Consider the following 57,671-nt stretch of genomic DNA (forward strand, 5'->3'; position numbering starts at 1 on the left):
CGATACATCTCCTCGTACTCGCTCAGCATTCCACCACGTTGACCGCCACGACGTTCACCGCCAGGCCGCCTTGCGAGGTTTCCTTGTACTTGTCACGCATGTCTGCGCCGGTTTGGCGCATGGTTTCGATCACCTTGTCAAGACTCACCATGTGCTGGCCATCGCCCAGCATGGCGAGGCGCGAGGCGTCGATCGCCTTGACCGCGCCCATGGCGTTGCGCTCGATACACGGGATCTGCACCAGGCCGCCCACCGGATCGCAGGTCAGGCCCAGATTGTGCTCCATGCCGATTTCGGCGGCGTTTTCGATCTGGGCATTGTTGCCACCCAGCGCCGCCGTGAGGCCCGCCGCCGCCATCGAACAGGCCACGCCCACTTCGCCCTGGCAGCCAACTTCGGCGCCGGAAATGGAAGCGTTGCGCTTGTAGAGCGCACCGATCGCCGCCGCCGTCAGCAGGAACGTGCGCCGCCCGGCACGATCGCCGCGATAGCAGCGCTCGTAATAGCGCAGCACCGCCGGAATGATCCCGGCCGCGCCATTGGTGGGTGCCGTCACCACGCGGCCACCAGCGGCGTTTTCCTCGTTCACCGCCATCGCCCACAGGTTGATCCAGTCGAGCACGGCGAGCGGCTCTGACAGCGACATCTGCTGGCGGTGCTGCAATTCCTGCGCCAGCGCCGCGGCGCGGCGGCGCACTTTCAGGCCGCCGGGCAGGATTCCGCCCTGCGCGCAGCCGCGATCGATGCAGGCGGCCATGGTATCGGCCAGCAGATCGAGCCCCGCATCCACTTCCGAAGGGCTGCGCCACGCCAGTTCGTTGGCCAGCATGATCTGGGCAAAGCTCAAGCCCGTTGCCTCGCCAATCTCGATCAGTTGCCCGGCCGAGGCAAAAGGATAGGGCAATTCCGGCACATCGAGCGCCGGCGCATTGCGGATCACCTCGTCCTCGTCCAGCACGAAGCCGCCGCCCACCGAATAGAACAGCCGCCGGGTCAGCATCTCGCCCGCTTCGTCCCACGCCGCCAGCGCCATGGCATTGCTGTGATAGGGCTGCCGCTCGCGCTGGAGAAAGCGCATGTCCTGCGCCGGGGCAAACGCAACCTCGTGCTGCCCAAGCAGCGCGACGCGGCCCGATTGCTCCACCGTGGCAACGATGCCCGCCACCGCATCGGGATCGACCGTGGCAGGCACTTGCCCCGCCAAGCCCAGGATAATCGCCACGTCGGTGGCGTGGCCCTTGCCGGTCAATGCCAATGACCCATAGAGATCGACCGATACCCGCGCCGTGCGCGCCAGCAGGCCCGCAGCCTCCAGCGCCTCGGTAAAGCGGCGGGCCGCCACCATCGGCCCCACGGTGTGCGAACTCGACGGTCCGATGCCGATCTTGAACAGGTCAAACGTGCTGACGGTCATGGCCGCTCCGGAATGCCAGACACGATCGCGGAGTGATTCCACCCTTCCAGGGCGCGCAACAAATCGCCACCGGAAAGACCGATCGTTGCTGTGTTGCGCAAGGGATGAACGTGAACCCGTTCTGCGTCAACCAGATCCGCGTCGATCACCACGTGAACCGCGCCATCGGCATCATTGATCACCGCGAGCGGTGTCACCGCGCCGGGCGTCACGCCCAACAGACGCTCCATGTCTTCCGACTTGCCAAAGCTGAACTTCTTGGCGCCGACCGCGCCAGCCAGCCCCTTGAGGTCCACCCGCTTGGCATGGTCGACTGTTACCAGCCAGAAACTGCCATCGGCGTTCTTGAGGAACAGGTTTTTGGTGTGCGCCCCGGGCAGCGCGGCGTGGATCGCTTCGCTTTCCTCCACGGTGAACACTGCCTCGTGTTCCAGGCTGGACCACACCACGCCCAGCGCAGCCAGATCGGCGTAGAGCCGGGCCTCGCTCACTTGAACACCACGGTGCGGTGGCCATTGAGCATCACGCGATGCTCGCAATGGGCCTTGACCGCGCGGGTCAGCACACGGCTTTCGGTTTCCTGGCCCTGGGCGATCAGGTCATCGACGGTATCGGCATGGTCCACCATCGAGACATCCTGCGCGATGATCGGCCCTTCATCCAGATCGGGCGTTACGTAGTGGGCGGTGGCGCCCACCATCTTCACGCCGCGCTCGTAGGCACGGTGATAGGGCATCGCGCCCTTGAACGCCGGCAGCGAGGAATGGTGGATGTTGATCACGCGGCCTTCCAGGGCGCGGCAGGTGGTGTCGGACAGCACCTGCATATACCGCGCCAGGATCACCAGATCGACATTCTGCTGCGCGATCATGTCCAGCAGCCTTGCTTCCTGCTCCACCTTGTTTTCCGGCGTGATCGGCAGGTGGTGGAAGGGGATGCCCTCGTGCTCCACCCGGCGCTGCCAGGTGGTGTGGTTCGAGACCACGCTGGTCACTTCCATCGGCAGATACCGCGTGGCGGTGCGATAGAGCAGGTCATTCAGGCAGTGCCCGCCCTTTGACACCATGACCAGCGCACGCACCTTGACCGACAGGTCGAACACCTTCCAATCGATGCCATAGGCACTGCCGACCGAGAGGAACGCGGCGTTGAAGCGGTCCACCGTCATGCCTTCGGGCGCGGTGAAGGCCACGCGCATGAAGAAGCGGCCGGTGACGGCATCATCGAACTGCGCGCTTTCAACGATGTTGCAATCCTGCGCCGAAATCGACGTGGCGATCGCAGCCACCAGGCCCTTGCGATCCACACACGAGACAAGCAGGACGAAATCGGGTTTCAAAAGCGCCACGTCAGCTCCCTTTCGCTGGTTGCCCGCATCTGTAGGACGGCTTGCCCGCAACAGGAACGGGGCAGCGCAGACAATAAGCAGATATAATCTGGTAGTTCAGGCATCATGATGGCACAAGAGTGCAGCACGGGGGCGCGAGAGGGCGCGCACCCAAAGGATCATGCCCATGCGCCTGCCCGCCGAATTCGATCTGCACGGCTTGGAAGTGTTTGTCCTGACGGTGGAACTGGGCGGGATGACCGCCTGCGCCCAACAGTTGCGGATCACCCAGTCGGCGGTGTCGCAAACGATCACCCGGCTGGAACAGGGCATCGGCGCGCCACTGTTCGATCGCTCGCTGCGGCCACTGGGCCTGACGCCATCGGGCCGCGCCCTGCACGAGCGCGCGCGCAAGCTGCTGGCCAGCGCGCGCACGGCCTATGACGAGGTGCGCGAAGGCGCGCAGCAGCCGATCGACCAATTGACCGTGGGCATGAGCGAGAGCCTCGCCAACCTGCTCACCGCGCCGCTGCTGCGCCGGCACGGCATGCGCGTGGGTTCATGGCGGGTGCGATCTGGCATTTCGCTGCGCCAGCAGCAGGAATTCCTCGCGCGGCGCTGCGACATGCTGGTAACCGGCAGCAATACCCTGGAAAAACACCCGGGCATCGAGCATCACGACGTGATCGATGATCCCTTCGTGATGATATTTCCGGCCGACCACAGCGGCAGCATCGATCCGGCCGACGTGGCCGAACGCATGCCGTTCGTGCGCTATTCGCTCGATACCGGCATGGGCCAGCGCATCGAAAGCCAGCTGACCCGCATGAAGCTGCGCCTGCCCAATGTGATCGAGGTGGAGATCATCCACCAGCAATTGACCACGGTGGGCATGGGCATCGGCTGGAGCATAACCTCGCTGCTGTGCCTCGCGGCCCTGCCCCAGCTGATGCCGCAGCTGCGCGTCGAACCCCTGCCGCGCGGCCGCTTTGCCCGCCGCATCCAGGTGGTAGCACGCATGGGCGAGTTGGGCGACCTGCCCGGCCAGACGGCCGCCCTGGCGCGCGAGACCCTGCTGGATCAGGTGCTGCCGCCACTGATGACCAATCTGCCCTGGGCCGGGCCACTGCTGGGGTGATGCCGCCGGCAGCGGAATCGCCGCAAGCCCGAAAAGTGCGCTTTTCCGCCAATTTTTGCTGGAACTTTTACATTAACTAACGATTATGGTGCTGTCGCGAAGGTGCGCGTGGGGCACGCCTGACCGGGTGTTTTGGGGAACTCCGGCAGTAAACATGACTAACAACGAACTTTCACGGCAGGTTGCCGGCATCTCGCAACTCTCGCTGGCAGCTGCGCTCGACCAGAGTGTGGATTGCGTCAAGGTGATCGGGCTGGATGGCACGGTGGCTTACGTCAATCCGAACGGTTTGTGCGCGATGGAGATCGATGCGCCGTCCGACGTGCTGGGCAAGCAATGGGAAACGCTATGGCCCGAAGCGGGCCGGCCACATATCACCAATGGCTTTGCCATGGCGCAGGCCGGCGGCGTTTCGCGGTTTCGCGCCCTGTGCCCCACGGCCAAGGGCAACAGCCGCTGGTGGGACGTGAGTGTTTCGGCGCTGCGCGACGATACCGGCAAGCTGATCAGCTATCTGGCCGTGTCGCGCGACGTGACTGATGCCGAACTCTCCCGCCAGGTGCTGGAAACCGCCACGCGCGAGTTGCACCATCGGCTGCGCAACACCTATACGATGATTTCCAGCCTGATCCGCGGCTTTGCCCGTGGCGACGCGCACAACGATGCCTTTGCCGGGCAGATGGCCGAACGCCTGATTGCGATGGGCCGCGCCCAGGCCCTGTTCACCAGCCTGGAAGTGCCGTGCAGCCTGGTCGAACTGATCGATGCGCTGGTCCTGCCCTTTGGCAGTGCGTTCTGCCCGGTGGCGACCGACAAGGTGCGCGACATGCCGATTGCGCGCGCCCTGGCTGACACGATCGCCCTGGTCGTGGGTGAACTGGCGGTCAATTCCTCGAAGCATGGCGCGATCGCGCATGGCGGCGCTATCACGCTGTCGAGCGAGGATCAGGACGGCGACATCGTGATCACCTGGCACGAGGTTTCGAACCGCCCCGTGCAGGCAACCTCGCGCGATGGCGGCCAGGGGCTGAACCTCATCAACCGCATCGTGCGGCTGCGCGAGGGCGCGATCGACCTGGATTGGCAGCCCGATGGCCTGACCGCGCGCCTGCGCTTCAAGGGCGGTGTGGCGGCCTGAATTTCAGGCCAATTCTGCTTAGCCGCGTTCCGCCGCCTTGAGTGCGTGCCACAACCATGGGGCAAAGCTGCGCCACACGAACACGCGGAACACGGTTGCGCTTTCGCGCCACAGGATCACTTCCACCGTTTCGAAAACGGTGCGGGTGGCGCGGCCCACGGCAAACCGGTCGAGATCGAGCGGACATCCCGATGACAGGACGGTGGCCGCCCCTGCCCCCTCCACCCGGATGACCACGCCGCGCGCGGAAATGTCCACCACGCTCACCGGTTGCCCGGCGCCATCGGGCAGCGCGGTGCCGGCAGGCAGATCGGCCAGCCATTCGTCTGGCCCGAGGCAGGCGATGCCATCCAGCGTCTCGCCAATGCGCGCCGGTACAGCGCGGCCGATCACGCCTGAAAGCGCCTGCGCCGTGCGGGCGCGCAGCGACCAGCGGCTGGCCGGCGCTTCCAGCGTCAGCGCCACGCCCGAGGCGGTAACTGCCTGGGCCTCCAGCGCCAGATCGGTGCCGGCCACGGCCAGGGCGGGGATCGCAAGGACATCAGACATCGAGGCGGCTCCCTTGCGGATCATAGAACACGGTGCTGGCGCTCACCCGCGCGCGGATCGTGCGGCCCGGCATCGGCACATGGATCACCTGGCCATCGCGCGCGCGGCCGTCGGCAATCACCGCCATGGCGATGGAGCGGCCCAGCGTGGCGCTGTGATACGACGAGGTGACGTGGCCGAGCATGGTCATCGGCACCGGCTGATCGGGATCGGCGACGATCTGCGCGCCTTCTTCCAGCACTTCCTGCGGGTCTTCGGTCAGCAGGCCGACCAGTTGCTTGCGCCCCGGCGCGCTCATGTCGGGCCGGGCGAGCGAGCGCTTGCCGACGAAATCGGGCTTCTTGGTGCCCACGGCCCAGGCCATGCCGGCGTCATCCGGGGTTAGCGTGCCGTCGGTATCCTGCCCGACGATGACATAGCCCTTTTCGGCGCGGAGCACGTGCATCGTCTCGGTGCCATAGGGGGTAATGCCGTGGGCCTGCCCAGAGGCGTGGATCGCCTCCCACACCATGCGCCCATGCTCGGCCGGCACGTTGACTTCATAGCCAAGCTCGCCGGTAAAGCTCACGCGGAACAGGCGCGTCGGCACGCCGCAGATCGTGCCCTCGCGAATGGCCATGTGCGGAAAGGCGCCAGGCGCCAGATCGATGCCTTCGACCAGCGGCGCGATCACGGCGCGGGCGAGCGGCCCCTGCACCGCGATCACCGCCCACTGCTCGGTCGTGCTGGTCAGCCAGACGTCGAGATCGCTCCATTCGGTCTGGAGATAGTCTTCCATCATCGCCAACACGCGCGCCGCGCCGCCGGTGGTGGTGGTCAGGTGGAAACGATCGGGTGCCAGGCGCGCCGAAACGCCATCATCGGTGATGAAGCCATCCTCGCGCAGCAGCAGCCCATAGCGGCAGCGGCCGGGTGCCAGTGCCTTCCACGGGTTGGTGTACATGCGGTTGAGGAATTCGGCGGCATCGGGGCCGACCACCTCGATCTTGCCCAAGGTCGATGCATCGAACATGCCCACCTGCTGGCGCACCGCCAGGCACTCGCGCGCGACGGCGGCGTGCATGTCTTCGCCGCCTTGCGGGAAATAGCGGGCACGGCGCCATTGCGCCACGTTCTCGAACACCGCCCCGCGCGCATCGGCCCAGCCATCGATCACCGTCTTGCGGATCGGCTGGAACAGCGCATCCTTGTGATGCCCCATCAGCGCGCCAAAGGTCTGCGGCGTATAGGGCGGGCGGAACGTGGTGAGGCCGATATCGGTCACCGGCTTGGACAGGCTGCCCGAGGCGATCTGCAAGCCATTGAGGTTGCTGGTCTTGCCCTGGTCGGTGGCCATGCCGTTGGTGGTATAGCGCTTGATATGCTCGATCGAGCGCATGCCCTCGCGCACCGCCAGATCGATATCGCGCGCCTTCACGTCGTTCTGGAAATCGACGAAGGCCTTGGTCTGCCAGATCGGCTTGGGGCCAGGCAGCGTGCCCAGCGCCAGGCCCGCGCCCATGTCCCAGGCGCCCGCCCCGGCGCCCACGGCACGGCAGTTTTCCTGCGCCACGTCGGGCAGATAGGCGCCCCAGGTATCGTCCCAGCGCAAGCTGCCCTTGGCGTGGCTCCACAAATGCACCGTCGGCGTCCAGCCACCGGCCATCAGCAGCGCATCGACCGCCAGTTGCTGGCCCTGCCCGGTGCCACCGGGGGCAAAGGTCACGCCGCTCACCCCATGGCGGCCCGCCACCTGCGTGACGGCATGGCCAAGATGCACGGCAATCCCCGCGCCGCGCACGGCAGCAACCAGATCGGCCGCCACTTCGCCCCGCAAGTCGATCACCGCCACCACGTTGACGCCAGCCGCCTTGAGCGCCAGCGCATCGCGCCAGCCGCTGTCGTGCACCGCCATCACGGCCACGGCGCGGCCCACCGCCACGCCATAGCGCACCGCCAGCGCGCGCCCGGCGCTCGACAGCATCACGCCCGGCACGTCGTTACCATCGAACACCAGCGGGCGCTCGATCGCGCCCTGGGCCAGGATGACCTCGCCGGCGCGAATGCGCCACAGCCGTTCGCGCGCACCGCTGGCCTGCGCCGGGGCCAGATGATCGGTCAGCTGCTCCACCGCGCCCACGAAGTTCTGGTGGTAATAGCCGAACGCAGTCGTGCGGGTCAGCACCATCACGTTGCCGAGCCGGCGCAGCGCCATGGTCTTGTCGGCCACTTCGCCCCACAGCGCCTGGTCCGACAGGGCACCGCCGCCCAACTCGTCCTGCTCGTCGATCAGGATTACCCGGCCGCCGTCGGCCGCCGCCGCCAGCGCGGCATCGATCCCGGCCAGGCCGCCGCCGACCACCAGCACCTCGCAATGGGCATAAGTGGCGTCGTAATGATCGGGATCGCGCTCCGTTGGGCTGGCGCCAAGCCCGGCCATGCGCCGGATCGCCGGCTCATAGAGCTTTTCCCAGGCCGAACGCGGCCACATGAATGTCTTGTTGTAGAAACCGGCCGGAAAGAACGCGCCAAGCCGATCGTTGACCGCGCCCAGGTCGAACTTGAGCGAGGGATAGCGGTTCTGGCTTTGCGCGGTAAGGCCCTGATACAGCGGCACGGATGGCGCGCGCAGATTGGGCGTGCGCCGGCCCCACCCCGGCCCGGCCCCACCGCGGTCCACTGTCACCAAGGCATTGGGCTCTTCCGTCCCCATGCCCAGAATGCCGCGCGGGCGGTGATACTTGAACGAGCGGCCGAACAGCATCTGCCCCGATGCCACCAGCGCCGAGGCCAGGCTGTCGCCGGCAAAGCCGCTATGGGCGCGCCCGTCAAAGGTGAAATCCAGCGGCGCGGCGCGGTTGACGCGGCCGCCGGCAGGAAGACGATAGCCGCTCATTTACGCGGTTCCCCGGCCTTGTAGGTCTGTTCGAAACGATCGCTCACGGTATCGCGCACGGCATTGAAGAAACGCCCGCAACCGTGGGTATGCCGCCAGCGTTCGTGATGGCGCCCGCGCGGATTGCGGCGGATGTAGAGATAGTGCTCCCATTCCTCGTCGCTCAGCGTTGCGGGATCGAGCGGGCGCGCGATATGCGCCTCGCCACCATAGACGAATTCCACCTCGGGGCGGTCTTCTTCGCAATAGGGGCAATGAATCAACAGCATGGCTTGCTTCCCTGCGCCTTGCTCAGTGGGCCACGGCGGCTGCGGCCGCCTCGTCGATCATCCGCCCGTTGCGGAACCGGTCGAGCGTGAACGGCGCGTTGATCGCGTGCGGGGCATCGTGGGCGATGGTATGCGCCAGCAAATCCGCCGCGCCCGGCGTCGCCTTGAACCCGCCCGTACCCCAACCGCAGTTGACATAGAGGCCCTGAACCGGGGTCTTGCCCAGAATGGGGGAGCGATCGGGCGTCACGTCGACGATCCCGCCCCAGGTGCGCAGCATGCGCATGCGGGTAAAGATCGGGAAGATCTCGCAGATTGCCGCCAGGGTATGCTCGATGATGTGGAACGCGCCGCGCTGCGAATACGAGGTGTACTGGTCGGTCCCCGCGCCGATCACCAGCTCGCCCTTGTCGGACTGGCTGATATAGGCATGCACGGTGTTGGACATAACCACGCAGGGAAAAATCGGCTTGACCGGCTCTGACACCAGGGCCTGCAGCGGATAGCTTTCCAGCGGAAATTGCAGGCCGGCCATGTTCATGACGACCGAGGTATTGCCGGCCGCCGATACGCCGATCTTTTTCGCGCCGATGAAGCCGCGCTCGGTCTCCACCCCCAGCACGGCACCATCGGGCCCGCGCCGGATGCCGGTGACGGCGCAGTTCTGGATGATGTCCACGCCCAGCGCCGTCGCCTTGCGGGCATAGCCCCAGGCGACGCTATCGTGCCGCGCGGTGCCGCCGCGCCGCTGCAACGCCCCGCCCAGCACCGGGTGGCGCGCATTGGGCGAGATATCGAGCGGCGGGCAATAGGCCTGGCATTCTTCCGGGCTCAACCATTCGTTGTCCACGCCGTTCAGGCGGTTGGCGTGGATGTGGCGCTTGAAGCTCTGGATGTCGTGCACGTTGTGCGCCAGCATCAGCACGCCGCGCTTGGAATACATCACGTTGTAGTTGAGCTCCTGGCTCAACCCGTCCCACAGCTTGACCGCATGGTCATAGAGGTGGGCGCTTTCATCGTAGAGGTAGTTCGAGCGGATGATCGTCGTGTTGCGCCCGGTGTTGCCACCGCCGAGCCAGCCTTTCTCGATCACCGCGACATTGGTGATGCCATACTTGGCCGCCAAGTAATAGGCCGCGCCCAGGCCATGCCCGCCCGCGCCCACGATGATCACGTCATAGGCCGCCTTGGGTGCCTTGTCGGGCCATTGTTCCGGCCACGACTGGTGCCCCGAAAAGGCCTGCGCGATGAGATTGAGCCCGGAAAAGCGCATCATCTTATGGCTGTCCTGCCGCTTCCAGCGCGGCCTTGGCGCGCTCGACGTAGAAGGTCTTGAAGGCATCGACGAGGTTTTCCTCGAGCGCGTAGGGCCCGGGGCGATAGCCATCGGTAACGATGCCGGCGTGGTTCATTTCCGCCAGGTGGCGGTCCTGGCGGTTGGTCGCCTTCCACACGTGGGTCAGGTTCTCGACCGTATAGTCTTCGCCTTCCACCGCGTCTTCGTGCACCAGCCACGAGGTGCGCAGGATCGAACGATCCGGCCCCTGCGGCATCACGCTGAATGTCACCACATGGTCGCAGCAGAAGTGGTGCCAGGAATTGGGCTGGGTCCATACCGAAACGCTGGTCGGTTCGGCGTGCTCGACCGGCCAGATCAGCTTCTTGGAAGCCGGCTGCCCGTCCATGGTCTGCGACAGCGCCCCGTGCGCCAGGCTGAGGCGACCCACGCGATGCCAGCCGCCATCGGGAAATTCCACCAGGTCGCGCCACACGCCCATGGCCTTCCAGCGCTCCACCTGGGCAGTGATATCGTCCTCGTCGGCAGCGTCGCCATCTTCCGGGTTGCCCCGGCCAAAGCCCGATCCGCTCAGCGAATTGAGCAGTTCGGGATGGTTGGCCTCGCAGTGATAGCACTCGCGGTTGTTTTCCATGACCAGCTTCCAGTTGGCCGTGTCATGCAGGTCTTCGACCGCGGCCACCTTGAGCTTGTCCATGTTGTAGATGCCGATCGCGGCCGCGATGTCCTGCTTGGCCGGCTCGATCGGCGGCGGATTGTCCGCCAGGCAGATGAACAGCAGGCCGCCGCAGTTTTCCAGCGCCACCTGGCGCAGGTTATGCGCGCCCTTGTCAAAATCGTCGGGCATGCCGCGCGCGGCGATCAACTTGCCATCAAGCCCGAATGTCCAGAAGTGATAAGGGCACATGATGCGCGGCATCGTGCCGGCCTGAACCTGGCAAATGCGCGAGCCGCGATGGGTGCAGGTGTTGTAGAACGCGCGCACCTCGCCATCGCGGCCACGCACGATGAACACCGAGTTGTTGGCCATTTCAAAGACGTAGAAATCGCCAGGGTTCTTCACGTGGGCCACGGTGCAGGCATAGAGCCACACCGACTTGAGCATCACCTCGGTATCGAAGCGAAAGGCTTCCTCGCTGGTGTAAAGCGCCTGCGGCAAGGTGTAGCCGGGGCGATCCTGGTTCAGCAGTTCGGCAATCGAAGCGAAATTGCGCATGGGAACTAGCTCCGCAATGCAAGGTTTTCGGGGTCGAAGGGCGAGTCTGGGATCACCACGGCCTTGTGCATCGTTCCGAGAATGGAAATCTCGAGTTCGGTGCCAAGGTTTGCGTGTTCAGGTGCGATCATCGCAAGCGCCAGCGACTTGGCCGTGCGCCAACCATAGCCGCCCGACGTGGCGCGGCCAACCAGTTGTCCATCGCGATAGATCGCTTCGGAGCCGCGGGCATCGGCATCGGTGACGCCCAGCACCTCCAGGGTAACCAGAGTAGAAGAAAGACCGGCTTCCTTCTTCGCCAGCAGCCCGTCACGGCCAACGAAGTCCGGCTTCTTCATGGATATGAAGCGTTCAAGCCCGCTTTCCAGCGCGTTGTATTCCACCGAAAGTTCGCGCGGGATCAGCTTGTAGCTCTTTTCCAGCGCCATCGACGTCATCGCCCGGATGCCAAAGGGCTTGATGTCGAATTCGGCGCCGGCTTCCATCAGCTTGTCGAAGATGTAGTTCTGCATCTCGATCGGGTGGTGGAATTCCCAACCCAGCTCGCCGATGAAGTTCACGCGCAGCGCATCGCACGGCGCCGCGCCGATCGAGATGCGCTTGCCCGTCAGCCACGGGAACGCCTCGTTCGACAGATCGGTGCGGGTCACCTTGGCCAGCACGTCGCGGGCACGCGGCCCGGCCAGGACCAGCACGCCCATTGCCGTGGTCAGCCGCTCGAACTTGACCGAACCGTCGGCGGGCAGCGCCTTGATCAGATAGTCATGATCGTGCTGCTCCAGCGCGCCGGCCGAAACCAGGTAATAGCTTTGCGGCCCGCGCTTATAGACGGTAAACTCGCTGCGCACGCCGCCAGCCGGCGTCAGCAGGTACGACAGGCTGACCCGGCCGATCTTCTTGGGCACCGCGTTGGACAACAGCTTGCCCAGCCATTCTTCCGCACCAGGGCCGGAAATCAGGCACTTGGCAAACGCGCTCATGTCCTGAATGCCAACCTTTTCCGTCACATGGCGGCATTCATTGCCAACATGCTCGAAGTAGTTGGAGCGGCGGAACGACCACTTTTCACGGATCGGCGCACCCGGCACATCGGGATGATTGTGGTTGAGCAGCGTTTCGGGACGGTCGAGATCGGCGTCGGTCAGTTCATAGCCGTCGGGCGCGAACCAGTTGGGGCGCTCCCAGCCGAACACGCTGCCAAACACCGCGCCCAGCTTCTTCATGCGGTCATAGCATGGCGTCTGGCGCAGCGGGCGGGCAGCCTCGCGCTCTTCATCGGGATAGTGAACGGTGAACACCTTGGCATAGGCTTCCTCGTTCTTTTCGATGAGATAGCCTTCGTCGGCATAAGTGCCGAAGCGGCGCGGATCGACCCCCATCATGTCGATGGTGGGTTCGCCGTCCACAATCCAGTGGGCCAGCTGCCAACCCGCGCCGCCGGCTGCCGTGATGCCGAAGCTGTGACCTTCATTGAGCCAGAAGTTCTTCAGCCCCGGCGCAGGACCGACGATGGGCGACCCGTCGGGCGTGTAGGCAATGGCGCCGTTGTAAACCTTCTTGATCCCCAGCTCACCAAAGGCGGGCACGCGCTCGATCGCCGAGAGGATATAGGGCTCCAGGCGTTCGAGAGCATCGGGGAACAGTTCATATTCGCTGTTAACGGCCGGCCCCTTCACATAGCAGGCCGGCGCGCCGACTTCGTAGGGGCCAAGCAGCAGGCCGCCGGCTTCCTCGCGCATGTACCAGCTCGAGTCGCTTTCGCGCAGCACGCCCATTTCGGGCAGGCCCTTGGCGCGGCGCTCCATGATCGCGGGGTGCTGCTCGGTGACGATGTACTGATGCTCGACCGGGATCACCGGCACATCCAGGCCGACCATCGCGCCCGTCTGGCGGGCAAAGCTGCCGGTGGCCGAAACCACATGCTCGCAGGTGATCTCGCCCTGGTCGGTCGCCACCACCCATTCGCCGTTGACCTTCTGGGTGATGCCCGTGACCGTGGTATTGCGCATGATCGTGGCGCCCCGCTGGCGCGCCCCCTTGGCCAGGGCCTGGGTCAAGTCGGCCGGCTGGATATAGCCATCGGCGGGATGCTGGATCGCGCCGAGCACCCCGTCCATCTGTGCCAGTGGCCAGATTTCATGCACTTGCTCAGGGGTGAGAAAGTTTACGTCCACCCCGATGGTCTTGGCCACGCCCGCATAATAGCGGTATTCGTCCATGCGATCGGGGCTGTTGGCGAGGCGAATGTTCGACACGCGCGAGAAGCCGACATTGAGGTCGGTTTCCGCTTCCAGGCTGGGATAGAGATCAACCGAATACTGGTGCAGCTTGCCGACCGAGTAAGACAGGTTGAACAGCGGCAGCAGGCCGGCGGCATGCCAGGTAGAGCCCGAGGTCAGTTCCTTGCGCTCGATCAGCACGACATCGGACCAGCCCATCTTGGCCAGGTGATACAACGTGCTGACGCCGACGACGCCGCCACCAATCACCACAACGCGCGCACTAGTCTTCATGTCATGCCTCGGCTTTGCTTGGCTGCCTATTTGCAGAAGGGCTATTCCAGCGCGGGAACCGGCGCAATCACGGCGCCGCACCATTTTGGAAACTAATGCGAGGGATTAGAAATAATGCTTGCTCCAAGGTCGGGGTGCGCGGCGTTGCGAGTCCGTCGACCGCGACATTCCACATCGCCTCGCCCGGCCCTGCCGCCACGGCGCCCGGCACGGTAGGGCATTAGGCAAGTTAATGAGAGTAGTAAGTAGGTGTTATTACCAAACGAAACCGGTGCAGTTAATTTTATATTTTAACATCATATACTTGTCCGTTATGACACCGTAATCCCACAAGGCCGGAAGAAAGCTTTTCCACTGTTGCTGAAGGCTTGCTGCGCCTGCGTTCCTGATGCACGATCCCGGTGCAGGTATTGTGCCCCCGAACGAGGGGCCGGCTTGGAGGGAAGCTGTCATGCGTCACCTGGTATTCTCGGGCACTGTCCTGAATCAAAAATCTGTTCTGCAACACTTTGGTGCGCATGCGCGCCATGGCCGATCGGGCATCCGCATCATGGCGCTGGCCGCCACGGCGCTGATCCCCGGCCTGGCCCAGGCCCAGGCGCCCGCCCCGGCCGAAACCGCCGCCGCCCCGCAAACCGACAACGGCACGGGCGACATCGTGGTGACGGCACAACGCCGCGAGCAGAAGCTCAATGACGTGGGCATCGCCGTCTCGGTCATTTCCGCCAAGGACTTGCGCGCGCTCAACATTAACAATGCCACCGATATCGTGCGCGCGATCCCCAACCTGAAATACAACGCCTATGGCTCGAGCCAGGTGGTCTTCAATATCCGCGGCGTGTCGCAGAACGACTATGGCGACCAGCAGGAACCGCCGGTTGCCGTCTATCAGGACGACAGCTACGCCGCCTCGATCACCACGGCCGGCTTCCCGATCTTTGACCTGGCCCGCACCGAGGCGCTGCGCGGGCCACAGGGCACCCTGTTTGGCCGCAATGCCACCGGCGGCGCGGTGCAGTTCATTTCCAACCAGCCCAGCCACGAGTTCGGCGGCTATCTCTCTGCCACCACCGGCAGCTTCAACCAGTCGATCTTCGAAGGCGCGGTCACCGGCGGGTTGACCCAGACGCTCTCGGCCCGTGTTTCGGGCGTGTATGATCGCGATTCCGGCTATATCAAGAACCTGCTGCCGGGCGGGGCCAATCTGGGCGCCAACAACCACTGGGCCACGCGCGGCATCTTGCAATGGGATCCCACCAGCGATTTCCGTGCCCGCCTGACGGTGCGCTATACTCAGGCCGATCACGAGCGCCAGGCTGGCGTCTATACCCTGACCCCGGCTTGCCCCAATGCGCAGTTCCAGGGCGAATTCCTGGCGGCCAACCAGGTCTGCGACTATTGGAACAACTATGGCGGCACGTCGTACAACGGCGGCGTGCCCGGCTCGGTCGCCAATGGCTATGCCAACCCGGCGATCACCGCCACCCAGGGCGGCAACCCGTGGCAGACCTATAGCGCGGGCGAAAACTATGTGAACCGCAAGCAGTTTGCTGCCACGCTGCGCCTGGAAGCCAAGCTTGGCGCGTTCGACGTCACCTCGATCACCGATTACCAGAACCTCGCCAAGTTCTATATCGAAAGCGATGATGGCGTGCCCGGCCTGCCCTATGTGGAAGGGGCTGCACTGCCGCCGTTCACCACTGGCCCCTGCGCCAGCGCGCCCAGCGTCACCTGCTATGCCTCGGGCACGATCTTCTATCAGCGCGCCCGCACCCAGCAGATCACGCAGGAACTGCGCGCGGCCACCCATTTCGGCAACAACTACCTGACCATGGGCGCGTTCGGCATGCTGCTGACCGGCAACTATGGCGCCAAGTATGCCACGCCGTTCGACCAGTACGATCCCACCGTGCAGTTCTACCAGCGCACCAAGTCCTTCGCGGTCTTTGCGCAGGACGAATACAAGTTCGACGATCACTGGAAGCTGATCCTGGGCGCCCGCTACTGGCGCGACAGCAAGCTGGCCTGGTATCGCGCGGCAGAGGCGATTTCGGGCCTTACTGTCAACTGGGGCCCCAGCGGCATCAACTTCTTCGATCCCACCGGCGCGGCCCAAGCCAGCGGCATCACGGTCACGCCAGCGGCCGCCTCACCCACCTATGACGGGGTGACCGCGCGCGCCGAGCTGGATTACAAGCCTGGCCCCGATACGCTGCTCTATGCCAGCTACAACCGTGGCTCCAAGTCGGGCGGGTTCACCTTCTCCACCGGCACACCGTTCCCCGGCCAGGCCCTGATCGATACGCTCAACAACATCCCCTACCGGCCCGAGACGCTCAACGACTATGAAGTGGGCCTCAAGACCAAGATCGGCCGCAATATCCAGTTCAACCTTGCGGCATTCTACTATGATTACAAGAACTACCAGGCCTATGTTCAGGTCGGTTATACGCAGCTGGTGCGCAACCTGCCGGCCACGATCAAGGGCGTGGAAGCCGAACTGACGGCCCACCCGATCGAAGGGTTCACGCTTCAGGCCTCGGCCGCGGTGCAAGACAGCAAGGTCAAGAACGTGCTGCTGCCCGATGGCGTGACAGTCGTGAACCACGATCTGCCCCAGGCCCCCGGCTTTTCCGGCAACGCCCTCGTCCGCTATGAATTCGGCATGGGCGGCGCGCGCGTCTCGCTGCAGGGTGACGCGCTCTATACCGGCAAGTTCTGCTTCTCGGTGCTCTGCGCGCCAGACGAGCGCGAAGGCGCCTATCACGTGGAAAATGCCCGCATCGGCGTGATCCCGGCGGGCGGCAAGCTGGAGCTGGCGTTCTTCGTCAACAACCTGTTCAACCGGGTCTATCGCTCCTACGCCTTCGACGGCTCGCTCTATTGGGGCGATGCGCTGAGCGTCTATGGCAAGCCGCGCACCTGGGGCCTGACTGCCCGCATCAACTTCGGCAACTGACCCATGCCTGGGCCGAACCTGTGACGGGTTCGGCCCGGGTTTCGACAAGACATGATGACGGCCATGGCGCATCCGGGCCACGTGGGGCGGCGAGGCGATTGCAGCTGTGGATAGACTGTGATCTATCTTGCCAAGTTCCCTGCCCCACCGGAAAGTGAGGCCCATGAAGACCCTGCGCCAGGCAGTCCTGATCCTGCTTGCCTCTGCCGCCATGGGCGGCGGCACCCTGATGCTCAACGCCTGCACCAGCGCCCGGGCTGATACGCCAAATACGGAGGCTGATCGCCCGGCGGCGCCCACTGCCGGCACCGAATGGCCGCTGACCGGGGGTGATACGGCGGGCACCTGGTATTCCGCGCTTACCGATATCAACGAAACCAACGCCGCCTCGCTGGCCTATGCCTGGTCTTACGACATGGGCACCGAACGCGGCCAGGAAGCCACGCCCCTGGTGGTCGGCGGGGTGATGTATACCTCTGGGGTATGGGGCAATGTCTATGCCCTCGACGCCGCCACCGGCGCGCTGCTCTGGCAATATGATCCCGAAGTGGATGGGCAGTGGGGCCGCAATGCCTGCTGCGATGTGGTCAACCGCGGGGTCGCCTATCGCGACGGCACGGTCTTTGTCGCGTCGGAAGACGGGCGGCTGCACGCGATCGATGCCAAGACCGGCAAGGCCCGCTGGATCGCCGATACGATCGTCAACCACAAGCAGCCCTATGCCTCTACCGGCGCGGTGATCCTGACCAAGGATGCCGTGGTCATCGGCAATGCCGGCGCCGATATCGGCGACGGCGATCTGCGCGGCTATATCTCGGCCTGGGATATCAAGACCGGTGCGTTCAAATGGCGCTTCTTCACCGTGCCACCCGCACCCGGGCAGCCGTTCGAGCATCCCGAACTGGCCATGGCGGCCAAATCGTGGGGGCCCAACCGCGATGGCCGCACCCAGAACGGCGGCACGGTGTGGGACGGGCTGTCCTACGATCCGGAAACCGACCAGATCGTGTTTGGCACCGGCAACGCCTCGCCCTATCTGCGTTCGGCCGACGGCGTGCGGCATGATGACCTGTTCAACGCCTCGATCATCGCGGTCAATGCCCAGAGCGGGCGGATGAACTGGTACTACCAGACGACGCCGGGTGACGAATGGGACTATGACGCGGTCCAGAAGTTCGTCTTTGCCAACCTGACCATCGCCGGCCAGCCTCGCCGCGTGGTGATGCAGGCCTGCAAGAACGGCTTTTTCTACACGCTGGACCTGAAAACGGGCAAACTTCTGTCGGCTGATCCGTTCACCTATGTGAACTGGGCCAAGGGCGTGGACCTTGCCACCGGCCGGCCGCTGGTTACCGAGCATGCCGACTATTCGAAAAGCCCGAAGAACGTCTATCCTTCGTGGGCCGGCGGGCACACCTGGAACCCGATGTCGTTCAGCCCGCAGACCGGGCTCGTCTATATTCCCGCGATCGATGCCGGCAACGTGCTGCTCAACATGAAGGCCAACGGCGGCTCGCTCACCCATCTCGAAGGCTTCTTCTCGTCGGACGGGATCTTCCCCGACGATCTCTATGATCCCGCCGCGCTCAAGCGCGTGTTCGGGCCGTTGCCCGCCAAAGACGATCTGCAGAAAGAGCGCCCTGGCGTGAAACTGGTGCGCGAGGTGCTGCGCGCATGGGATCCGGTGGCCAGGAAAGTGGTGTGGGAACGCGTTACCTCGCAAGGGGTGCGCGGCTATGACGGCGGGGTGCTGAGCACGGCGGGCAACCTGGTGTTCCAGGGGCGCGGCGATGGCAGCTTGTGGATCTATAACGCGCGCACCGGCGCGCCGATCAAGACCATCCAGACCGGCAGCCACATCATGGCCGCGCCGATGACCTACAAGATCGGCGGCGTGCAATATGTGGCGGTTCAGGCCGGCTATGGCGGATCGGGCATCACGTTCCCGATCCCACCATCGAGCGCGGCCTATGCCAACCGCAATGCCAACCGCATCCTGGTGTTCAAGCTGGGCGGTGGCGCGGTGCCGATGCCCGACAAGCGCGAGGTCCCGCCCTACCTGCCACCCCCGCCGCTCAAGGCCAGCCCGGCGCTGATCGCCCGCGGCGAGGACAAGTTCACCGAGAACTGTTCGCGCTGCCACGTGCTGGGCACGCCCGGTGTCACGCCCGATCTTTCGCGCGTGCCGCCCGAAGTGCATGCCATGTTCAACGATATCGTGCTGAAAGGCGCGCTGGCACCGATGGGCATGGCCCGGTTCGATGATGTGGTGACAAAGGCCGATGTCGAGGCCATCCATGCCTATCTGATCGACCAGCAGCGCCAGGGTTACCAGGCGCAACAGTCTGCCAAGAAAGCGAGCCACTGATCATGTCTGCATCTCCCCCCGGCGAAGCGCTGGCCCATTCGTTGAAGCCGCGCCATGTCGCCATGATCTCGATCGGGGGCATCATCGGCGCGGGGATATTCGTGGGATCGAGCGCGGCGATCCACATTGCCGGGCCGGCCGTGCTGCTGACCTATGCGCTGTGTGGCATGCTGGTCTTCGTGATCATGCGCATGCTGGGCGAAATGGCCATGGCGCGCCCGGGCGTAGGCTCGTTCACCGGCTATGCCGCGCTGGGGCTTGGCCCTTGGGCCGGGTTCACCACGGCCTGGCTCTATTACTATTTCTGGGTGATCACCATCGCGGTGGAGGCGATCGCCGGCGCCAACATGCTGATGCCGTTCATTCCCCTGCCGATGTGGGCGCTGGCCGCGCTGCTGATCGCCGCGATGACGCTGGTGAACCTGTTCTCGGTCAAGACCTATGGCGAGTTCGAGTTCTGGTTCGCCTCGCTCAAGGTGATCACGATCATCGGCTTCATGGCGCTGGGATTGGCTTACATCTTTGGCTTCGGGCCGGGCCTGGCGCGGCTGACGGCTGGTTTTGCCAGCCATGGCGGCGCGTTTCCCATGGGGCTGGGCGCGGCGTTCACCGCCATTCCGGTGGTGATCTTTTCGATGATGGGCTCGGAAGTGGCGACCATCGCTGCCGTGGAAACCGAAGACCCGGCGCGCAACATCGTGCGCGCGGCGCGCACCGTCACCTTGCGCATCATGTTCTTCTACATCGGCTCGATCGCGGTGATCCTGGCGATCCTGCCCTGGGCCAACGTGGTTTCGGGCAAGTCGCCGTTCGTGGCGGCACTGTCGATCATCAAGGTGCCAGGTGCGGAAGCGGTGATCGGTGCGGTGATCTTTACCGCGATCGTCTCGTGCCTCAATTCGGCGATCTACGTAACCTCGCGCATGCTGTTTGAAATGGCGCAGCGCGGCGATGCCCCGGCAGCGTTCGGGCGGGTTTCGGCACGGCGCGTGCCAGCGCTGGGCATCATCGTTTCGGGCGTGGCCGGCTTTGCCGTGGTGCTGTCTTCGGTATTTTCGCCCGATGCGCTCTTCACCTTCCTGCTGCAATCGTCGGGCGCGACGATCCTGTGCGTCTATCTGCTGATTTCCCTGAGCCAGATCGCCCTGCGCCGCCGGCTCGACGCGGCCGGTGAGCAGTTGACGGTCAAGGTCTGGGCGTTTCCCGTGATTTCGTGGACGGCGGTGGGCGGGATCATCGCCGTGCTGGTGATGATGGCGATGATGCCCGATCAACGCCTGCAGGTGGCGCTGAGCCTGGCGGTCTTTGCCGCCTGTGTCAGCGCCCATTTCCTGCGGCGGCAGCGCGCCCGCAACGCCCAGGTCGCCTGATCGCGAGACCCATCGTGGCCGATCGCAACCAGGGCGACATCCCGTTTGCGATCGGCCAACGACATGCTGGGATCGACCAGCGTCTTTGCTTTCAACCGCAACCATCCGCTATCGCGCGAAGGTGGTTGCCATTGCTGTGGCAGCCCTTCCCCCCCGCTGCCGCGCCCGGCGCCCCCCTCAATACGGGCGCGGCAGCCACTTTGTAACGGACTTGCCGATGAACCGCCGCCACATCCTCAAGGCCGGCGCCGCCAGCGCCGGGCTGGCCGCCCTGTCGAGCCTGGGCACTGCCCGCGCCGCAACCACCGCTTCCACCATGCCTGCCAACGATGCGGCTTCCAGTTCCGGCGAAGACCGGCGGCTCAATGCCCTGTTCGACAGCATGCTGGCCGATCAGCTGGCGCATTCGCCCGAAATGGCCACCGGGCTGGGCGTGGACAGCGGGGCGCATGCCGGCGCCAAGGCGCGTCTCGATGATCGCTCGCTCCACGCGTGGGAAGATGCCAAGGCCCGCACCGCGCGCGATCTGGCCGCCCTACGCAAGATCGATGCCGCCAAGCTGACCGGCAACAACCGCTGGAACTATGCCAGCATCCTCTATTCCACCCAGCTCAACGACACGATGAACCGCACCTTTGTCACGGTCGGTTCGCCCTATGTCGTCACGCAGTTGACCGGCTGCTATCAGCAGATCCCCGATTTCCTCGACAGCCAGCACACGATCGCCAATGCGGCCGATGCCGATGCCTATCTTTCGCGGCTGGACGCCTTTGCCACCGCGATCGACCAGGACAGTGCCGCCGTGCGCCACGACGTGGCCGCCGGCGTGGTGCCGCCCGATTTCATCCTGGCCAAGGCGCTCACCCAGCTCAAGGCGCTGCGCGACGTGCCGGCGGCGCAGTCCAACATGGTGTCGTCGATTGTCCACCGCACGGCGGAGCAGCACATCCCCGGCCAGTGGCAGGCCCGCGCCGAAGCCATCGTGGCCAAGCGCGTGCAACCCGCGCTCGATCGCCAGATCGCGCTGATGGAAAGCCTGCAGCCCAAGGCGGTGCACACCGCCGGGGTCGCCCGCCTGCCCAAGGGCGAGCAACTCTATCACCTGTCGCTACAGAGCTATACCACCAGCGACATGGCGCCGGAGGAAATCCACCGCACCGGCCTGGAACTGATCGCGCAGCAAAGCGCGCAGGCCGATGCCATCCTCAAGAGCCAGGGCTATACCCAGGGTACCGTGGGCCAACGCCTGCGCGCGCTCTATGACGATCCCAAGTTCCGCTATCCCAATACCGACGAAGGCAAGGACAAGCTGCTGGCCGACCTCAACCGCCAGGTCGAGGCGATGGAAGCGCGCCTGCCGCAGTATTTCGGCACCCTGCCCAAGACCAAGCTAGACATCCGCCGCGTGCCCAAGGCCACCGAGGCCGGCGCACCGGGCGGCTATTACCAGAATGGCTCGCTCGACGGCACGCGCCCCGGTGCCTATTACATCAACCTGCGCGACACCGCCGAAGTGCCGAGCTGGACGCTGCCCACGCTGACCTATCACGAAGGCGTGCCGGGCCACCACCTGCAGCTGTCGCTGGCGCAGGAAGCCGGCCTGCCGACGCTGCGCAAGATCCAGTTCTTTTCCGGCTATGGCGAAGGCTGGGCGCTCTATGCCGAGCAGTTGGCGGTGGAGATGGGCGTTTATGAAAACGACCCGCTCGGCCATGTCGGCCAGCTGCACGACAGCATTTTCCGCGCCGTGCGCCTGGTGGTGGACAGCGGGATGCACGCCAAGGGCTGGAGCCGCGAACAGGCGGTGAAGTTCTATACCGACACGATCGGCGATCCCGAAACCATGGCGATCACCGAAGTGGAACGCTATTGCGTGTGGCCGGGCCAGGCGTGCAGCTACATGCTGGGCAAGCTCGACTGGCTGCGCCTGCGTGCCAAGGCGCGCGCGGCGCTGGGCAGCAAGTTCGATATCCGCACGTTCCACGATGCCGGCCTGCTGCCCGGCGCAATGCCGCTGCCAGTGCTGGACCAGTGCATCGACGGCTATATCGCCGCCGCACAGGCCTGATCAGGCTGGGCAGATCGGGATAAATAGGGCCCCGGACATGATCCGGGGCCCTACGCTCCGCCGCCCCCGTCACTCATCCCACGGCGGAATTTCCCCTGCGCCCACCTTGCTCGACGTGCCGAGCAGGAACCCGCCATAGACCTCGGTCGCATCGGGATAGGCCTTGTTCATTGCCGCAGCGATCTCTGCCGACGAATGGCTGGCGGCACGCGCGGCCACGAACGTCTTGATATAGTCCCGCGTCCAGCCGATCGCGCCATTGTCGTTGGCCGCGCCGGGGTGGCGATGCCCAGCGATCACCGTCACCGGATGCAGCGCATCAAGGCGGTCGAGCGTGGCGAGCCAGGCCGCATAGCGCGCCGGCGTATGTTCACCCAGCCACACGTGCACGCCATTGTAGAGCACGTCTCCCGCCACCAGGGTGCGCGCCTGGGCATCCCACACCACGGTCGAATCAACATGATCGCCCTGCATCGGCCCCAGCACCTGCAGGCGATGCCCGTCCAGATCGATGCTGTCGCCGGTCATCGCCACCGGTTGCACCGGGCGGCGGGGCGCGTTGGTGCCCAATTGCCCGCTCCAGCGCTTGAACTTGATCGGGATGGACCGGGCCATATCGCGCGCCGCCACCGGATTGGCCACGATCTGCGCATCGGGAAAGGCATCGGCCAGCACATCCAGCCCGAAGAAGTGATCGGGATGATCATGCGTGATCACGATGGTCTGCAGATGCTTGCCGCTATCAAGCACGGCAGCAGCGACGCGATAGGCATCGGATCGGGCAAACGGCACATCGACCAAGACCGCGTTCTTGTCTCCCTTGATCAGGGTGACATTGGCAAACATGCTGATCGGGCCGGTGGGAATGACCTCGTATTGCAGCGGTTTTTCCGCTGATTGGGCCAGGGCCGGTGTCGCGCCCAGCAGCGCTGCGGCCAACATGAACATAGGCATCTTCATGATAGAGGTCTCCTTCCACGCGCGGACGTTTTTCAATGCGCCGTCTGCCCGCCATCGATCACGAACAGCGCGCCGTTGCAGAAGCTGGCGGCATCGGAACACAGGTGCAGCACGGTGCCGGCCACTTCCTCGGGCGCGCCGGCCCGGCCCGATACGTTGTGGGCAAAGAACGCCTGCCTGAAATCGTCGCTATCGAGCCAGGCCTGCGTCATCGGTGTGGCGATGAAACCGGGCGCGATGGCGTTGATGCGGATATGGCGCGCCGAATATTCCACCGCCGCCGCCTTGGTCAGGCCCACCACCGCGTGCTTGGCGGCAACATAGTGCGCCATGTTGGGATCGGCGACGAGCCCGGCGACCGAGGCGGTGTTGACGATCGCCCCACCGCCGATGCTGAGGAAATGGCGGATCTGCGCCTGCATGGCATAGAATACGCCCTTGATATCGACATCAAAGATCAGGTCGAGGTTTTCGGGCGGCACTTCATGGAAGGGCAGCGGCGGCGGCAGCACGCCGGCGTTGTTGAATGCCATGTCGAGCGAACCATAGGTATCGAGCGCCAAGGCCACGAGATCGGCATGGACACGCGCATCGCGCACGTCGGCCTTGCGGAAGGTGGCGCGGCCCCCAGCACCGACGATGGCTTGCGCGATCCGGGCCGCATCCTCGTTCCAGTCACCGATCACCACGGCGGCCCCTTCGCGGGCAAAGGCGGCGGCGGTGGCCGCGCCGATGCCAGTGGCGCCGCCGGTGATCACCACGGTCTTTCCGGTAAAACGCATCAGAAGATCCCCGATTTGCCAGGCGCGAGAATCCCGTTGGGATCGATCGCGTGCTTGAGTGTTGCGTTGAAGCGGCGGTTCACCTCGCCATATTGCTGCGCCACCAGGTCCATCGAATTGACCCCGGTGCGATAACTGGCCCAGCCCTGTGCGCCAAAGCGCACCACCAGTTCCTTGTAGCAGTCATCGGCGCGCTGGTGCTCGGCCGCATCGGCCTTGTCGAACAGCAGGGCGATGATGTGGTGCAGGTCGCGCCAGCCGATCGCGTAGGCGGCGGTATAGTCGAAGCCGTGGCGCGATACGATTTCGCGCGCCAGCGCCGTCTGCCGCTGTGCCTCCACCCCGCGCGCTGCGGCCACTGGCGCAAACCAGGCCAGACCCCCACCCGATCCGCGCCAGCGCAACAGGCCGATCTCGTCGAGGTTGAGTCCACCTTGCATCAGGGTCTGGTGGTGGTGAAACCAGGGGTTGTCGCCCATTTCGGCCGCCGTCAGCACTTCGCCGCCGCTGGCGGTGAGGCTGGCGCGGATGATCGGCTCTACCCCCGCGATCGTCTGGTCGGTGCCATAGAGCGCGAAATAGGTGTTCCACATGCCCAGGCCATTGGCCTTGGCCGCTTTCTTGACGCTGTCATCGTCGAGCGGGGCGCCATCAGGCACAATCTCGTTGCGCCGCTTGAACATGGCGAGCTGATAGCTTGCGCTCATCATCAGGTTGCAGTTGGCCACCAGGTTCGACACGCGCAGCGGGCGCATCGCCTCGATGATGCGGGGCACGTCGGCCATGTCGCCATGGCGCACCATGAACGGCTTGTAGACCGGCGGCCTGGGCATCAGCCACATGCCCATCTTGGTAACGATGCCAAAGTTGGATTGGGTGAACAGCCCGTCGAGATAGGGGCCATAGCCCCACTTGAACGCCTGCCAGGCCGTGCTGCCCTTGATGCTGCCCATGCCGGTGCGCATCACCTCGCCACTGGGCAGCACCACTTCCATGCCGCACTGGAACATGAAGTGTTCGCCATAGGGCGTGTACCCCACCCCGCGATCGAGCGTATTGCCCACCGGCGAGGCGATCGGGCCGACCGTGGGCACATCGATCCACAGCGGGATCTTGTTGTCGTCGAGATAGTCCTTGAGCTGCTGATAGGTGACGCCCGGCTCCAGCAGGCAGGTGCCAAGCTCGGCATCGACCTCCAGAATGCGGTTCATCCGCTTGAGATCGAGCACGACCTGCCCCGGCGTGGCCGGAGACGTCATGCCATAGCCCATGTTCTTGCCGGTCGAGACGGTCCACAGCGGCTGGCGATACTGGTTGGCGATGCGCACGATCGCCTGCACTTCTTCCAGCGATTGCGGGCAGACCGCACCCACCGGTTTGTAGCGGTGCGCCGGATCGGGGATGTAGGCCTTTTCGTAGGGGGCCACGGCGTCTTCATCGCCAAATACCCATTCCGCCCCGACGACACCGCGAAAGGCCTTCATCGCGCCGGTAAAGTCCGCCATGCTGCGTCCCGGGGCGAGCGGTGCCGGGCTGGCGGCGCTGGCCCCGGTGCCCAGGCCAATGCTGGCGGCACCGACCAGGCCGGCGCCCAGCAGGCCACGGCGATCGAGATCGAGGCTCATTGTCCGTGCTCCTCCTTGCGGGCCGGGCTTTGCGAAACCCATTGCGACAGGGCATCGAGTTCGGCGGGGGTAATTTCGGTAGGGCGGAACGCCGGCATCGCGTTTTGCCCGTGGCGCACGATATAGCGGACAGCCTCGGCCGGCAGGCCACGCCCCAGGATGATCGGGCCCACGTTGCGGCCATGGCAATAGCCGCAAACCTTGGCATAGACCTGTTCCGGGCTACGCTGGGGCAAGACTTTACCCAGTGCCTGGCGCACGGGTAGAGCCACAGCCGGAGCGCCTCCTTGCTGGGCAAGCGCGGGCGTCGCCGGCAGCGGCAGGGCAGCCGCCAGCATGATCAGCATGGACCTTGTCATCATCCCCTCTTGTCTGCCGGGCCGCGCGTTTGTGCCTGCGCGTGCCCTGCCCTTTAGGGTGTATCCCCCGCCCCGCCCGCGCGCCACGGCCAGCGGCAGCCAGCGTTTCACGCGGTGAAAACAGCGCGCACAGCGCAGACAGGGCGATCGATCCACGCTATGGATCGATCATCCCTCAAACTATCGACGAATGGCAGATGCGCTTCAAAGGTCTCGATCTCAACCTTCTGGCCGCATTCGACGTGCTGCTGGAAAGCCGCAGCGTTTCGGCCGCCGCACGGCAGATGAACCTGAGCCAGCCGGCGATGAGCGCGGCGCTGACCCGCCTGCGCGAATACTTTGCCGACGAGCTGCTGGTGGTTCAGGGCAAGCGCATGTACCCGACCGCCTTTGCCGAGGCGCTGGTGCCACAGGTGCGCGATACCCTGCGATCGGTCGAGGCGATGTTGGCTGCCTCCAACCGGTTTGATCCGGCGACCACGCAGCGCACGTTCCGCCTTGTGGCGTCGGACTATGTCGTGACCGCCGTGCTTGCCCCCCTGCTGCAGGCCTTGCCGCGCCTGGCGCCTGGCCTGCGCATCGAACTGGTGCTGCCCAGCGACGCTGCCCATACCGAACTGCGCGAGGGACGCGCCGACCTGCTGATCGCGCCGGAACAATTCATCCTGTCGGACCATCCCAGCGAATTGCTGTGCGAGGAACGCCACGTGGTGATCGGCTCCAGCCACAACGCCGCCTTTGCCGACGGCGGCCCCAGCCTGGAGGCATTTCTGACCGCCGGCCATGTCTCGGTGCGGATCGGCGCCTTGCGCGATCATGCCTTTGCCGATCGCCAGCTCAACCAGATGGGACTGGAACGCCGGATCGAGATCGAGGTGCCTTCGTTCAGCACGATCCCGTGGGTGTTGATGGACACGCAGCGCCTGGCGGTTATTCAGGAGCGGCTGGCCCGCCGCCTGATCGCGGCCTTTCCGCTGGCGATGGCGCCGCTGCCGTTCGCGTTTCAGCCGATGCGCGAAATGGTGCAATATCACCGCACGCGCAGCAGCGACGAGGGGCTGCGCTGGCTGATGGCCCGCCTGCGCGAAGTGGCCTATCGAAGTTGATCCATTCCATGGATGGATGATGATCAAAACAATCTAGTATCCAAATTCGTATTCACCCCTAGGATGCAGGTCATAACCAGCCCTTGGGGAGAGACCTGACGTGCAAGACTTGCCCGTGCTTGTGGTGGGCGCCGGAATCGGCGGCCTTTCCGCCGCCATCGCGCTGCGCCGCGCCGGCCACCGTGTCACCGTGATTGAAAAAGACCCGACCTGGTCGGTCTATGGCGTGGGCATCATCCAGCAGTCCAACGTGGTGCGCGCGATGGAACAGCTGGGCGTGCTCGATGCCTTCCTCGATGCCGCCTGCGGATTTGACGCGGTGGAAATCTATGTGCCCGATGGCACCCGCGTGGCGCGCGTGCCCACCCCGTCGCTGGTCGAAGGACGCCCGTCGAACGTGGGCATTGGCCGCCGCGCGCTGCAGAAGGTGCTGGGCGACAGCGCCCGCGAACTGGGCGCCGACATCCGCCTGGGCCTGACGGTCACCGCGCTGGACGAAGCCGATGATGGCGTGGACGTGACGCTGTCCGACGGCAGCACCGCGCGCTATGCCGTGGTGATCGGCGCCGACGGCGTCTATTCGCAGACCCGCCAGATGATCCTGCCCGATGCGGAAAAGCCGCAGTTCACGGGCCAGGCGGTGTGGCGCTACAACTTCCCCCGCCCGGCCGATCTCGATGCGCTGCACGTCTACAACGGCCGCATCGGCATTGGCCTGGTGCCGGTATCGCGCGACACGATCTACATGTACGTCACCACGCCCGAGCCGGACAACCCGCGCTATCCGCGCGAGGGGCTGGCCGCTGCGATGCGCGGCAAGCTGGTTGGCGCCGCGCCGCAGATCCAGGCCCTCGCCAGCCAGATCACCGATGATGACGGCGTGGTCTATCGCCCGCTGGAAGGCATGATGATCCATGGCCCCTGGCACAAGGGCCACGTGGTTCTGCTGGGCGATGCCGTCCACGCCACGACCCCGCACCTGGGCCAGGGTGCCGGCATGGCGATCGAGGATGCCCTGGTGCTGGCCGAGGAACTGACCGCGGCCGACAGCGTGGAAGAGGCGTTCAGCGCCTATCGCGCCCGGCGCTATGAACGCTGCCGCTATATCGTCGAAAGCTCGCTCGCCATCTGCATGGGCCAGTTGGGCAAGGGCCCGCCGATCGACAATCACAAGGCCACGGCCGAGATGTTTGCCATGGTCGCCCAACCGATCTGATCTTTTTTGCCTTCTTGCCAAGGATTGCCAAGCGATGAGCCGAGTGACCGAAATCCGCTATGTCGGATATGGCGTCGAAAACTATGACGCCGAACGCGCCTTTTACGCCGATGACTGGGGCCTGGACGAAGTGGCCGCCACCGATGACATGGTGTGGTTCAAGGCCCAGGGCCATGACGAACACCATGTCGTGCGCCTGCACAAGGCCGAGGTGAACCACGTCGAAGTGATCGCCTTTGCCGCCGACACCCCGGCCGATGTCGACGCGCTGCACGACAAGATCATCGCTGCCGGCTGCAAGGTGATCCATGCCCCTGCCACGATGGATGCGCCGGGTGGCGGCTATGGCTTCCGCTTCTTCTCGCCCGATGGCCTGCCGTTCGAGATTTCGGCCGATGTCGCCCGTGGCGACAAGCGCACGCTCGCGCATTGGGAAGGCGTGCCGGTCAAGATCAGCCACATCGTCATGCACTCGCCCGATCACCAGGCGATGGTCAAGTTCTTTACCGATGTGCTGGGCTTCAAGGTCTCTGACTGGCTGGGCGATTTCATGTGCTTCCTGCGCTGCAACGAAGCCCACCACCGCGTTGCCATCCTGCCTGGGCCGCCCTGCCTTAACCACGTGGCCTATGACATGCTCTCGGTGGACGACATGATGCGCGGCGCCAGCCGCCTCAAGAAGCGCGGCACCGATCTGCGCTGGGGCCCGGGCCGCCACACCGCCGGCAACAACACCTTCAGCTATTTCACCACGCCCGCCGGCTTTGCCGTGGAATACACCGCAGACCTGGACCAGGTCGATTTCGAAACGCACGAGGCCCAGGTCCATGTGCCGGCGCCCTCGATCATGGACCAGTGGGGCATTGGCGTGGGCGGCCCGCAGACCATGCCGCATCCGGCGCCCGATGCGCGCCTGTTCCAGCCGGCCGGGGTTTGATCGTCATGGCGCTGTTTGAATACTTTCCGAACTACATCTGGAACCTGTCGGTTGCCATCGCGATGGAATCGGGTGGCCGCATCGGCGAGATCGTCGACATGTGCCAGCCGATCAAGGACGCGGCGGCCAACGGTGCCGACGCCGGCACGCCGCAGTTCATGAAGGCCTGGGTCGCCATGGGCGACAAGCTGCTGGAACTGGCCGGCGAGGACGAGGCCAAGGGTCGCATGCTCTCGGCCTCGAACAAGCTGGAGCGCGCCTCGCTCTATCTGTTCACCGCCGAGCGCATGCAGGGCCATGGCGCGCCGGGGCGCAAGGAAACCTATGCCAAGGCACGCGCGGCGTTCGACAAATCGACCCAGCTGGGCAAGATCAACCGCGAGCGCGTGGAAATCCCGCTGAAAAACGGCACGATGCCGGCCCTGTTCACCCGCGCGCCGGGCGAAGGGGCAAAGCCGGTGGTGGTGTTCTGCAACGGTCTCGATAGCTGCAAGGAACTGCTCTACTGGACCAATCTGCCGACCGAACTGGCACGGCGCGGCATTTCCACGCTGTGCGTCGACCAGCCCGGCTCGGGCGAAACGCTGCGCCTGCAAGACCTGCCGGTCGATCCGCATTCGGAAAGCTGGGCTTCGCGGGCAGTGGACTGGCTGGAGCAGCAGCCCGAAGTCGATCCCAAGGCGATCGGCATGACCGGCATTTCGCTGGGCGGGCACTTTGCCCCGCGCGCGGTTGCCTATGAACCGCGCTTTGCCTCGGGCGCGGTGTGGGGTGCCAACCACAACTGGCGCGAAGTGCAGGACAAGCGCATGGCACGCGAGGGCGAAAACCCCGTGCCGCACTATTGGGCACACGTGCACTGGGCATTCGGCGCCAAGGACCAGGACGATTTCCTCGCCAAGTCCGAAGCGATGAACCTCAACGGCCACATCGATCGCATCACGGTGCCGTTCCTGGTCACCCACGGGGCCAACGATCGCCAGATCAGCGTGGCCTATGCCGATGATCTCTATGACCAGCTGGTCAATTCGCCGCGCCGCGAAAAGGTGATCTTCACCCCGCGCGAAGGTGGCGTGGAGCATGTCGGGGCCGACAACATGTCGTATGGCCGCGATCTGCTGGCCGATTGGTTTGCCGAAACCCTGGGCGGCCATACCGCCTGATACACTACGCCTGACAAGACCAGGATGCCGGCGGCGCATGCACCAGCATGCTCCGCCGGCATCGCAAAGAGAGGATCCCCCCGATGGCCCGCCGCTTCATCGACCTGTCGATCACCCTGTGCAACGACGTGGTCAGCGACCCACCGTTCATGCGCCCCGAGATCACCTATCAGACCCACCCCGACACCGTGGGCGAACTCGGCCATTTCTTTCCCGGCGTGACACAGGAAGACACCATCGATGGCGCCGGCTTTGCCGCGGCGGAGTGGGTCAAGCTCACCACGCACAACGGCACGCATCTCGATGCGCCCTGGCATTTCCACCCCACCATGGACGGCGGCAAGCGCGCCATCACCATCGATGAAGTGCCGCTCGAATGGTGCTTCCAGCCCGGGGTGAAGCTGGACTTCCGGCACTTTCCCGACGGCTATGTGGTCACCGCGCAAGACGTGGAAGACGAACTGGCCCGCATCGGCCACGATCTACAGCCGCTCGACATCGTGCTGGTCAACACGGCCGCCGGTGGCGCCTTGGGGCGCCCGGATTTCGTCAACGTGGGCTGCGGCATGGGCTATGAGGCGACGATGTACCTGACCACGCGCGGCGTGAAGGTGACCGGCACCGACGCCTGGAGCTGGGACGCGCCGTTCAGCTATACGGCGGAAAAGGTCAAGGAAACCGGCGATACCTCGCTGATCTGGGAAGGCCACAAGGCGGGCCGCGACATCGGCTATTGCCACCTGGAAAAGCTGCACAACCTGGAAAGCCTGCCGCCGCACGGGTTCATTGTCAGCTGTTTCCCGCACAAGATCCAGGGCGCATCGGCCGGATGGACCCGCGCCGTCGCGATCATCGAGGAGTGACCGCGATGCGCCTGGCAACCTTGCGCAATGGCACGCCCGATGGGCAGCTGGTGGTCGTATGCGCCGCTGCCGCCCGCTATCTGCCTGCCGGCCCTGCCCTGCCCAACCTGCTGACCGCGATCGAGAACTGGGGCAGCGCGGAAGCCACGCTGGCCGCGCTTTCCAGCGAGCTGGCCGATGGTGCCGGCCTGCCGCTCGATCCCGCGCAACTCGCCGCGCCGCTGCCGCGCAGCTGGCAATGGCTCGATGGTTCGGCCTTTGGCACGCATGGTGACCTGATGCAGGTGGCCTTCAACATGCCGCCGATCGAAACCGATCTGCCGCTGATGTACCAGGGCCTATCCGACCGTTTCTATGGCCCGACCGACCCGGTGCCCTTTGCCGATCCTGCCCAAGGCATCGATTTCGAGGGCGAATTTGGCGTGATCGTCGATGCGGTGCCGATGGGCACCAGCGCACGCGATGCCGCAGCCCACATCAAGCTGGTGGTGCAGATCAACGACTGGTCGTTGCGCACGCTGGCCCCGATCGAGATGAAGACCGGGTTTGGCTGGGTCCAGGCCAAGCCGGCGTGCAGCATGGCGCCCTTTGCCGTGCCGCCGGCCGCGCTGGGTCAAGGCTGGCACGACAATCGCGTCGCGCTGGACCTTGTGGTGGATTGGAACGGTGCGCCGTTCGGCCACGCCAACGGCCGCGCCATGGATTTCAGCTTTGCCGAACTGGTGGCCCATGCCGCCCGGACGCGCGACCTGGTCGCCGGCACGGTGATCGGATCGGGCACGGTATCGAACCCGGAATATGCCACGGTGGGATCGAGCTGCATTTCCGAACGCCGCGCGATCGAGATCATCGCCGCTGGCAAGCCAGCCACCGCCTTCATGGCGATCGGGGATCGCGTGCGGATGGAAGCGCGCGCCGCCGATGGCAGCACCCCGTTTGGCGCGATTGACCAGCAGGTGGTGCAAGCCTCCCTCACCGCCGCAAGCTGAGCGATATCTGAAAAGTTGGCGGGGCGAAGTGCGGCGCCCCGCCAAAAGTTCAGGGAGATCAGGACGGCAGCCAGCCATCCGCAAGCGGGCAGAGGGTCATGCCCGTTGCCCGATCGGTTTATTGATAATGGATATCAATTGCAAGAGCAAAATATGCGCGTTGCCCTGCGCCTGTTTCGATTTGGAATTTGTGGCGCGCCCTGCGCAACCGTTCACACGATTGCCCTGAACCCGCGATTATCCTAGTGTGTTGCGATGCAGCAGAATCAGAATTCCTCGGGAACCCCCGAAACGGCGGATAGCGCGCCCGATATCGAGCAGTCGGTGCACATGCTGGGCTTTGCCATCGCCAACAAGCTGTGCGTGCGCGCGGTCTATAATCGCGGCAACGTGACACTGGCACCGCATGCCCTGTTCGAACGTCACGGCGCGCCTCACATCGATGCCGTCGTGCATGACCGCGATGGCGTGGCCCCGGCCGAAGAAAAGCTCGGCACGTTCCGCCTCTCGGGCCTGCGCGATGTGATCCTCACGTCCGAGCCGGCCAAGGTCTTTGCCGGGTTCGATCCGGCCGACGAACGCTATGGCGAAAAGCTGCTGGCCGCCATCGCGGTCTGAGCACGCCTTCCCCCCTTTTCAACCATAATGGGCGGGCATCCTTGGTGATGGCCGCCCTTTCTTTTTGCGCGCCTTCCGCGCCGCCTGACGCTGCATCCTTGCATGGATCAGTATGCCGCTCTGCCCGGCGCAAGGTGGGCACGGCCTGTCCTTGGCACCGGCCCCATCGTATCGGCCGGGCAGTTGATGACGCAAACCTCTACGCAGGAGAGCGCCATGTCTGACAGCATTGCCACCGATGAAACCACCCGCCTGATCGCCTCAAACAAGGTGGACGGCACGGCCGTCTATAACCCCGATGGCGAGCGTCTCGGCTCAATCCACAACTTCATGGTCAACAAGCGCACCGGCACCGTCGAGTATGCCGTGCTGCAATTCGGCGGCATTCTTGGCTTTGGCAGCGATTATTACCCGCTGCCCTGGAACACGCTGAACTATGATAGCGGCCAGGGCGGCTATGTCGTCAACCTGAGCCGCGAAACCCTGGAATCCGCCCCGCACTACCAGGCCACCGAAGAACCGGTCCATGACATTGACTATGGCCGCCGGGTCCATTCGCACTACGGCGTGTCCTACCCCTACTGATCGCGTCATACCGCCCAGGTTCGCGCGGGAAGGCCGGCCCTGCCCTTTGGCAAGGCCGGCCTTTTTCATGGGCTCGGCGCGGCGCTGTGGTGGCCCTGCGGCTCAAGATAGGCAGGGTCGAACAGCGCATGCTGTGCCAAGGCCCGCAATTGCAGGATGCGCAGCACGCGGTTTTCCAGATCGATCAGGCCTTGCCGCCGCATGTCGCGCAACACGCGATTGACGTGCACCGGGGTCAACCCGGTCGCCTCGGCCAGTTCCACCTGCGTGACCGGAAAGGCAAAACCGTTGCCCTGGGCCAAACCGATGGCATGCAGGCGGTGATGCAATTCGCAGAACAGGTGGCCGATCCGCTCAAACGCGGCGCGCTGCCCCACGTTGACCAGCCACCGCCGCAAAACCGCCTCTGCCACGCGGTTTTGCAAGGCCAGCGCCGTGGCAATGGCGGGGTGGGCCTTGGCCACCGCCTCCAACGCGCTGGTCGGGATTGGTGCGATGATCGCCGGGGTCAGTGCCAGGATCGAAAAGTCCATGCGCGCCTCACCCAGCGGTTGCCACAGGATATCGCCGGGCAGATGGAACGCGGTGATCTGGCGGCGGCCATCGGGCAGCATCACCTGGTGGCACGCCCACCCTTCCAGCAGCACGTGCACGTGGCCGGGCCGATCGCCCTCGCGCAGGAACTCGCGGCGCGCCGCAACGCGCCGACGCGGGACGGCGCAGAGCCGTTCCACCGCGCGCACGTCGTTCTCGTCCAGCGGAAAGCAGCATGACAGGCGCCGGGCCAGGGCATTGAGCGGCATCAAAGGTAGGCTCAAGGCAGATCAAAGGCGGTGATGCGCGTTCCGGCAGCAGTCACGGCGGCAGTCACGAGAGACATGGCGCAAGCGTAGCAGGGGTACACGCCAGAACGGGCATCGCAGTGGCGCGGCAACATCACATCCTCAAACCTGGGGCGCGCCTTCCGCGCCGTCGGCAGCCTTATGAAATGACTGTCACATGCCCTTCTTCACATATGTAAAGCCTTGCCACCTTTTCTTGTTTTCGGGGTTTTGAAGGCATCCCGCGTGCGCCTCGCGTTCGCCTTATCCCCCTGCAAGGACCATCTTTCATGACCACGTCGCACCCCGCCAGCCTGGGCAAGCTGGGCGAGACCCCACCCGAACACGAAGCCAAGGCCGCCGACGCCCAGGCCGGCACCGCCGCCGCGCCCGATCGCCAGGGGCAGGAGCAGGCGCTGAACCGCGAACCGAAATGGCAGCCGGTCTATCCCGGCTCCGGACGCCTGGCTGGCAAGGTGGCGATCGTTACCGGTGGCGACAGCGGCATTGGCCGCGCGGTGGCCGCGCTGTTTGCCCGTGAGGGGGCCAACGTAGCGATCGTCTATCGCCAGGACAGCAAGGACGCGCAGGACACCGCCGCCATCGTCGCCCAGGAAGGCGCAAGGGCGATCACCCTGCAAGGAGACGTGGGCGATCCCGCATTCTGCCAGCAGGCGGTGGACGCGGTCATCGATCGCTTTGGCCGGCTGGACGTGCTGGTCAACAATGCCGGTGAGCAGCACCCGGCAAAGGACATTCGCGATATTACCCCGGAACAGCTCGATGCCACGTTCCGCACCAATATCTTTGGCATGTTCCACATGGTCCAGGCCGCTGTGGGCCACCTTGGGGCCGGCAGCGCGATCATCAATTGCACCAGCGTGACGATGTACAAGGGCGCGCCGCAACTGCTGGACTATAGCGCGACCAAGGGAGCGATCACGGCGTTTACCCGCTCGCTCAGCCAGAACCTGGTGGACAAGGGCATTCGCGTGAATGCCGTGGCACCCGGCCCGATCTGGACCCCGCTCAACCCGCAGGGCGGCGCCGATCCGGACAAGGTGCGCCACTTTGGCGAGGATACGCCGATGGGCCGGCCGGGCGAACCCAACGAAGTGGCGCCGGCGTTCCTGTTCCTGGCCTGTGCCGATGGCAGCTATATGAGCGGGCAGGTGCTTCACCCCAACGGCGGCACCGTGGTCAACGGCTGACCAGCCAGCGTGGCGATGTGCGTGGCCTGGCTGGAACGGCGCCCCCGTGCCAGCCAGGCCGTCCGGCCTCAGGCCGCGCGGGGCACGCGCGGTTCGGGGTCGAGCGGCACTTCGCCCAGCCGCTTGAGCGCAGCCAGATCGCGCACCTGCATCCACCGCCCCTTGAGATCGACCAACCCCTCGCCGCGCAGGGTCTGCAACACGCGGTTTACGTGGACCGGGGAAATACCGACGATATCGGCAAAGTCATACTGGGTCAGCGGCATGGCGCAGCGATCCTGCACCACGCGGTTGCGTGCGGCCAGCCTGCTGTGCAGCTCGCACAGCAGGTTGCACAGCCGCTCGGTCGCGGTCATCCGGCCCAGGTTGAAAATCCACTTTTCGCGGTTGCGCAGCAAGGCCAGCATCGCGTCGAGCACGCGGATCATGCTGTCTTCCTCGTGCGGCGCGCGGGCCTGGATGCGGCTGTGCGGCAGCATGCGCGCACGCACCCGCGTCAACGCCACGATCGGCAAGGTGGCGCGGCCTTGCAACAGCCATTGCGGCTCGCAATAGTCGCCGGGAAGAAACAGCGTGATGATCTGGCGCCGGCCATCGGGCAACAGGCGGTATTGCGCCGCCCAGCCTTCCTCGATGCGCAGCACGTAATCCTTGCGTTCGTCCGCGCGGGCCAGAAATTCGTGGCGACGGTATGTGCACACCTGGCTTGGCGCGCGGGTCATATCCTGCGTCATATCCTTTCCCCTGATTTGCGGCGTGATGCCTTTGGCGAATCAGCGGAAAATCTAGGTTCCATCCATTCCGGACAATTCACATAAGTTTGCTTTGGCCGTTCCCATCGACCAGCCGTGGCACCGGGCAGACCAACCGCATCTTGCCCCAAGAGACAGATTGCAAATTGCACACATGGGATAGCCGCGCGGACATTGTGCCCCGCTCGCACGCTTCTCCTTCCGCAACGGGCGCCAGCCGCCCTGCCGGGCTTGCCCTTCGGCACTGCCCCAACCCAACGCGAAGGAGATCGGCCCGATGGCCAGCAACAGCACCCCTTCCCCTGCAACGCAGCCGGCGCAGACCGGGCAGGCCACCCCTGGCCAGGCTGCCGCATCATCGTCCGAAGCAGACAAGACCCAAGCTGCCCAGACCGATACGGCAAAGGCGGGGGGCAAGGCGGCAAGCGGACGACGCGGACCGCGCGCCGCATCGCAAGGCAGCGCCGCGACCACCAGCAAGACCGCCAATGCCGACAAGAGCGCCCACAAGAGCGCCGACAAGGGCTCCAATTCGAGCAGGGCCGATGGCGAGGCGATCCGCATGCTCCAGAAAGACCATCGCCAGGTCGAAAAGCTGTTCAAGGAGTTCGAGAGCGCCAGCGGCAGCCGCAAGGACGCGATCGTTACCGAGGTGTGCCAGGCGCTTACCCTGCACACCATGCTGGAAGAGGAGGTCTTCTATCCCGCTTGCCGCGCCGCAGCCGATGAAGACGACGATCTCGACGAAGCACAGGTGGAACACGACAGCGCCAAGGTGCTGATCGCCGACCTGGCACGCAGCGCCCGCGGCGATCCGTTCCGCGACGCCAAGTTCACGGTGCTGGCTGAGCAGATCCGGCACCATGTCAAGGAAGAGGAAGGCGACGACGGCATTTTCGCCCAGGCGCGCGAATCCGGCATCGATACTCCCGAACTTGCAGCGCAGCTGAAAGAACTGCGCAGCGAACTGGAGGCCGAGGATCGGCTTCCGCCCCAGGCACCGGTTTCATTCGGCGCCTTTCCCAGGGCAAATGCCCACAATACCCAGGAGAGAACCATGGCAAGTTATCAAGGACGCGACAACGGCGATTATGGTCGAAGTGGCCGAGACGAGCGTGGCCGGTTTGCCGGTCAGGGCGGCCGCCGCAGCGAAGAAGATGACCGTCGCGGCGGACGCGGCAGCCAGGATCGCCCGCGCGACGACGAAGGCCGCTTTATGAGCGATGATCGCGGCCGGTCGAGCCGGGGGCGTGACGATGACGATCGCGACTATCGCAGCCGGGGCGCCAGCAGCCGGGGCCGCGATGACCGCGACGATGATCGGGGCAATGATCGCGGCGGGCGCGGACACGGCGGCTGGTTCGGCGACTCCCAGGGCCATTCGGAGGCCTCGCGCCGAGGCTGGGAACGGTCTGACCATGACGGCAGCGGCTGGTATGGCGATTCCCGTGGCCATTCCGAAGCCTCGCGCCGTGGCTGGGAAAATTCCGACCACGAAGGCAGCGGCTGGTATGGCGATCCGCGTGGTCATTCCGAAGCGTCGCGCAAGGGCTGGGACGATCGCGGCAGCGCGTCGCGCAGCGGCCGCCACGACGATGACGACGGGCGCCGCAGCAGCCGGGGCCGCGACGACCATGACGACGATCGGGGCCGCTCGCGCCGCATGAGCCATGATGATGATGACCGCGATCGCGGCCACGGCGGCTGGTTCGGCGATTCCCGCGGCCATTCGGAAGCATCGCGCAGGGGGTGGGAAGGCCGCCACTGATGCCACTTGCTTCCAGACGGACCGGCCCCTTCACGGGGCCGGTCTTGTGCCTGTCAATCAAGCGCCGCGGCTTTCCTGACAAGGCGCGCCGGTGACGCGGATCGAAGCGGTTCGCCGCACCATTTTGCTCGATCTCACCCCATGGCAAAGGCTGTCAGGCATTGCCGTGGCGATCGCCGTGCCTGCTACCTTGCGCTGGGCATTGGGGCAGGCAGGCGAGGCAGTGCCGTTTGCGCCGTTCTTTCCGTTCGTGCTGCTGGCGGCGGTGTTCATGGGCTGGCGCGCCGCGCTGGTCGTGGCGATCACCACCACGCTGATGGTGGAATGGGTGTTCCGTGGCGGCAGCCCATCCCTGCTCGATCCCCACCGCCTGACGCTGGCGCTGCTGATCGCGCTGGCCAACTTGGCGCTGATTGCCGTGGGCGACACGCTCCGCCGCACGGTGCGCCAGCTCGATGCCCTGGCGCGCGAACAGGATATCATCGCGCGCGAGATGTATGATCGCGTGCAGAACGCGCTTGGCGTGGTCCAGGCGCTGATCCGCGTATCGCACGCCGGCGATGATACCGAACGGTTCCGCCAGGATCTTTTGGCCCGGGTGCAGGCGCTGGCCAATGCCAATCGCCTGCTCGACAGCCCACCAGGGAACACCAAAGGCGCGCCGCGTCGCAGCGTGACCGAGGCGCAGCAACCTGCCGATGGCGCGGGCCTGAACCTGGCACAACTGGTGCGCACCGCAATCGCCCCGTTTCACAAGGACGATGCGTTCCACATCGCAGGCCCGCCCTTCCTGATCGCGCGCGAGCCCGCTTATCATCTGCTGCTGGTGCTGCATGAATTGTGCACCAATGCGCTCAAGCACGGCGCGCTGTCTGATCCGCGTGGGCGAGTGACCATCGGCTGGAGCGCCGATGGCGTGCTGCTGTGGCGCGAGAATGGCGGGCCGCCGGTGCTGCCGCCCAGTCGCCAGGGGCTGGGCACGCGGATGTTCGCGCGCCAGCAGCACTGGACACTGGAACGCGATTTCGCGCCCAGCGGCCTGACGTGCCGCATCGCGCTGCGCGCCCCCGCCACAGTGCGGCGCTGATCGGAGACGCCGGCGGCGGCGCGATTGCACTTACCCATGTTGGGGGCAAGCAACATACCATTCCGGTCGGCGCTTGTTGGTACATCCTCCCTGGAGTTCCAAGATGACCCAGCCCCAGCCCGCCTGCGCGGTTGCCATGCCCGCCCTGCCCCGCCCGACGACGCCCCGCCCGACTAAGCACCGCCCGACCACGCCCGTGCCGCTGCATCCCTGGCATGAACGGCTGCCCGACCCGGATCTGCGGCCGCGCCTTTTGCCCGGCAGCGTCCGCCCGCAAGCCATTCGCGTGCCGCCCTCGCCCAGCCGGCATTGACGGCCGGATCAGCGAGACTGCCCAAAAGGAGAGAGTATCATGCCCAGATTTCCATTCGCGCCGGTGGCTGCCTGTGCCATGCTGCTGCCCTCGCTTGCTACGGCGCAGGGCCTGGCCCCAACCCAGCCGACGGCACCCCCATCGCCTGCCGACACCATGGCGCCGCTTGACGCGCCGGCCTACCTGGCCAAGGCCGCTGCGGGCGACCGGTTCGAGATCGAATCCTCCCGCCTGATCCTGGCCAAGTCCCCCAGTGCCAAGGTGGCAAGCTTTGCCCGGATGATGATTGCCGACCATACGCATTCCACCGCGCGGCTCGCCCAGGCGGCGCGCCAGGATGGCTTGGCCATGCCGGCACCGGCGCTCGATTCCACGCAGGCGGCCGCGCTCGACGGGTTGCGCCAGGCGCAGGGGGAGACAGCGCAGAACGTTTACCTGGCTGCGCAGCGCGATGCCCACACGGCGGCACTGGCGCTGCATCGCGCCTATGCCGACAAGGGCAACAAACCGGCCTTGCGGGCGGCCGCCAACGCCATCGCGCCAGTGGTAGCCCGCCATGCCGACATGCTGGCCCAGATCGGCGGGCAGGAAGCCCAGGCGCCAGACACCTCACGCGGGCGCTGAGCGCGAACGATCAGCGTCGGTTGAACGCGGCCTGGGGAAGCCTATCCCCGGGCCGCGTTCAATGCATCGGCCATTATCGCAAGGGCTGCGCCGGCCAGGTGCAGCCGCACCGCATCGCGCGGGCGGGCGCCATAATGGCACTCGCGCAGCAGCAGCCCGCCATCGCGCCGCAGCACCGCGATATGGGCCAGACCCGGCTCGTCACGCGGGCCGCCGGTGCCGGCATTGCCAGTAATTGCAGCGACGAGCCCCGCCCGGCTATGGGCCAGTGCCCCGCGTGCCATTGCCTCGGCAATCGCGCGGCTCACGGGATCGTGACGGCGCAGCTCCACCGGATCGATCCCCAGCATCTCGCTCTTGGCCTGGGCCGAATACGTGACAAAGCCACGATCGAACCAGCGGCCATAGCCTTCGATATCGGTCAGCAGCGAAGCCAGCAGCCCACCGGTGCAGCTTTCGGCGGTCGCAATTGCCGCATCGTGCTCGGCCGCAAGCGCGAGCACGCGCTGTGCCGCCACCAGCAGTGGCGCGGCATCGCCAAGGCAGCCGTGCTGCACATCACGCCCCGGTGACGAAGCATGGCTTGGCGAAGCATGATTGGGCGAAGCAGGGCTTGGCACTAGGCGCGCCCTCATTCTACCGGCGCAGCGTCGGGCCGGCGTTCTGGCCGGCCTCGGCCCCTGGATTGCGTTCCACCTTGCTTTCCGGCCCGTCGATTCCCTCCTTGCCATGGCTGCCCGGTGGCAGCGGGATGGGATCGGGCACCGGTTCATCGATCGGCACCTCGGTCGGCGGCGGCGCGCCTACCCCGCCGGTGCCGCCGGTAAGCTGGCCGGGGTTGTCGCGTTCTTCCTCATGCGAGGATTGTTGGCCGGAACGCTGATCGGAATGGGCAATGGGCGCGCCGCGCACCGTGCGCGGGGGGATGGCGGGCTGGGGTGCAGAACGATCGGCCATGGGTAGATATCCTTTTGCGGGCAGGCCATTAAAACCCCGCAGCACGCCCATAGGGCACGCATCACAACCTGTGATGAGATGGGGAACCACTGGGGCGATGGGGTGTTGCGATAGGCATCGGGGAAGGTGTTCCCCGGCCGATTGCAGAACAGGCCAGCATGAATCCCCTTCAGGCCAAATTTGCGCGCTACGTCGAACTGGACCTTCAGGCCCGGACGCAGATCGACGGCCTGTTGCGCAGCGAAGGGCGGCTGGTTCCGGCTGGAGCCGACCTGATCCGCGAAGGCGAGCCGATCCATTTCGTCAAGCTGGTCATCGATGGCTGGGGCTGTCGCTACAAACTGCTGGAGGATGGCCGGCGCCAGGTCGTGGCGTTCCTGCTGCCGGGAGACTTGTGCAATCCCGATGCCTTGGCGGCCGAGGCAATGGACCATTCGATCGGCGCGCTTAATGACATGCATTGCGCGCTGATTGCGCCCGAAGTGTTCGATCGTGCCTGCCTGCGCTCGCACTGCCTGCGCCAGGCCATGGCGTTTGATGCCTGCGCCATGCTGGGCATGCAGCGCGAATGGACACTCAACCTTGCCGCGCGCCCGGCCTTGGCACGGATCGGCGCCTTGCTGTGCGAGTTGCACTATCGGCTGGCAGCCCTGGGCCTGGCAGCAGACGGGCGCTTTGCCACCCCGCTCACCCAGGTGACCCTCGCCGAAGCAACCGGTATGACATCGGTTCACGTCAACCGCGTGGTGCAGGATCTGCGCGGGCGCGGCCTGCTGCATTGGCACGGGCGCCATATCACCCTGCCCGATCCGGATCGGCTGGCGCAGCTCTCCGGCTTTTCCCCGCGTTATTTGCACATGAATCGCTTTGTGCCGGGAACTTTTGCGGGCGATCCCGACTTGGCTGCGAAATCGCCGCGCGTTCCGCCCAGAACCGAAAGTAAGATCGCCGGGGCAATCTGATACAACTTGGGAAACAAGACAGCTTGCACCGCGCGGGGCCATGGCGGAAGAACGCGAGAACTCGATCCGGGACTATCGAGTCGCAGGGCATGCAAGGGTTTGCTAGATGAACGCTGACGAAGCGAGTACACCTGTTTCTCCGGATCACGTAACGTCCGAACATCCCCCCCGCAGCAGCCGCAAGCGCACGCTTCTGATCGCCCTGGCGACCATTGCCGTGTTCGTGGTGGTTGCCCTGGGTGCTCGATGGGTGGCCAAGAGCGGCGGAGACAAGCGCGGCGGGCGTCCGCCGGCGGCGGTGAACATCGCGCCGGCGACCAAGGCAGACATGCCGGTGACGGTGGCCGCGCTGGGCACGGTGCAGCCGCTGGTTACCGCCACGGTACGCACGCAGCTGTCAGGCGTGCTGTTCAAGATCATGTTCCAGGAAGGGCAGATGGTCCGCCAGGGCCAGGTGCTCGCCCAGATTGATCCCCGCCCCTATCGCCTGGCGCTGGAACAGGCCCGCGCCAATCTGGCGCGTGACGAGGCACAGCTGACCTCGGCACGGCTCGATCTCAATCGCTATCAAACCCTGCTCAAGCAAGATTCGATCGCCAGCCAGCAGGTCGATACCCAGCGCGCCACGGTGGGGCAGCTGGCCGGCACCGTGGCAGCCGATCGCGCCGCCATCGGCACGGCCGCGCTCAACCTGGACTATACCGCGATCAAGGCGCCGATTTCGGGCCGCGTCGGCATTCGCCAGGTCGATATCGGCAACTACCTGACGCCGTCGGACACCAACGGTGTGGTGATCATCACCCAGGTCGATCCGATCGACGTGAGCTTTGCCCTGCCCCAGGCGCAGCTTTCCGCCATCGGGCAGACCGCCGGCGCAGGCAGCGGCCTGCCGGTTGACGCCAACGACCAGAACAACGGCAATCGCTTGGCCACCGGCCGCTTCCTGACGTTTGACAACCAGGTCGATGCCACCACCGGCACGGTCAAGGCCAAGGCCCGCTTTGCCAATGCCGGCAATGTTTTATTCCCCGGCGCGTTCGTCAACGTGTCGATGCTGGTACAGACGCTGCATGACGTGGTGACCGTGCCGGTCAGCGCGGTGCGCCACGGCAGCCAGGGCGATTTCGTCTTCGTGGTAAAGCCCGACAACACGGTGAAGCTGACCGTGGTCAAGACCGGCCCCTCTTCGGGTGACAAGCTGGCGATCCTTTCGGGCCTGACGGCCGGCACCCAGGTGGTGATCGAGGGCGCCGATGGCCTGGAAGACGGCGCCAGCATCAACAAGGGCGGCAAGCGGGGCGGTGGCCAAGGTAATGGCGGCGCAGGCGGCCAAGGTGGCAATGGCCATCACCGCCGCGGCGCCAATGCCGGAAACGCGGGATGAGCACGTCCGATCTGCCTGAGCAGGCCCCTGCCCAACCCGGCGGGCCATCCCGGCTGTTCATCCTGCGCCCGGTGGCGACCACGCTGTTGATGGTGGCGATCCTGCTGGCGGGCCTGGTGGCCTATCGCATGCTGCCGCTCTCGGCCCTGCCCGAGGTGGACTATCCGACGATCCAGGTCACCACGCTCTATCCCGGGGCCAGCCCCGATGTGATGGCCTTGACCGTCACCTCGCCGCTGGAGCGCCAGTTCGGGCAGATGCCGGGGTTGACGCGGATGACCTCTGCCTCTTCGGCCGGGGCATCGGTGATCACCATGCAGTTCCGCCTCGATCTGTCGCTCGATATCGCCGAGCAGGAAGTACAGGCGGCCATCAACGCCGCCAATACGCTGCTGCCCACCGATCTTCCCGCGCCGCCGATCTATGCCAAGGTCAACCCGGCCGATGCCCCGATCCTGACGCTGGGCATCACCTCGAAAAGCCGGCCGCTGGGCGAAGTGCAAGGCATTGTCGAACGCCAGTTCAGCAACAAGATCGCCCAGGTTTCGGGCGTGGGCCTGGTGTCCATGTCCGGCGGGCAGCGCCCGGCGGTGCGCATCCAGGCCAATGTGCCCGCGCTCGCCGCGCGCGGCCTGTCGCTGGAATCGATCCGCAGCGCGATTGCCAATGCCAATGCCAACGCCGCCAAGGGCAGCTTTGACGGCCCGACCAAGAGCTGGACAATCGACGCCAACGACCAGTTGGGCGATGCCGCCAGCTATCGCAACCTGGTCGTCGCCTTTGCCAATGGCGCGCCGGTGCGGCTGTCTGATGTGGCGCAAGTGGTCCAGGCCACGGAAAACACGCGCATCGCCTCGTGGATGAATGGCCAGCCGGCGGTCGTGCTCGATGTGCAGCGCCAGCCCGGCGCCAACGTGATCGGCACTGTCGACGCGATCAAGGCATCCCTGCCCGAGCTTGAGGCCCAGTTGCCGGCCGACGTGCACGTGACCGTGCTGACCGACCGCACCGCTGGCATCCGCGCCTCGGTGTCCGATGTCCGCACGGAACTTGTCCTGGCCGTGGTGCTCGTCACGCTGGTGATCTTCCTGTTTCTGGGTTCGCTGCGCGCCACGGTGGTGGCCAGCATTGCCGTGCCGCTCTCGCTGGTCGGTTCGTTTGCGGCGATGTATTTCCTCGATTTCTCGATCAACAACCTCACGCTGATGTCGCTGACCATCGCCTCGGGGTTCGTGGTCGACGACGCCATCGTCGTGCTGGAAAACATCGCGCGCCATATCGAAGACGGGATGCGCCCATTCGAGGCTGCGCTTAAAGGCGCCAGCGAGATCGGCTTTACGATTATCTCGCTGACCGTCTCGCTGATCGCCGTGTTGATCCCGCTGCTGTTCATGGGCGACGTGGTTGGCCGCCTGTTCCGCGAATTTGCCGTGACCTTGGCGGTGACGATCCTGATCTCGGCACTCGTGGCGCTCACGCTCGTGCCAATGCTGTCGGCGCGCTGGCTCAAGCCCGAGCATGAAGAGCGCCAGTATCGCGTGACGCAGGCCACCCGCAACTGGTTCGACCGCCTCGCCGCCCGCTACATGACCGCGCTCGATTGGGTCATGGCGCGCAGCGGGCTGACCATGGCGGTGTTTGCCGGCACGCTTGCGGTGACGGCGCTGCTGTTCTGGATCATCCCCAAGGACCTCTTTCCCGAACAGGACACCGGCCAGATCGCGGTGACGACCGTGGCGGGGCAGGACATCGGCTATACCCGCATGACCCAGCTGCAAAGCCAGGTGGCGCAGGCGCTGCTGGCCGATCCGGCGGTCGACAGCCTCAGTTCCTCGGTCGGGGTCGATGGGCAGAACCCCACGCTTTCGCAGGGGCGCATGGTCGTCAACCTCAAGAGCGAGGGCGATCGCGGCAATCTTGCCCATGTGATCGACAGCCTGACCCAGGCGACCAGTGGGATCGTGGGGATCAAGACCTACTTCCGCCCGGTGCAGGATCTCACCATCGACACCTCCACCGGGGTCAATGCCTATCGCTTCTCGCTGCAAGGCGCGGACGAAGCAGTGGTCAACCAGTGGGGCGAAAAGCTGGCGGCGGCGCTCAAGGACGACGCGCATCTGCAAAACGTCACGTCCAACGTGATGGGCCGCGGCCAGGCAGTGACGGTGAATATCAACCGCGATATCGCCGGGCGTCTGGGCCTCTCGGTGCTGACGATCGACAACGCGCTCTACGATGCCTTTGGCCAGCGCATCGTTTCGACCATCTACACCCAGTCGAGCCAGAACCGCGTGATCCTGGAAGCGCAGCCTGGCTCGGTCACCAGCCCGCAGGCGCTGGGTGACCTGCGCATTCCGCTGCCGGGCGGCACCACCGTGCCGCTTTCGACCATCGCCACGATCACGACCGGGCCCACCGCGCTCGTCGTCTCGCGCGAGGCGCAGTTCCCCTCGGCCACGATCGGGTTCGATCTGGCGCCGGGCGTGTCGCTGGGCAAGGCGGTCTCGGTGATCGAACATGCCGAGCAGACCATTGGCATGCCCGCCGCGGTATCGACCAATTTTGCCGGCGCTGCCTCGGCCTTCAAATCGTCGCTCTCGAACGAGTTGTGGCTGATCCTGGCCGCGATCGTGGTGGTCTACATCGTGCTGGGCGTGCTCTATGAAAGCTTCGTCCACCCGATCACGATCCTTTCGACGCTGCCATCGGCCGGGATCGGTGCGCTGCTCGGCCTGTGGCTGACTGGGTCGGGGCTGGGCGTGATCGGCATCATCGGCATCGTGCTGCTGATCGGCATCGTCAAGAAGAACGCGATCATGATGATCGACTTCGCGCTCGAGGCGATGCGCGAGGAAGGCGCCGATCCGTCGCACGCCATCCGCCAGGCCGCGCTGCTGCGCTTCCGCCCGATCATGATGACCACGTTTGCCGCGCTGTTTGCCGCATTGCCGCTGATCTTTGGCGGCGGCATGGGGCATGAATTGCGCCAGCCGCTGGGCATCGCCATCGCCGGCGGCCTGATCTTCAGCCAGGTGCTGACGCTGTTCACCACGCCGGTGATTTTCCTGGGCCTTGAACGCTGGCGCGAGCGGCGCGAAACCGCGCGCGGGGCCGCAACGCCGTCCCAGGAACCCGGCACCCAGGAACCGGGCCGCGCATGAACGTTTCCGCGCCTTTCATCCGGCGCCCGGTCGGCACCCTCCTGCTCACCATCGGGTTGATGCTGGCGGGCGTGGCAGCGTTCTTCAACCTGCCGGTGGCGCCGCTGCCGGCGGTGGATTTCCCCACGATCATGGTGCAGGCCAACTTGCCCGGCGCCAGCCCTTCGACGATGGCGGCAAGCGTCGCCGCCCCGTTGGAGCGGCATCTGGGGACCATTGCCGGGGTCAGCGAAATGACCTCGCGATCGGGCGTGGGGTCAACCCAGATCACCCTGCAGTTTGATCTGTCGCGCAATATCGACGGCGCCGCGCGCGATGTGCAGGCCGCGATCAACGCCTCGCGCGCCGATCTGCCGGCCACGCTCAAAAGCAATCCCAGCTATCGCAAGGCCAACCCGGCCGAAGCGCCGGTGCTGATCCTCGCGCTCACTTCCGATACTCGCAGCCCGTCCGAAATCTATGATGCGGTGTCCAACGTGGTGCAGCAAAAGCTGCTCCAGGTGCAGGGCGTCGGCAATGTCGAGCTGGGCGGCGCGGCGTTGCCCTCGGTGCGGATCGAGGTAAACCCGCTGGCCCTGTCGCGCGCCGGCATCGCGCTCGAAGACGTGCGCACCGCGCTGCAATCGGAAAGCGCCAACCGTCCGCGCGGCGTGCTCGATACCGGCAACGGCAGTTTCCAGGTCTATTCCAACCAGGCCGGCCGCCACGCCGCCGATTACCGCGATACGATCATCGCCTGGCGCAATGGCGCGGCCGTGCGCCTGGCCGATATCGCCACCGTCACCGATGGGCCGGAAGACATTCGCACCATCGGCCTGTTCAACGGCAAGCGCGCCGTGCCGATCCTGATCAGCCGCCAGCCCGGCGCCAACATCGTCGAAACGGTTGACGCGCTCAAGGCGCAACTGCCGGCGCTGCAGGCCGCCCTGCCGCCCGATATCCACCTGTCGATCGGATCGGATCGCACCCGCACGATCCGCGCCTCGCTGCACGAGGTGGAAGTGACGCTGCTGATCGCCACGCTGTTGGTGGTGCTGGTGGTGGGCCTGTTCCTGCAATCGTGGCGCGCCACGCTGATCCCGGCCGCGGCGGTGATTGCCTCGCTGCTCGGCACGCTGGGCGTCATGTATCTGGCGGGCTTCTCGCTCGACAATCTCTCGCTCATGGCCTTGACCGTGGCGACAGGCTTCGTGGTCGACGATGCCATCGTGGTGGTGGAGAACATCAGCCGCCATGTGGAACACGGCATGTCGCCCTTGTCCGCCGCGCTCAAGGGCGCACGCGAGGTCGGCTTTACCGTGCTGTCCATCTCGGTCAGCCTGGTGGCGGTATTCGTGCCGCTGATTTTCATGGGTGGCCTGGTCGGCCGCCTGTTCCGCGAATTTGCGCTGACCATGTCGGTTGCCGTGGCGATCAGCCTGGTCGTATCTCTCACCACCACGCCGATGCTGGCCGCGCGCTTGCTCGATGGCCGCGAAAGCGACAGCCGGGTGATGCGCACGGCCAAGCGCTGGGTCGAATGGTCCGAAGCGCGCTATGCCCGCAACCTCGATTGGGCGCTGGCGCATCGCGGACTGGTCATGCTGGTCCTGGTGCTGACCGTGGCGCTCAATGTCTGGCTGATCGCGATCGCGCCCAAGGGCTTCTTCCCGCAGCAGGATACCGGCGGCCTGATGGGCGGCGTACGCGCCGACCAGTCGATCTCGTTCTCAGACCTGCAGGACAAGCTCACGCGCATTACCCGGATCGTCAAATCCGATCCCGCGGTCGATACCGTGGTCTCGTTTGCCGGCGGTTCGCGCGCGGGTGGTGGCTTCCTGTTCGCCACGCTCAAAGACCGCTCGCAACGCCCGCCGGTCAACGAGGTGATCGGGCGCCTGCGGCCCAAGCTGGCGCGCGTGCGCGGGGTCAGCCTGTTCCTCAACCCGGTGCAGGATCTCCAGGCCGGTGGGCGGCAGACCAACAGCACCTATCAATACGTGCTCAAGGCCGATCACGCCGCCGTGTTGCAGGCCGCCGGGCAAAAGCTGGTCGATGCGCTCAAGACGCATCCGGACCTCATCACCGACGTCGATATCGACCAGCAGGATGCCGGCGCCGACGCCTTTGTCGAGGTGGACCGCGATGCCGCCGCGCGGCTGGGCATCCCGATGCAGACGGTCGATGCCACGCTCTACGATGCCTTTGGCCAGCGCCAGGTTGCCAACATCTATTCCGGCCTCAACCAGTATCACGTGGTGATGGAGGCCGATCGCCAGTTCAACGGCTCGCCCGAGGCGCTCAACAACATCTATCTGCCGGTAGCCGGCGCGATCAGTTCGGCCAGTTCCGCGGCCAATCTCACCGGATCGGGCGGCGCGGCCGCCGGTGGCGCATTGGTTGCCAGCGGCAGCGCGGTCAGCACCACGGCCCGCACGATGACGCCGCTTTCGGCGATCGCGCGGTGGAGCACAGGATCGACCGATGCGCAGGTCAGCCACTCTGATGGCGAGCCATCGGCTACGATCTCGTTCAACCTGCCGCAGGGCGTGTCGCTGGGCCAGGCCTCGCAACTCATCGCGCAGGTTCAGGCGAGCCTGGCCCTGCCCGCCACCGTCCACGGCGAATTCGGTGGCACGGCCAAGGTCTTTGCCCAGTCCACCGCCAGCATGCCACTGCTGATCCTGGCGGCGCTGGTGGCGATCTACATCGTGCTCGGCATCCTCTATGAAAGCGCGATCCACCCGCTCACCGCGCTGTCCACCATCCCCTCGGCCGGGGTTGGCGCGATGATCGCCCTGATCGCCAGCGGCGGCCAGTTCGACATCATTGCCCTGATCGGCATCATCCTGCTGATCGGTATCGTGAAGAAGAACGCGATCATGATCATCGATTTCGCGCTGGAGGCAGAGCGGAACGAAGGTCTTTCCCCGGTAGAGGCCGTGCGCGAGGCCTGCCTCAAGCGCTTCCGCCCGATCCTGATGACCACGATGGCCGCCGCGCTGGGCGCGTTGCCGCTGGCCATCGGCTTTGGTGATGGCGCCGAACTGCGCCGCCCGCTCGGCATCGCCATTTTCGGCGGCCTGGTCGCAAGCCAGGTGCTGACCTTGATGACCACGCCGGTGGTCTATCTCGCGCTCGACCGCTTCCGCCGCCGCCGTCCACGCCGCGCGGCCCCGCCGGCCCCGATCCAAGGAGTACCCGCCTGATGCGCGCGCCCCTCTCCCGCTTTTCCGCGCTCGTCATTCCCGGCATGGCGCTGCCGCTGATCCTGGCCGGCTGCTCGATGGCGCCAGCCTATCGCCCGCCCGCCACGGTGGCGATCCCGCCACAGTTCAAGGAAGAGCCCGGCTGGGCCGTGGCCACGCCCTCGGATGCGGTGGCGCGCGGGGCGTGGTGGGATCTGTTCGGTGATCCTGTGCTCGATAGCCTGGAACAAAAAGTAGCGGTCACCAACCAGAACGTGGCCAGCTATCGCGCTGCCTACCAGGCAGCACGGGCGCTGGTGCAGGTGCAGCGTTCGGCGCTGTTCCCCTCGCTTACCGCGTCTGCCAGCGGCACCCGCTCGCAGGATTTCGCCGGCCAGAACGTGACCGGTGGCACTGGGGTTTCGACCACCACCACCGGAGCTACCGTCTCGCGCTATTCCCTCTCGATCGGTGCGAGTTGGGAGCCTGATCTGTGGGGCCGGCTGGGCAATACGGTGAACCAGGCCAAGGCCAGCGCCCAGGCAAGCGAAGGCGATCTGGCCAATGCCACGCTGTCTGCGCAAGGGGAACTCGCCACCAACTATGTCCAGTTGCGTGGCATCGATGCGCAGCGCGTGCTGCTCGATCGCACCGTGGCCGATTACACCCGCGCCCTGGCCATCACCACCAACAAGTACAAGGCCGGTACCGTTTCCCACGCCGACGTGTTCGAGGCGCAGACCACGCTGAGCAACGCGCAGGCCACCCGCGCCGATCTCGATCGCCAGCGCGCCGTGCTGGAACACGCGATTGCCGTGCTGGTGGGCGAAAACCCGTCGACCTTTGCCCTTCCGGCAGTCGACTGGCAGCCGGTCGTGCCGGAAATCCCGGCCCAGGTGCCCGCCGCCCTGCTGCAGCGCCGGCCCGATATCGCCGCTGCCGAACGCCGCGTGGCCGCCGCCAACGCCAATGTCGGCATCCAGAAGGCGGCCTATTTCCCGCAAGTCACGCTGTCGAGCAGCGTGGGCACCAACAGCAGCGTGATCGGCCAGTTGTTCCAGGCCGCCACCAGCCTGTGGTCGCTGGGCTTGAGCGGGGCAATGACGCTGCTCGATTTCGGGGCGCGGCATGGCGCCGTGGTCCAGGCCCGCGCGCAGTATGATCAGACTGTGGCAACCTATCGCCAGACGGTGCTGGCCGCGTTCCAGCAGGTGGAAGACAACCTGGCCGGAACACGCGTGCTGGCGCAAGTGGCGCAGCGCCGGGCAGAGGCGACCGTTTCGGCGAGCCAGGCCGAAACCATTGCCAACAACCAGTATCGCAACGGCATCGTCGATTACACCTCGGTCATCACCGCGCAAACCGCAGCGCTGTCGGCGCGGCAGACCGAAATCCAGTCGGTGATCGATCGCCAGACCGCCGCCATTGCCCTGGCCCAGGCCGTGGGCGGGCGGTGGAGCGATCAGCCCCCCGCGCCGGCCGCCGCCGCTGCTCCTGCCACCGGCGCTTCGGCGCAGGAATAGCTTTCGGCGCGATCGGGATCGCCGCCGTTATAGCGGGCATAGCCTGGCCAGGGGCACAGCGGCCGCGCGCCCTTGCCCTGGCTGCGCGTGGCGACCACCGCTGCGGGCGCCTCGCCGCGCTCCACCCAATCGACCACGGCGCCCAGCAGATCGAAGCGGTCAAACGCATCGCCGCCTTGGCAATGGGCCATGCCCGGCACCATGTAGAACCGGCTGGACTGCGCCCAGGCCGCGCCATTGGTCTTGCCCGCGCGCTTCCAGTAATCCAGCGTGTCGAGCGCCGAAAACCACGGATCGCTGACCCCATGATAGAACAGCACTTTGCCCTGGTGGCCCAGGAACGAGCCGAGATCGGTCCAGCCGTCGGTGTCGGTCAGCGCCTGCATCCAATCGGCGCGGATCGCGGCGGCACGGGCATCCAGGTCTACGGACAAATCGCGGTTGGGCGGGCCGAGGATATCGGTGCGACCATCGGCGATATAGCCCGATACCGGCCCTGACGTATCGACCACGCCGGTATCGTAGGGCACCGGCGCATAGAGCGCGCGGCCGGCCGCATCGCGCGGCCCGGCAAAGGCGCGGTCCAGCGCCTCCACCTGCGGCGCCCTAAGGCAGCCATCCTGCTTGCCGGCGTGGCACTGCAACGCGGCGGGGCGAAAATGGCACTGCGCCACGGCCATGATCATGCCATCAACCCGGCCATCCAGACCATCGCACTGGGCCAGCAGACCGGCGCGGATGGTCTGGCGGTCTGCCGCGGAAAAGGCCTTGTCAGGCAGCGGTAGCCCCTGGGCATCGCGCGGCGCGGCCTGGTTGAACATGACCTTGGCATAGGTGGTGCCCAGGTTGGAAAAGCCGGTGCGCATTGCCGGCGCGCCGATCACCAGCCCGTCGAACAGCGCGGGATAGCGCTCCATCGCCAGCATCGTCTCGCGCCCGCCGGTGGAGCAGCCCGCCATATAGCTGTGCGCCGGCGCCCGGCCATAGAACCGCGTGGCGATCGCCTTGCCCAATTGCGCAACCGCCGGAACCGCCGCCTGGGCAAAATCGAGCGTCGCGCGCTGGTCGGTACGGAACGAGGCGTCGAACACCGCGCCCTGGTGCCCGCTATCGTGGCTGGCAACGGCAAAGCCCCGCGCCAGGGCCGGAACCGCGCCTGCCGCAGCGCCGCCCACGGCCGGGCGGACCGAGCCATTGAGGCCGCCGCCGCCCTGCAACAGAAAGCGGCCGTTCCACGCCAGCGGCAGGTTCACTTCAAAGCGGATACCATAGGCGCGGCCATCGGCCCCTTTGCGCGGATCGATGACCCCGCTCACCTTGCAATAGGCAGGCAACGCCGGCTGCGCCTCTCCCTGCGCACCCTGCCCGGCCGGACTTTGCGGCACGACCTGCGCGGCCATGATCTGCACCGGGCGCCCGCCATCGGCCGGAGCAAAGCGCATGCCCGCCAGCAGCGGGCAACGCTGCGCCAGGCCCGATCCGGATCCCGGTGGAACCGATGTCGCCCCGCGCGCCTGCGCCAGGCTGGGCACGACGAGCAAGCCAATCAGCACTGCCCCTGGAATGGCTGCCTGCACCACGCGGCGGTGCTTGCTCTGCTTGACCATCATCGTCCTCTCCCGCCTGCGTCGTGATCATCACAATCGTTAGGGCATCGAACTTGTTCTTTTCACGGAAAGACCAGGTGTTCAAGCCCTTGCACAGCGCCGCTATTATTGTTGCAGCGCAGCGCAATATTACAATCCAAGCCGGGTTTGCGGGACGGCCAATTGCAATATCTGCCGAAATGTCTAAGGTTTGACACGGGACCACAACTTTTGCTGTGCATTTAGTTTCATTTGCACCGCAATAACAGGGGGCGGTCATGACCATCGACTGGACGCAGCGTGCCTGGCTTGAATGGTCTGCCACACACAGTGAGGCCGAGCCCAAGCCCTTCATTAAAGTGGAAAGTGTGCGGCCCGAACCGCTGGCCAAGATCGTCCGCCTGATGCTGCGCTGGAACATCGACACGCGCAAAAGCTTCCGCATCGTCACCGATAGCGGCCTGATCCTCAACGCCAGCGCGTTGGAACAGGTGGTGCAGGACGGGCGCTTTCCGTTTCCGCCGGCCGTGGCCGAGGCACCGGGCGCATCAGCCGCCGATCACGCCTGATCGGCGTCTGCCTGGACAGCGGGGTGGGCGACGGCAAAGGCGGGCAGCGCGGCACAGCGCGCATCGATCGCCACCAGGCGGGGAAAGGCATCGAGCGACACGCCAAAGCGGCGCGCGGCGTAAAGCTGCGGCACCAGGCAACATTCGACCAGACCCGGCGCATCGCCATAGGCAAAGCCGGCGCCCCAGCGCGTGACCATGGCCTCCAGCGCGGCGAAGCCATTGCCCATCCAGCGCGCCAGCCAGGCCTGCACCTGGTCTTCGCTGGCGCCGATATCACCCTTGAGAGCCTGCAACACGCGCAAGTTGCCCAGCGGGTGCACGTCGCAGGCAATGATCTGGGCCATCGCCCGAACCCGCGCGCGGCCCAGCGCATCCCCTGGTAGCAGCGCGGGCGCCGGGTGGGTTTCCTCCAGCCATTCGATGATCGCCAGCGACTGCGTCAGCGGCGGCACGCCGGCCTCGCCACAATCGAGCGCGGGCACCAGGCCCTGCGGATTGAGCTGCCGATAGCCATCGGCCCGCTGCGCACCGGTGCGCAAGTCGTGCGCGCAGGTGGCATGCTCCAGCCCCTTGAGCGCCAGCGCAAGGCGTACCCGCCAGGCCGCGCCGGAACGCCAATAGCCGTGAAGCGTCAGGCCCACGGCTGGCGCGCCGGCATGATCTGCCCCACGCAAGGGCCAAACCCGATCGTGGCAAAACCATCCCGCTCTGCCCGGGCATGGAGCGCCAATTCGTCGCCGTCTTCCAGGAAAGTGCGACTTTCCCCGCCCGGCAGGGGCAGCGGCGCCTTGCCGCCCTGGCTCAGTTCCATCAGGCTGCCCGCGCTTTCGGGCGTGGGGCCAGACAGCGTGCCCGTGCCGAGCAGATCGCCGGCATGAAGATCGCAACCGTTCGAGGCATGGTGCGCCACGATCTGCGCCGGGGTCCAATACATCGCCGCGTGGCTGTTGCCGTGGCTGAGCCGGTGCGGCGGCAGCCCGGCCGCGCGCATGGCGGCGGTGCGCAGCGTGGTTTCCAGGGTAATCGCCAGGGCGCCTTCGCCCTCCTCGCGCAGATAGGGCAATGGCTGCGGATCGCCTGCCGGCCGCGGCTGTGGCGCGGTGCGGAACGGGGCCAGTGCCTGGGCAGTGATCACCCAGGGCGAGACCGTGGTGGCAAAGTTCTTGGCCAAAAACGGCCCCAGCGGCTGGTATTCCCAGGCCTGGATATCGCGCGCCGACCAATCGTTGAGCAGGCAGAGGCCGCCGATCCGCTCCCACGCCGTGCCGATCGGCACCGGCGCGCCCAGATCATTGTCGCCGGCGATCCACAGGCCCAGTTCCAGCTCGTGGTCCAGGCGCCGGCACGGAGCATGGACGGGCGCATCGGCATCGGGCGCCTTAAGCTGGCCCCATGGCCGCACCACCGCCGTGCCCGAAACCCGCACCGAAGACGCCCGGCCGTGATAGCCGATCGGCACATGCTTGTAGTTGGGCAGCAAGGGATTGTCGGGGCGGAACAGCTTGCCGATAGCGGTCGCGTGATGGATGCCGACATAGAAATCGGTGTAATCGCCGATCGCGAACGGCAGATGCAGCACGACATCGGCCGCCGGATAGAGATGCGGCGTCACTTTCAGGCGGCAACGCTCGCTCGACAGCAGCGCGAACAGCGCATGGCGCAGCGCCACGCGGTCTGCCTCGGCCAGACGGAACAGGGCGTTGAGCGTGGGTTGCGCCAGCGCCGCAGCCAGCCCGGCCGGCAGCGCGCCATCGGCGGCAAGGCCGGCGAGATCGACCACATGATCACCGATCGCGGTGGCGATGCGCGGGCCCGTGTCGCCATTCTTGTGCGAGAACACGCCCAGCGGCAGGTTCTGTACCGGGAAATCGGGATGGCCGGCGGCGCCGTCTACCCAGCTTTGCGCGCGGGCATCGTGGGTGTGGTCGATCATGCCTCGCTGCCCTCGTCGGGCTGGGCATGCAGCCAGGCAGCGTGGCGCGGGGCGCGGCGGGTCTGCGCCCATTCCTCCAGCATGGCCGGCGCCACGGCGCGGGCCATCTCCACCTGTTCGGCCGTGCCGATATCGCAGGCCAGTTCCAGGCGATGGCCATTGGGGTCGAAGAAATAGATCGACTTGAACAGCCCGTGCCAGGTGGGGCCAAGCACGTCGATGCCCTGCGCCTCGATATGGGCCTTGGCGCGCAGCAGCGTGGCTTCGTCAGCCACCTTGAACGCCAGGTGCTGCACCCAGGCGGGCGTAGCCGGATCGCGGCCCATCTCGGGCTGGTTGGGCAGCTCGAAGAAGGCCAGAACATTCCCGGCGCCGGCATCGAGGAACACGTGCATGTAGGGATCGAATGCGCCGGTCGACGGCACATGATCCTCGGCAAAGGCCGTGGTATAGGCCATGCCCAGCACGCGGCCGTACCACTCCACTGTTTCCTTGGCATCGCGGCAGCGATAGGCAACGTGATGCACCCCGCCGAGCAGTGGGGGCTGCGTATTCAGCGCCGTGCTGTCAGGCGCAGCGGTTGAAATCGCGTCCATCAGGCATCCTCCCCCACCTTGAGCACACCGCGGCGCAGCTGGTCGCGCTCCATGCTTTCGAACAGGGCGGTGAAATTGCCCTCGCCAAAGCCCTCGTCCTTCTTGCGCTGGATGAATTCAAAGAACACCGGGCCAATCTGCGTTTCCGAAAAGATCTGCAGCAGCAGGCGCGGATCGCCCTGCACGGTGGAACCATCGAGCAGGATGCCACGCTTCTGCAACTCGTCCACCGGCTCACCATGACCGGGCAGGCGCTCTTCCAGCATCTCGTAATAGGTGGCGGGCGGCGGCGTCATGAAAGGCGTGCCGCTGGCCTTGAGCGTGTCCCAGCCTGCAATCAAGTCGTCGCAGGCAAAGGCGATGTGCTGGATGCCTTCGCCATTGTAGGCGCGCAGGAACTCTTCGATCTGGCCGCCACCCTTTTGCGATTCCTCATTGAGAGGGATGCGGATCTTGCCATCGGGCGCGGTCATCGCCCGGCTGGTGAGGCCGGTATATTCGCCCTTGATGTCGAAATAGCGAATCTCGCGAAAACCGAACACGCGCTCGTAGAAGCTGGCCCAGTGCGCCATGCGCCCGCCATAGACATTGTGCGTGAGGTGATCGATCGTGTGGAAACCCGCGCCCACCGGCTGGCGATCCACCCCCGGCAGATAGACGAAATCGATGTCATAGATCGACAGGTCACCGAACTGCCCGCCGTGATAGCGATCGACCAGGTAGATGATCGATCCGCCGATGCCGCGAATGGCGGGAATGCGCAGTTCCATCGGGCCGGTCTTCACGTCGACCGGCTCTGCCCCGCGTTCCAGCGCGGCGGCATAGGCCTTGGCCGCATCGCGCACACGCCAGCCCATGCCGCAGGCCGAGGGGCCATGCTCGGCCGCAAAATAGGCAGCCGGGCTGCGCTTTTCATAGTTGGCGATCAGGTTGATCCCGCCCTGCCGCCACAGTTCCACATCCTTGCTGCGGTGGTTAGCGATGTGGGTAAAGCCCATGGCGGTGAACACCGGGCCCAGGCTGCCGCGATCGGCGCTGGCAAATTCGATGAATTCGAACCCGTCGAGGCCCAGGGGGTTTTCAAACAGATCGGTCGATGCGGCCATGGCGCGTGTCTCTCCACCAGCAGGGGCGTGCCGGCGCGGCAGCCACCGTGTTTGGAGACATTCTAGCCCAAAGGCGATGCACGGTCCGCGCGAAGTTGGACGTAAAACCGCCTATGCCTGCGTGATCAGCGCATAACGGAGCCCTTGAACGCGTCAACCATGCGGCGCAGGCAATGGCAGCGCGGTGGTCCGCTTGATCCGGTCGAGCACGATGGACGAGCGCAAGTTAGCCACATCGCCATGGCCCAGGATCTCTTCGTTGAGCAGGGTCGTGAAGGCGGCCAAATCGTGCGCCACGATGCGCAGCAGATAGTCCGCGTCGCCGGTCAGGGCGCAGCAATCGACCACGGCGGGCAGGCCGGCAATTCGCTCGTGAAAGCCGCCCACCACCTCGCGCGCATAGGACGCCATGGTCACGGTGACATAGGCCTCGACCCCCAGGCC

48 protein-coding genes (1 of these 48 running past the window's edge) are annotated in these 57,671 nt (G+C 65.6%); 25 read left to right on the plus strand and 23 right to left on the minus strand.

The window, feature by feature from the left end:
* Positions 1–22 precede the first annotated feature (22 nt).
* Genes SCA01S_RS11485 through purU form a run of 3 tightly spaced genes read right to left on the minus strand, consistent with a single transcriptional unit; the run spans position 23 to position 2,753 of the window.
* Positions 23–1,414 (minus strand): L-serine ammonia-lyase, encoded by a 1,392-nt coding sequence (locus SCA01S_RS11485; RefSeq protein WP_062785681.1) that lies wholly within the window; start codon positions 1,412–1,414, stop codon positions 23–25.
* Positions 1,411–1,905: a prolyl-tRNA synthetase associated domain-containing protein gene (locus SCA01S_RS11490; protein WP_062785683.1), complete on the minus strand. Its 495-nt coding sequence runs from the start codon at positions 1,903–1,905 to the stop codon at positions 1,411–1,413. The genes SCA01S_RS11485 and SCA01S_RS11490 overlap by 4 nt, the downstream gene beginning before the upstream one ends.
* The gene (gene purU / locus SCA01S_RS11495) at positions 1,902–2,753 is read right to left on the minus strand and encodes a formyltetrahydrofolate deformylase (protein WP_216647686.1); all 852 of its coding nucleotides are present in this window, start codon (positions 2,751–2,753) and stop codon (positions 1,902–1,904) included. The genes SCA01S_RS11490 and purU overlap by 4 nt, the downstream gene beginning before the upstream one ends.
* Positions 2,754–2,928: 175 nt before the next feature.
* Between purU and SCA01S_RS11500 the strand changes: the two genes are divergently transcribed.
* Both SCA01S_RS11500 and SCA01S_RS11505 read left to right on the plus strand, forming a co-directional pair.
* A complete protein-coding gene (locus tag SCA01S_RS11500; protein WP_022674616.1) occupies positions 2,929–3,879 on the plus strand; it encodes a LysR family transcriptional regulator in 951 nt (316 codons plus the stop codon).
* 154 nt (positions 3,880–4,033) lie between these two features.
* Complete coding sequence (locus SCA01S_RS11505) at positions 4,034–5,017, plus strand: PAS domain-containing HWE histidine kinase family protein (RefSeq protein ID WP_062785687.1); 984 nt, start codon at positions 4,034–4,036, stop codon at positions 5,015–5,017.
* Positions 5,018–5,035: 18 nt separating this feature from the next.
* Here the strand turns inward: SCA01S_RS11505 and SCA01S_RS11510 are convergent, their stop codons facing one another.
* The 6 genes from SCA01S_RS11510 to SCA01S_RS11535 are packed head-to-tail and all read right to left on the minus strand — an operon-like array spanning position 5,036 to position 13,736.
* Positions 5,036–5,566: a sarcosine oxidase subunit gamma gene (locus SCA01S_RS11510; RefSeq protein ID WP_084390952.1), complete on the minus strand. Its 531-nt coding sequence runs from the start codon at positions 5,564–5,566 to the stop codon at positions 5,036–5,038.
* On the minus strand, positions 5,559–8,441 hold the full coding sequence (locus SCA01S_RS11515) for a 2Fe-2S iron-sulfur cluster-binding protein (RefSeq protein ID WP_062785689.1): 2,883 nt from the start codon (positions 8,439–8,441) through the stop codon (positions 5,559–5,561). Before SCA01S_RS11515 ends, SCA01S_RS11510 begins: the two co-directional genes overlap by 8 nt.
* The gene (locus SCA01S_RS11520; RefSeq protein WP_062785691.1) at positions 8,438–8,710 is read right to left on the minus strand and encodes a sarcosine oxidase subunit delta; all 273 of its coding nucleotides are present in this window, start codon (positions 8,708–8,710) and stop codon (positions 8,438–8,440) included. Before SCA01S_RS11520 ends, SCA01S_RS11515 begins: the two co-directional genes overlap by 4 nt.
* 22 nt (positions 8,711–8,732) lie before the next feature.
* Entirely contained in the window at positions 8,733–9,986 is a 1,254-nt protein-coding gene (locus SCA01S_RS11525; protein WP_022675220.1) for a sarcosine oxidase subunit beta family protein, read from the minus strand.
* Position 9,987: 1 nt separating this feature from the next.
* Positions 9,988–11,223 carry an aromatic ring-hydroxylating oxygenase subunit alpha gene (locus SCA01S_RS11530; RefSeq protein ID WP_062785693.1) on the minus strand — a complete coding sequence of 412 codons (1,236 nt, stop codon included), beginning with the start codon at positions 11,221–11,223 and terminating at the stop codon, positions 9,988–9,990.
* A gap of 5 nt (positions 11,224–11,228) precedes the next feature.
* On the minus strand, positions 11,229–13,736 hold the full coding sequence (locus SCA01S_RS11535; protein WP_062785695.1) for a GcvT family protein: 2,508 nt from the start codon (positions 13,734–13,736) through the stop codon (positions 11,229–11,231).
* A gap of 451 nt (positions 13,737–14,187) precedes the next feature.
* Here SCA01S_RS11535 and SCA01S_RS11540 point away from each other — a divergent pair, with 451 nt between their 5' ends.
* The 4 genes from SCA01S_RS11540 to SCA01S_RS11555 all read left to right on the plus strand — a co-directional run bounded on the left by SCA01S_RS11540 (position 14,188) and on the right by SCA01S_RS11555 (position 22,501).
* Positions 14,188–16,695 carry a TonB-dependent receptor gene (locus tag SCA01S_RS11540; protein ID WP_157088951.1) on the plus strand — a complete coding sequence of 836 codons (2,508 nt, stop codon included), beginning with the start codon at positions 14,188–14,190 and terminating at the stop codon, positions 16,693–16,695.
* Positions 16,696–16,858: 163 nt separating this feature from the next.
* The gene (locus SCA01S_RS11545; RefSeq protein WP_062785697.1) at positions 16,859–19,063 is read left to right on the plus strand and encodes a PQQ-dependent dehydrogenase, methanol/ethanol family; all 2,205 of its coding nucleotides are present in this window, start codon (positions 16,859–16,861) and stop codon (positions 19,061–19,063) included.
* Positions 19,064–19,065: 2 nt separating this feature from the next.
* On the plus strand, positions 19,066–20,433 hold the full coding sequence (locus SCA01S_RS11550; RefSeq protein ID WP_043607777.1) for an amino acid permease: 1,368 nt from the start codon (positions 19,066–19,068) through the stop codon (positions 20,431–20,433).
* Between the two features lie 217 nt (positions 20,434–20,650).
* Positions 20,651–22,501, plus strand: coding sequence for a DUF885 domain-containing protein (locus SCA01S_RS11555; protein ID WP_062785699.1), 1,851 nt, complete (start codon positions 20,651–20,653; stop codon positions 22,499–22,501).
* Between the two features lie 69 nt (positions 22,502–22,570).
* Here SCA01S_RS11555 and SCA01S_RS11560 read toward each other — a convergent pair whose 3' ends face one another.
* The 4 genes from SCA01S_RS11560 to SCA01S_RS11575 are packed head-to-tail and all read right to left on the minus strand — an operon-like array spanning position 22,571 to position 26,227.
* Positions 22,571–23,461, minus strand: a complete 891-nt coding sequence (locus SCA01S_RS11560; protein WP_022675213.1) for an MBL fold metallo-hydrolase — start codon at positions 23,459–23,461, stop codon at positions 22,571–22,573.
* A 32-nt stretch (positions 23,462–23,493) separates the two neighbouring features.
* Positions 23,494–24,243, minus strand: coding sequence for an SDR family NAD(P)-dependent oxidoreductase (locus SCA01S_RS11565; RefSeq protein ID WP_062785701.1), 750 nt, complete (start codon positions 24,241–24,243; stop codon positions 23,494–23,496).
* Positions 24,243–25,868, minus strand: a complete 1,626-nt coding sequence (locus tag SCA01S_RS11570; protein ID WP_062785703.1) for an FAD-binding oxidoreductase — start codon at positions 25,866–25,868, stop codon at positions 24,243–24,245. Before SCA01S_RS11570 ends, SCA01S_RS11565 begins: the two co-directional genes overlap by 1 nt.
* A complete protein-coding gene (locus SCA01S_RS11575) occupies positions 25,865–26,227 on the minus strand; it encodes a c-type cytochrome (protein ID WP_245652528.1) in 363 nt (120 codons plus the stop codon). The genes SCA01S_RS11570 and SCA01S_RS11575 overlap by 4 nt, the downstream gene beginning before the upstream one ends.
* Positions 26,228–26,424: 197 nt before the next feature.
* Here SCA01S_RS11575 and SCA01S_RS11580 point away from each other — a divergent pair, with 197 nt between their 5' ends.
* The 8 genes from SCA01S_RS11580 (at position 26,425) to SCA01S_RS11615 (ending at position 33,704) form a co-directional block, all read left to right on the plus strand.
* Positions 26,425–27,333, plus strand: coding sequence for a LysR family transcriptional regulator (locus SCA01S_RS11580; protein ID WP_062785705.1), 909 nt, complete (start codon positions 26,425–26,427; stop codon positions 27,331–27,333).
* Between the two features lie 100 nt (positions 27,334–27,433).
* The gene (locus SCA01S_RS11585) at positions 27,434–28,549 is read left to right on the plus strand and encodes an FAD-dependent oxidoreductase (protein WP_054130351.1); all 1,116 of its coding nucleotides are present in this window, start codon (positions 27,434–27,436) and stop codon (positions 28,547–28,549) included.
* A 34-nt stretch (positions 28,550–28,583) separates the two neighbouring features.
* Complete coding sequence (locus SCA01S_RS11590) at positions 28,584–29,486, plus strand: VOC family protein (protein ID WP_022675207.1); 903 nt, start codon at positions 28,584–28,586, stop codon at positions 29,484–29,486.
* A 5-nt stretch (positions 29,487–29,491) separates the two neighbouring features.
* The gene (locus tag SCA01S_RS11595) at positions 29,492–30,649 is read left to right on the plus strand and encodes an alpha/beta hydrolase family protein (protein WP_062785707.1); all 1,158 of its coding nucleotides are present in this window, start codon (positions 29,492–29,494) and stop codon (positions 30,647–30,649) included.
* An 83-nt stretch (positions 30,650–30,732) separates the two neighbouring features.
* Entirely contained in the window at positions 30,733–31,512 is a 780-nt protein-coding gene (locus SCA01S_RS11600; protein ID WP_054130353.1) for a cyclase family protein, read from the plus strand.
* A gap of 5 nt (positions 31,513–31,517) precedes the next feature.
* Positions 31,518–32,501, plus strand: a complete 984-nt coding sequence (locus SCA01S_RS11605; RefSeq protein ID WP_062785967.1) for a fumarylacetoacetate hydrolase family protein — start codon at positions 31,518–31,520, stop codon at positions 32,499–32,501.
* 255 nt (positions 32,502–32,756) lie between these two features.
* Positions 32,757–33,119, plus strand: a complete 363-nt coding sequence (locus SCA01S_RS11610; RefSeq protein WP_022675202.1) for a WYL domain-containing protein — start codon at positions 32,757–32,759, stop codon at positions 33,117–33,119.
* A 216-nt stretch (positions 33,120–33,335) separates the two neighbouring features.
* Positions 33,336–33,704: a PRC-barrel domain-containing protein gene (locus SCA01S_RS11615; protein WP_062785709.1), complete on the plus strand. Its 369-nt coding sequence runs from the start codon at positions 33,336–33,338 to the stop codon at positions 33,702–33,704.
* Between the two features lie 65 nt (positions 33,705–33,769).
* Here SCA01S_RS11615 and SCA01S_RS11620 read toward each other — a convergent pair whose 3' ends face one another.
* Positions 33,770–34,522: a Crp/Fnr family transcriptional regulator gene (locus SCA01S_RS11620; protein ID WP_157088952.1), complete on the minus strand. Its 753-nt coding sequence runs from the start codon at positions 34,520–34,522 to the stop codon at positions 33,770–33,772.
* 293 nt (positions 34,523–34,815) lie between these two features.
* Here SCA01S_RS11620 and SCA01S_RS11625 point away from each other — a divergent pair, with 293 nt between their 5' ends.
* Positions 34,816–35,736 carry an SDR family oxidoreductase gene (locus SCA01S_RS11625; RefSeq protein ID WP_084390953.1) on the plus strand — a complete coding sequence of 307 codons (921 nt, stop codon included), beginning with the start codon at positions 34,816–34,818 and terminating at the stop codon, positions 35,734–35,736.
* A 68-nt stretch (positions 35,737–35,804) separates the two neighbouring features.
* Here the strand turns inward: SCA01S_RS11625 and SCA01S_RS11630 are convergent, their stop codons facing one another.
* Complete coding sequence (locus tag SCA01S_RS11630) at positions 35,805–36,458, minus strand: Crp/Fnr family transcriptional regulator (RefSeq protein ID WP_158271889.1); 654 nt, start codon at positions 36,456–36,458, stop codon at positions 35,805–35,807.
* A gap of 307 nt (positions 36,459–36,765) precedes the next feature.
* Here SCA01S_RS11630 and SCA01S_RS22720 point away from each other — a divergent pair, with 307 nt between their 5' ends.
* From SCA01S_RS22720 to SCA01S_RS11645, 4 genes are all read left to right on the plus strand, one after another.
* Positions 36,766–38,256, plus strand: a complete 1,491-nt coding sequence (locus SCA01S_RS22720) for a hemerythrin domain-containing protein (RefSeq protein ID WP_062785715.1) — start codon at positions 36,766–36,768, stop codon at positions 38,254–38,256.
* A gap of 91 nt (positions 38,257–38,347) precedes the next feature.
* On the plus strand, positions 38,348–39,343 hold the full coding sequence (locus tag SCA01S_RS11640; RefSeq protein WP_062785717.1) for a sensor histidine kinase: 996 nt from the start codon (positions 38,348–38,350) through the stop codon (positions 39,341–39,343).
* A gap of 103 nt (positions 39,344–39,446) precedes the next feature.
* Positions 39,447–39,656 carry a hypothetical protein gene (locus tag SCA01S_RS22250; RefSeq protein WP_156306315.1) on the plus strand — a complete coding sequence of 70 codons (210 nt, stop codon included), beginning with the start codon at positions 39,447–39,449 and terminating at the stop codon, positions 39,654–39,656.
* 39 nt (positions 39,657–39,695) lie between these two features.
* Positions 39,696–40,280: a DUF4142 domain-containing protein gene (locus tag SCA01S_RS11645; protein WP_084390954.1), complete on the plus strand. Its 585-nt coding sequence runs from the start codon at positions 39,696–39,698 to the stop codon at positions 40,278–40,280.
* Between the two features lie 41 nt (positions 40,281–40,321).
* Here the strand turns inward: SCA01S_RS11645 and SCA01S_RS11650 are convergent, their stop codons facing one another.
* Entirely contained in the window at positions 40,322–40,837 is a 516-nt protein-coding gene (locus SCA01S_RS11650) for a CinA family protein (protein WP_062785721.1), read from the minus strand.
* A gap of 79 nt (positions 40,838–40,916) precedes the next feature.
* Complete coding sequence (locus tag SCA01S_RS11655) at positions 40,917–41,237, minus strand: hypothetical protein (RefSeq protein WP_062785723.1); 321 nt, start codon at positions 41,235–41,237, stop codon at positions 40,917–40,919.
* A 158-nt stretch (positions 41,238–41,395) separates the two neighbouring features.
* On the opposite strand from SCA01S_RS11655, the gene SCA01S_RS11660 reads away from it, so the two are divergent.
* The 5 genes from SCA01S_RS11660 to SCA01S_RS11680 all read left to right on the plus strand — a co-directional run bounded on the left by SCA01S_RS11660 (position 41,396) and on the right by SCA01S_RS11680 (position 51,434).
* A complete protein-coding gene (locus tag SCA01S_RS11660) occupies positions 41,396–42,199 on the plus strand; it encodes a Crp/Fnr family transcriptional regulator (RefSeq protein WP_062785725.1) in 804 nt (267 codons plus the stop codon).
* A 106-nt stretch (positions 42,200–42,305) separates the two neighbouring features.
* Positions 42,306–43,583, plus strand: a complete 1,278-nt coding sequence (locus SCA01S_RS11665; RefSeq protein ID WP_084390956.1) for an efflux RND transporter periplasmic adaptor subunit — start codon at positions 42,306–42,308, stop codon at positions 43,581–43,583.
* Entirely contained in the window at positions 43,580–46,744 is a 3,165-nt protein-coding gene (locus tag SCA01S_RS11670; protein WP_062785727.1) for an efflux RND transporter permease subunit, read from the plus strand. The genes SCA01S_RS11665 and SCA01S_RS11670 overlap by 4 nt, the downstream gene beginning before the upstream one ends.
* Positions 46,741–49,932, plus strand: coding sequence for an efflux RND transporter permease subunit (locus SCA01S_RS11675; protein ID WP_062785729.1), 3,192 nt, complete (start codon positions 46,741–46,743; stop codon positions 49,930–49,932). Before SCA01S_RS11670 ends, SCA01S_RS11675 begins: the two co-directional genes overlap by 4 nt.
* Positions 49,932–51,434: an efflux transporter outer membrane subunit gene (locus tag SCA01S_RS11680; RefSeq protein ID WP_062785731.1), complete on the plus strand. Its 1,503-nt coding sequence runs from the start codon at positions 49,932–49,934 to the stop codon at positions 51,432–51,434. Before SCA01S_RS11675 ends, SCA01S_RS11680 begins: the two co-directional genes overlap by 1 nt.
* Here SCA01S_RS11680 and SCA01S_RS11685 read toward each other — a convergent pair.
* Positions 51,374–53,044 (minus strand): tannase/feruloyl esterase family alpha/beta hydrolase, encoded by a 1,671-nt coding sequence (locus tag SCA01S_RS11685; RefSeq protein ID WP_218016400.1) that lies wholly within the window; start codon positions 53,042–53,044, stop codon positions 51,374–51,376. The genes SCA01S_RS11680 and SCA01S_RS11685 overlap by 61 nt on opposite strands.
* 254 nt (positions 53,045–53,298) lie before the next feature.
* Here SCA01S_RS11685 and SCA01S_RS11690 point away from each other — a divergent pair, with 254 nt between their 5' ends.
* A complete protein-coding gene (locus tag SCA01S_RS11690; RefSeq protein WP_054130362.1) occupies positions 53,299–53,589 on the plus strand; it encodes a hypothetical protein in 291 nt (96 codons plus the stop codon).
* Here the strand turns inward: SCA01S_RS11690 and maiA are convergent.
* From maiA to SCA01S_RS11715, 5 genes are all read right to left on the minus strand, one after another.
* On the minus strand, positions 53,580–54,227 hold the full coding sequence (maiA, locus tag SCA01S_RS11695) for a maleylacetoacetate isomerase (protein WP_062785979.1): 648 nt from the start codon (positions 54,225–54,227) through the stop codon (positions 53,580–53,582). The genes SCA01S_RS11690 and maiA overlap by 10 nt on opposite strands.
* A complete protein-coding gene (fahA, locus tag SCA01S_RS11700; protein WP_062785733.1) occupies positions 54,224–55,525 on the minus strand; it encodes a fumarylacetoacetase in 1,302 nt (433 codons plus the stop codon). The genes maiA and fahA overlap by 4 nt, the downstream gene beginning before the upstream one ends.
* Positions 55,522–56,121, minus strand: coding sequence for a VOC family protein (locus tag SCA01S_RS11705; RefSeq protein WP_062785735.1), 600 nt, complete (start codon positions 56,119–56,121; stop codon positions 55,522–55,524). Before SCA01S_RS11705 ends, fahA begins: the two co-directional genes overlap by 4 nt.
* The gene (hppD, locus tag SCA01S_RS11710) at positions 56,121–57,227 is read right to left on the minus strand and encodes a 4-hydroxyphenylpyruvate dioxygenase (RefSeq protein ID WP_054130364.1); all 1,107 of its coding nucleotides are present in this window, start codon (positions 57,225–57,227) and stop codon (positions 56,121–56,123) included. The genes SCA01S_RS11705 and hppD overlap by 1 nt, the downstream gene beginning before the upstream one ends.
* 153 nt (positions 57,228–57,380) lie before the next feature.
* Positions 57,381–57,671: the 3' portion of an Lrp/AsnC family transcriptional regulator gene (locus tag SCA01S_RS11715; protein ID WP_054130365.1), read on the minus strand. Its footprint extends 177 nt past the window's final position; the window shows 291 of its 468 coding nt (coding positions 178–468); its start codon lies off the right edge, out of view; its stop codon occupies positions 57,381–57,383.

The sequence above is a fragment of the Novosphingobium capsulatum NBRC 12533 genome (assembly GCF_001598375.1).
GTDB classification, from domain to species: domain Bacteria; phylum Pseudomonadota; class Alphaproteobacteria; order Sphingomonadales; family Sphingomonadaceae; genus Novosphingobium; species Novosphingobium capsulatum.

Excerpts from the sequence above, each read along its gene's own strand:
- SCA01S_RS11485 (WP_062785681.1), bottom strand. The coding sequence starts at position 1,414 with ATGACCGTCAGCACGTTTGACCTGTTCAAGATCGGCATCGGACCGTCG.
- SCA01S_RS11500 (WP_022674616.1), top strand. The coding sequence starts at position 2,929 with ATGCGCCTGCCCGCCGAATTCGATCTGCACGGCTTGGAAGTGTTTGTC.
- SCA01S_RS11505 (WP_062785687.1), top strand. The coding sequence starts at position 4,034 with ATGACTAACAACGAACTTTCACGGCAGGTTGCCGGCATCTCGCAACTC.
- SCA01S_RS11510 (WP_084390952.1), bottom strand. The coding sequence starts at position 5,566 with ATGTCTGATGTCCTTGCGATCCCCGCCCTGGCCGTGGCCGGCACCGAT.
- SCA01S_RS11515 (WP_062785689.1), bottom strand. The coding sequence starts at position 8,441 with ATGAGCGGCTATCGTCTTCCTGCCGGCGGCCGCGTCAACCGCGCCGCG.
- SCA01S_RS11520 (WP_062785691.1), bottom strand. The coding sequence starts at position 8,710 with ATGCTGTTGATTCATTGCCCCTATTGCGAAGAAGACCGCCCCGAGGTG.
- SCA01S_RS11525 (WP_022675220.1), bottom strand. The coding sequence starts at position 9,986 with ATGATGCGCTTTTCCGGGCTCAATCTCATCGCGCAGGCCTTTTCGGGG.
- SCA01S_RS11530 (WP_062785693.1), bottom strand. The coding sequence starts at position 11,223 with ATGCGCAATTTCGCTTCGATTGCCGAACTGCTGAACCAGGATCGCCCC.
- SCA01S_RS11535 (WP_062785695.1), bottom strand. The coding sequence starts at position 13,736 with ATGAAGACTAGTGCGCGCGTTGTGGTGATTGGTGGCGGCGTCGTCGGC.
- SCA01S_RS11540 (WP_157088951.1), top strand. The coding sequence starts at position 14,188 with ATGCGTCACCTGGTATTCTCGGGCACTGTCCTGAATCAAAAATCTGTT.
- SCA01S_RS11545 (WP_062785697.1), top strand. The coding sequence starts at position 16,859 with ATGAAGACCCTGCGCCAGGCAGTCCTGATCCTGCTTGCCTCTGCCGCC.
- SCA01S_RS11550 (WP_043607777.1), top strand. The coding sequence starts at position 19,066 with ATGTCTGCATCTCCCCCCGGCGAAGCGCTGGCCCATTCGTTGAAGCCG.
- SCA01S_RS11555 (WP_062785699.1), top strand. The coding sequence starts at position 20,651 with ATGAACCGCCGCCACATCCTCAAGGCCGGCGCCGCCAGCGCCGGGCTG.
- SCA01S_RS11560 (WP_022675213.1), bottom strand. The coding sequence starts at position 23,461 with ATGAAGATGCCTATGTTCATGTTGGCCGCAGCGCTGCTGGGCGCGACA.
- SCA01S_RS11565 (WP_062785701.1), bottom strand. The coding sequence starts at position 24,243 with ATGCGTTTTACCGGAAAGACCGTGGTGATCACCGGCGGCGCCACTGGC.
- SCA01S_RS11570 (WP_062785703.1), bottom strand. The coding sequence starts at position 25,868 with ATGAGCCTCGATCTCGATCGCCGTGGCCTGCTGGGCGCCGGCCTGGTC.
- SCA01S_RS11575 (WP_245652528.1), bottom strand. The coding sequence starts at position 26,227 with ATGACAAGGTCCATGCTGATCATGCTGGCGGCTGCCCTGCCGCTGCCG.
- SCA01S_RS11580 (WP_062785705.1), top strand. The coding sequence starts at position 26,425 with ATGCGCTTCAAAGGTCTCGATCTCAACCTTCTGGCCGCATTCGACGTG.
- SCA01S_RS11590 (WP_022675207.1), top strand. The coding sequence starts at position 28,584 with ATGAGCCGAGTGACCGAAATCCGCTATGTCGGATATGGCGTCGAAAAC.
- SCA01S_RS11595 (WP_062785707.1), top strand. The coding sequence starts at position 29,492 with ATGGCGCTGTTTGAATACTTTCCGAACTACATCTGGAACCTGTCGGTT.
- SCA01S_RS11600 (WP_054130353.1), top strand. The coding sequence starts at position 30,733 with ATGGCCCGCCGCTTCATCGACCTGTCGATCACCCTGTGCAACGACGTG.
- SCA01S_RS11605 (WP_062785967.1), top strand. The coding sequence starts at position 31,518 with ATGCGCCTGGCAACCTTGCGCAATGGCACGCCCGATGGGCAGCTGGTG.
- SCA01S_RS11610 (WP_022675202.1), top strand. The coding sequence starts at position 32,757 with ATGCAGCAGAATCAGAATTCCTCGGGAACCCCCGAAACGGCGGATAGC.
- SCA01S_RS11615 (WP_062785709.1), top strand. The coding sequence starts at position 33,336 with ATGTCTGACAGCATTGCCACCGATGAAACCACCCGCCTGATCGCCTCA.
- SCA01S_RS11625 (WP_084390953.1), top strand. The coding sequence starts at position 34,816 with ATGACCACGTCGCACCCCGCCAGCCTGGGCAAGCTGGGCGAGACCCCA.
- SCA01S_RS11630 (WP_158271889.1), bottom strand. The coding sequence starts at position 36,458 with ATGACCCGCGCGCCAAGCCAGGTGTGCACATACCGTCGCCACGAATTT.
- SCA01S_RS22720 (WP_062785715.1), top strand. The coding sequence starts at position 36,766 with ATGGCCAGCAACAGCACCCCTTCCCCTGCAACGCAGCCGGCGCAGACC.
- SCA01S_RS22250 (WP_156306315.1), top strand. The coding sequence starts at position 39,447 with ATGACCCAGCCCCAGCCCGCCTGCGCGGTTGCCATGCCCGCCCTGCCC.
- SCA01S_RS11645 (WP_084390954.1), top strand. The coding sequence starts at position 39,696 with ATGCCCAGATTTCCATTCGCGCCGGTGGCTGCCTGTGCCATGCTGCTG.
- SCA01S_RS11655 (WP_062785723.1), bottom strand. The coding sequence starts at position 41,237 with ATGGCCGATCGTTCTGCACCCCAGCCCGCCATCCCCCCGCGCACGGTG.
- SCA01S_RS11660 (WP_062785725.1), top strand. The coding sequence starts at position 41,396 with ATGAATCCCCTTCAGGCCAAATTTGCGCGCTACGTCGAACTGGACCTT.
- SCA01S_RS11665 (WP_084390956.1), top strand. The coding sequence starts at position 42,306 with ATGAACGCTGACGAAGCGAGTACACCTGTTTCTCCGGATCACGTAACG.
- SCA01S_RS11670 (WP_062785727.1), top strand. The coding sequence starts at position 43,580 with ATGAGCACGTCCGATCTGCCTGAGCAGGCCCCTGCCCAACCCGGCGGG.
- SCA01S_RS11675 (WP_062785729.1), top strand. The coding sequence starts at position 46,741 with ATGAACGTTTCCGCGCCTTTCATCCGGCGCCCGGTCGGCACCCTCCTG.
- SCA01S_RS11680 (WP_062785731.1), top strand. The coding sequence starts at position 49,932 with ATGCGCGCGCCCCTCTCCCGCTTTTCCGCGCTCGTCATTCCCGGCATG.
- SCA01S_RS11685 (WP_218016400.1), bottom strand. The coding sequence starts at position 53,044 with ATGATGGTCAAGCAGAGCAAGCACCGCCGCGTGGTGCAGGCAGCCATT.
- SCA01S_RS11690 (WP_054130362.1), top strand. The coding sequence starts at position 53,299 with ATGACCATCGACTGGACGCAGCGTGCCTGGCTTGAATGGTCTGCCACA.
- fahA (WP_062785733.1), bottom strand. The coding sequence starts at position 55,525 with ATGATCGACCACACCCACGATGCCCGCGCGCAAAGCTGGGTAGACGGC.
- SCA01S_RS11705 (WP_062785735.1), bottom strand. The coding sequence starts at position 56,121 with ATGGACGCGATTTCAACCGCTGCGCCTGACAGCACGGCGCTGAATACG.
- hppD (WP_054130364.1), bottom strand. The coding sequence starts at position 57,227 with ATGGCCGCATCGACCGATCTGTTTGAAAACCCCCTGGGCCTCGACGGG.